This is a genomic window from Streptomyces sp. NPDC028910 (genome assembly GCF_055564955.1).
The window spans coordinates 1-57,239 of sequence record NZ_JBVHVF010000033.1 but is presented as its reverse complement, the minus strand read 5'-3'; the positions used below and the strand labels follow the sequence as shown (position 1 = coordinate 57,239).

Annotated in this window: 51 protein-coding genes (1 of these 51 running past the window's edge); 36 read left to right on the top strand and 15 right to left on the bottom strand. The window is 71.1% G+C overall.

From position 1 onward, the window contains the following. Window positions 1-716 carry the 3' portion of a polyphosphate--glucose phosphotransferase gene (ppgK, locus tag ACZ4TV_RS29770; protein ID WP_468138200.1) on the top strand. It extends 61 nt beyond the left edge of the window, so 716 of the gene's 777 nt are visible here — the last part of the coding sequence; the start codon falls outside the window, past its left edge; its stop codon occupies window positions 714-716. An 83-nt stretch (window positions 717-799) separates the two neighbouring features. On the opposite strand, the gene ACZ4TV_RS29765 is transcribed toward ppgK, so the two are convergent. Further along, on the bottom strand, window positions 800-1,312 hold the full coding sequence (locus tag ACZ4TV_RS29765; RefSeq protein WP_468138199.1) for a DUF6542 domain-containing protein: 513 nt from the start codon (window positions 1,310-1,312) through the stop codon (window positions 800-802). Window positions 1,313-1,446: 134 nt separating this feature from the next. Here ACZ4TV_RS29765 and ychF point away from each other — a divergent pair, with 134 nt between their 5' ends. Beyond that, window positions 1,447-2,535 carry a redox-regulated ATPase YchF gene (gene ychF / locus ACZ4TV_RS29760; RefSeq protein WP_468138198.1) on the top strand — a complete coding sequence of 363 codons (1,089 nt, stop codon included), beginning with the start codon at window positions 1,447-1,449 and terminating at the stop codon, window positions 2,533-2,535. Between the two features lie 83 nt (window positions 2,536-2,618). Here ychF and ACZ4TV_RS29755 read toward each other — a convergent pair whose 3' ends face one another. Further along, window positions 2,619-3,233, bottom strand: a complete 615-nt coding sequence (locus tag ACZ4TV_RS29755) for an antibiotic biosynthesis monooxygenase (protein ID WP_468138196.1) — start codon at window positions 3,231-3,233, stop codon at window positions 2,619-2,621. Window positions 3,234-3,633: 400 nt separating this feature from the next. Between ACZ4TV_RS29755 and ACZ4TV_RS29750 the strand changes: the two genes are divergently transcribed. Further along, the gene (locus tag ACZ4TV_RS29750; protein ID WP_468138194.1) at window positions 3,634-3,834 is read left to right on the top strand and encodes a hypothetical protein; all 201 of its coding nucleotides are present in this window, start codon (window positions 3,634-3,636) and stop codon (window positions 3,832-3,834) included. Window positions 3,835-3,903: 69 nt separating this feature from the next. Here ACZ4TV_RS29750 and ACZ4TV_RS29745 read toward each other — a convergent pair whose 3' ends face one another. The 3 genes from ACZ4TV_RS29745 to ACZ4TV_RS29735 all read right to left on the bottom strand — a co-directional run bounded on the left by ACZ4TV_RS29745 (window position 3,904) and on the right by ACZ4TV_RS29735 (window position 5,722). Then, window positions 3,904-4,167, bottom strand: coding sequence for a type II toxin-antitoxin system RelE family toxin (locus tag ACZ4TV_RS29745; RefSeq protein ID WP_468138193.1), 264 nt, complete (start codon window positions 4,165-4,167; stop codon window positions 3,904-3,906). Then, window positions 4,160-4,429: a type II toxin-antitoxin system Phd/YefM family antitoxin gene (locus tag ACZ4TV_RS29740; RefSeq protein WP_019434848.1), complete on the bottom strand. Its 270-nt coding sequence runs from the start codon at window positions 4,427-4,429 to the stop codon at window positions 4,160-4,162. Before ACZ4TV_RS29740 ends, ACZ4TV_RS29745 begins: the two co-directional genes overlap by 8 nt. Before the next feature lie 225 nt (window positions 4,430-4,654). Then, a complete protein-coding gene (locus ACZ4TV_RS29735; RefSeq protein ID WP_468138192.1) occupies window positions 4,655-5,722 on the bottom strand; it encodes a polyprenyl synthetase family protein in 1,068 nt (355 codons plus the stop codon). A 128-nt stretch (window positions 5,723-5,850) separates the two neighbouring features. On the opposite strand from ACZ4TV_RS29735, the gene ACZ4TV_RS29730 reads away from it, so the two are divergent. From ACZ4TV_RS29730 to ACZ4TV_RS29710, 5 genes are all read left to right on the top strand, one after another. Next, window positions 5,851-6,384 carry an NUDIX domain-containing protein gene (locus ACZ4TV_RS29730; RefSeq protein WP_468138191.1) on the top strand — a complete coding sequence of 178 codons (534 nt, stop codon included), beginning with the start codon at window positions 5,851-5,853 and terminating at the stop codon, window positions 6,382-6,384. A 117-nt stretch (window positions 6,385-6,501) separates the two neighbouring features. Further along, a complete protein-coding gene (locus ACZ4TV_RS29725; protein WP_468138190.1) occupies window positions 6,502-8,136 on the top strand; it encodes a LuxR C-terminal-related transcriptional regulator in 1,635 nt (544 codons plus the stop codon). Between the two features lie 224 nt (window positions 8,137-8,360). Beyond that, on the top strand, window positions 8,361-9,755 hold the full coding sequence (locus ACZ4TV_RS29720) for an FAD-binding oxidoreductase (RefSeq protein WP_468138188.1): 1,395 nt from the start codon (window positions 8,361-8,363) through the stop codon (window positions 9,753-9,755). A 64-nt stretch (window positions 9,756-9,819) separates the two neighbouring features. Then, complete coding sequence (locus ACZ4TV_RS29715) at window positions 9,820-10,245, top strand: PadR family transcriptional regulator (RefSeq protein WP_468138187.1); 426 nt, start codon at window positions 9,820-9,822, stop codon at window positions 10,243-10,245. Window positions 10,246-10,276: 31 nt separating this feature from the next. Continuing rightward, entirely contained in the window at window positions 10,277-10,846 is a 570-nt protein-coding gene (locus tag ACZ4TV_RS29710) for a hypothetical protein (protein ID WP_468138186.1), read from the top strand. Between the two features lie 3 nt (window positions 10,847-10,849). On the opposite strand, the gene ACZ4TV_RS29705 is transcribed toward ACZ4TV_RS29710, so the two are convergent. Beyond that, window positions 10,850-11,860 (bottom strand): SMP-30/gluconolactonase/LRE family protein, encoded by a 1,011-nt coding sequence (locus ACZ4TV_RS29705; RefSeq protein WP_468138184.1) that lies wholly within the window; start codon window positions 11,858-11,860, stop codon window positions 10,850-10,852. Window positions 11,861-11,940: 80 nt separating this feature from the next. Here ACZ4TV_RS29705 and ACZ4TV_RS29700 point away from each other — a divergent pair, with 80 nt between their 5' ends. The 4 genes from ACZ4TV_RS29700 to ACZ4TV_RS29685 all read left to right on the top strand — a co-directional run bounded on the left by ACZ4TV_RS29700 (window position 11,941) and on the right by ACZ4TV_RS29685 (window position 15,781). After that, on the top strand, window positions 11,941-12,378 hold the full coding sequence (locus tag ACZ4TV_RS29700) for a MarR family winged helix-turn-helix transcriptional regulator (protein ID WP_468138183.1): 438 nt from the start codon (window positions 11,941-11,943) through the stop codon (window positions 12,376-12,378). Between the two features lie 351 nt (window positions 12,379-12,729). Further along, window positions 12,730-13,740: an alpha/beta hydrolase gene (locus ACZ4TV_RS29695; RefSeq protein ID WP_468138238.1), complete on the top strand. Its 1,011-nt coding sequence runs from the start codon at window positions 12,730-12,732 to the stop codon at window positions 13,738-13,740. A gap of 149 nt (window positions 13,741-13,889) precedes the next feature. After that, complete coding sequence (locus tag ACZ4TV_RS29690; protein WP_468138181.1) at window positions 13,890-14,993, top strand: alpha/beta hydrolase; 1,104 nt, start codon at window positions 13,890-13,892, stop codon at window positions 14,991-14,993. After that, on the top strand, window positions 14,990-15,781 hold the full coding sequence (locus ACZ4TV_RS29685; protein ID WP_468138180.1) for a trypsin-like serine peptidase: 792 nt from the start codon (window positions 14,990-14,992) through the stop codon (window positions 15,779-15,781). Before ACZ4TV_RS29690 ends, ACZ4TV_RS29685 begins: the two co-directional genes overlap by 4 nt. 12 nt (window positions 15,782-15,793) lie before the next feature. Here the strand turns inward: ACZ4TV_RS29685 and ACZ4TV_RS29680 are convergent, their stop codons facing one another. The 3 genes from ACZ4TV_RS29680 to ACZ4TV_RS29670 form a co-directional block, all read right to left on the bottom strand. Then, the gene (locus ACZ4TV_RS29680; RefSeq protein ID WP_468138179.1) at window positions 15,794-16,732 is read right to left on the bottom strand and encodes an EamA family transporter; all 939 of its coding nucleotides are present in this window, start codon (window positions 16,730-16,732) and stop codon (window positions 15,794-15,796) included. 44 nt (window positions 16,733-16,776) lie between these two features. Beyond that, window positions 16,777-17,595, bottom strand: coding sequence for an isocitrate lyase/PEP mutase family protein (locus ACZ4TV_RS29675; RefSeq protein ID WP_468138178.1), 819 nt, complete (start codon window positions 17,593-17,595; stop codon window positions 16,777-16,779). Window positions 17,596-18,122: 527 nt separating this feature from the next. Further along, complete coding sequence (locus tag ACZ4TV_RS29670) at window positions 18,123-19,235, bottom strand: threonine synthase (protein WP_468138176.1); 1,113 nt, start codon at window positions 19,233-19,235, stop codon at window positions 18,123-18,125. Window positions 19,236-19,433: 198 nt separating this feature from the next. Between ACZ4TV_RS29670 and ACZ4TV_RS29665 the strand changes: the two genes are divergently transcribed. The 7 genes from ACZ4TV_RS29665 (at window position 19,434) to ACZ4TV_RS29635 (ending at window position 27,828) form a co-directional block, all read left to right on the top strand. After that, window positions 19,434-21,008 carry a S8 family peptidase gene (locus ACZ4TV_RS29665; RefSeq protein WP_468138175.1) on the top strand — a complete coding sequence of 525 codons (1,575 nt, stop codon included), beginning with the start codon at window positions 19,434-19,436 and terminating at the stop codon, window positions 21,006-21,008. Between the two features lie 146 nt (window positions 21,009-21,154). Continuing rightward, window positions 21,155-22,336 (top strand): DUF4190 domain-containing protein, encoded by a 1,182-nt coding sequence (locus ACZ4TV_RS29660; RefSeq protein ID WP_468138174.1) that lies wholly within the window; start codon window positions 21,155-21,157, stop codon window positions 22,334-22,336. Window positions 22,337-22,473: 137 nt separating this feature from the next. Next, entirely contained in the window at window positions 22,474-23,226 is a 753-nt protein-coding gene (locus tag ACZ4TV_RS29655; protein WP_468138173.1) for a GntR family transcriptional regulator, read from the top strand. A gap of 561 nt (window positions 23,227-23,787) precedes the next feature. Beyond that, window positions 23,788-23,973, top strand: coding sequence for an SPOR domain-containing protein (locus tag ACZ4TV_RS29650; RefSeq protein ID WP_031144291.1), 186 nt, complete (start codon window positions 23,788-23,790; stop codon window positions 23,971-23,973). A 16-nt stretch (window positions 23,974-23,989) separates the two neighbouring features. Next, entirely contained in the window at window positions 23,990-24,412 is a 423-nt protein-coding gene (locus tag ACZ4TV_RS29645; protein ID WP_468138171.1) for a (deoxy)nucleoside triphosphate pyrophosphohydrolase, read from the top strand. A 154-nt stretch (window positions 24,413-24,566) separates the two neighbouring features. After that, a complete protein-coding gene (locus tag ACZ4TV_RS29640) occupies window positions 24,567-24,995 on the top strand; it encodes an ATP-binding protein (RefSeq protein ID WP_468138170.1) in 429 nt (142 codons plus the stop codon). 208 nt (window positions 24,996-25,203) lie between these two features. Continuing rightward, on the top strand, window positions 25,204-27,828 hold the full coding sequence (locus tag ACZ4TV_RS29635; protein WP_468138237.1) for a SpoIIE family protein phosphatase: 2,625 nt from the start codon (window positions 25,204-25,206) through the stop codon (window positions 27,826-27,828). Between the two features lie 160 nt (window positions 27,829-27,988). Here ACZ4TV_RS29635 and ACZ4TV_RS29630 read toward each other — a convergent pair whose 3' ends face one another. The 6 genes from ACZ4TV_RS29630 to ACZ4TV_RS29605 form a co-directional block, all read right to left on the bottom strand. Continuing rightward, window positions 27,989-28,708: a PspA/IM30 family protein gene (locus ACZ4TV_RS29630; protein WP_468138169.1), complete on the bottom strand. Its 720-nt coding sequence runs from the start codon at window positions 28,706-28,708 to the stop codon at window positions 27,989-27,991. Window positions 28,709-28,743: 35 nt separating this feature from the next. Beyond that, window positions 28,744-30,825, bottom strand: a complete 2,082-nt coding sequence (locus tag ACZ4TV_RS29625; RefSeq protein WP_468138168.1) for a TPM domain-containing protein — start codon at window positions 30,823-30,825, stop codon at window positions 28,744-28,746. Window positions 30,826-30,895: 70 nt separating this feature from the next. Beyond that, window positions 30,896-31,672 (bottom strand): succinate dehydrogenase/fumarate reductase iron-sulfur subunit, encoded by a 777-nt coding sequence (locus tag ACZ4TV_RS29620; RefSeq protein ID WP_468138167.1) that lies wholly within the window; start codon window positions 31,670-31,672, stop codon window positions 30,896-30,898. Next, window positions 31,669-33,588, bottom strand: coding sequence for a fumarate reductase/succinate dehydrogenase flavoprotein subunit (locus ACZ4TV_RS29615; protein ID WP_468138166.1), 1,920 nt, complete (start codon window positions 33,586-33,588; stop codon window positions 31,669-31,671). The genes ACZ4TV_RS29620 and ACZ4TV_RS29615 overlap by 4 nt, the downstream gene beginning before the upstream one ends. 1 nt (window position 33,589) lies before the next feature. Continuing rightward, window positions 33,590-34,429, bottom strand: coding sequence for a hypothetical protein (locus ACZ4TV_RS29610; RefSeq protein ID WP_468138164.1), 840 nt, complete (start codon window positions 34,427-34,429; stop codon window positions 33,590-33,592). A gap of 93 nt (window positions 34,430-34,522) precedes the next feature. After that, on the bottom strand, window positions 34,523-34,750 hold the full coding sequence (locus ACZ4TV_RS29605) for a hypothetical protein (RefSeq protein WP_468138163.1): 228 nt from the start codon (window positions 34,748-34,750) through the stop codon (window positions 34,523-34,525). 345 nt (window positions 34,751-35,095) lie between these two features. On the opposite strand from ACZ4TV_RS29605, the gene ACZ4TV_RS29600 reads away from it, so the two are divergent. From ACZ4TV_RS29600 to ACZ4TV_RS29520, 17 genes are all read left to right on the top strand, one after another. Further along, entirely contained in the window at window positions 35,096-37,501 is a 2,406-nt protein-coding gene (locus ACZ4TV_RS29600) for an ABC transporter family substrate-binding protein (RefSeq protein ID WP_468138162.1), read from the top strand. Window positions 37,502-37,868: 367 nt separating this feature from the next. Then, a complete protein-coding gene (gene typA, locus ACZ4TV_RS29595) occupies window positions 37,869-39,773 on the top strand; it encodes a translational GTPase TypA (protein WP_468138161.1) in 1,905 nt (634 codons plus the stop codon). A gap of 483 nt (window positions 39,774-40,256) precedes the next feature. Then, the gene (locus ACZ4TV_RS29590; RefSeq protein WP_468138159.1) at window positions 40,257-41,909 is read left to right on the top strand and encodes a peptide ABC transporter substrate-binding protein; all 1,653 of its coding nucleotides are present in this window, start codon (window positions 40,257-40,259) and stop codon (window positions 41,907-41,909) included. A gap of 198 nt (window positions 41,910-42,107) precedes the next feature. Continuing rightward, complete coding sequence (locus ACZ4TV_RS29585) at window positions 42,108-43,034, top strand: ABC transporter permease (RefSeq protein ID WP_468138157.1); 927 nt, start codon at window positions 42,108-42,110, stop codon at window positions 43,032-43,034. A gap of 23 nt (window positions 43,035-43,057) precedes the next feature. After that, on the top strand, window positions 43,058-43,981 hold the full coding sequence (locus ACZ4TV_RS29580; RefSeq protein ID WP_468138156.1) for an ABC transporter permease: 924 nt from the start codon (window positions 43,058-43,060) through the stop codon (window positions 43,979-43,981). A 9-nt stretch (window positions 43,982-43,990) separates the two neighbouring features. Beyond that, entirely contained in the window at window positions 43,991-45,082 is a 1,092-nt protein-coding gene (locus ACZ4TV_RS29575; protein WP_468138154.1) for an ABC transporter ATP-binding protein, read from the top strand. Continuing rightward, window positions 45,075-46,127: an ABC transporter ATP-binding protein gene (locus ACZ4TV_RS29570; RefSeq protein ID WP_468138153.1), complete on the top strand. Its 1,053-nt coding sequence runs from the start codon at window positions 45,075-45,077 to the stop codon at window positions 46,125-46,127. Before ACZ4TV_RS29575 ends, ACZ4TV_RS29570 begins: the two co-directional genes overlap by 8 nt. Window positions 46,128-46,261: 134 nt before the next feature. Beyond that, on the top strand, window positions 46,262-47,194 hold the full coding sequence (locus ACZ4TV_RS29565; RefSeq protein ID WP_468138152.1) for a GNAT family N-acetyltransferase: 933 nt from the start codon (window positions 46,262-46,264) through the stop codon (window positions 47,192-47,194). A 107-nt stretch (window positions 47,195-47,301) separates the two neighbouring features. Continuing rightward, entirely contained in the window at window positions 47,302-48,936 is a 1,635-nt protein-coding gene (locus tag ACZ4TV_RS29560) for a peptide ABC transporter substrate-binding protein (protein WP_468138151.1), read from the top strand. Window positions 48,937-48,966: 30 nt separating this feature from the next. After that, on the top strand, window positions 48,967-49,890 hold the full coding sequence (locus ACZ4TV_RS29555; RefSeq protein WP_468138150.1) for an ABC transporter permease: 924 nt from the start codon (window positions 48,967-48,969) through the stop codon (window positions 49,888-49,890). After that, window positions 49,883-50,974, top strand: coding sequence for an ABC transporter permease (locus ACZ4TV_RS29550; protein WP_468138149.1), 1,092 nt, complete (start codon window positions 49,883-49,885; stop codon window positions 50,972-50,974). The genes ACZ4TV_RS29555 and ACZ4TV_RS29550 overlap by 8 nt, the downstream gene beginning before the upstream one ends. A 12-nt stretch (window positions 50,975-50,986) precedes the next feature. Further along, window positions 50,987-51,970: an ABC transporter ATP-binding protein gene (locus ACZ4TV_RS29545; RefSeq protein WP_468138148.1), complete on the top strand. Its 984-nt coding sequence runs from the start codon at window positions 50,987-50,989 to the stop codon at window positions 51,968-51,970. Next, on the top strand, window positions 51,963-53,054 hold the full coding sequence (locus ACZ4TV_RS29540; protein WP_468138147.1) for an ABC transporter ATP-binding protein: 1,092 nt from the start codon (window positions 51,963-51,965) through the stop codon (window positions 53,052-53,054). Before ACZ4TV_RS29545 ends, ACZ4TV_RS29540 begins: the two co-directional genes overlap by 8 nt. 352 nt (window positions 53,055-53,406) lie before the next feature. After that, complete coding sequence (locus tag ACZ4TV_RS29535) at window positions 53,407-53,601, top strand: hypothetical protein (protein ID WP_468138146.1); 195 nt, start codon at window positions 53,407-53,409, stop codon at window positions 53,599-53,601. A gap of 23 nt (window positions 53,602-53,624) precedes the next feature. After that, the gene (mshB, locus tag ACZ4TV_RS29530; protein ID WP_468138145.1) at window positions 53,625-54,533 is read left to right on the top strand and encodes an N-acetyl-1-D-myo-inositol-2-amino-2-deoxy-alpha-D-glucopyranoside deacetylase; all 909 of its coding nucleotides are present in this window, start codon (window positions 53,625-53,627) and stop codon (window positions 54,531-54,533) included. After that, entirely contained in the window at window positions 54,530-54,913 is a 384-nt protein-coding gene (locus tag ACZ4TV_RS29525; protein ID WP_468138144.1) for a DUF6113 family protein, read from the top strand. Before mshB ends, ACZ4TV_RS29525 begins: the two co-directional genes overlap by 4 nt. 215 nt (window positions 54,914-55,128) lie before the next feature. Next, window positions 55,129-57,066: a peptidoglycan binding domain-containing protein gene (locus tag ACZ4TV_RS29520; RefSeq protein ID WP_468138143.1), complete on the top strand. Its 1,938-nt coding sequence runs from the start codon at window positions 55,129-55,131 to the stop codon at window positions 57,064-57,066. Window positions 57,067-57,239: the final 173 nt, after the last annotated feature.

Sequence of the window (57,239 nt, the reverse complement as noted above, 5' to 3'; positions counted from 1 at the left end):
ACCGCGGCGACCTGGCGCGAGAGCGCCACAAAGTACTGACACCGCAGCCGGCCACCCCCGAGGGGGTGGCCGGCTGCGTCGCGGAGGTGGTCGGCGCGTTCTCCTGGTCGGGCCCGGTCGGGGTCACCTTCCCGGGGGTGGTCACGGCGGGTGTCATCCGTACCGCGGCCAACATGGACGAGGCGTGGGTCGGCGTCGACGCGGCGGCGCTGCTCTCGCGCGAGCTGGGCGGCCTGCCGGTCACGGTCCTGAACGACGCGGACGCGGCGGGGGTCGCGGAGATGACGTACGGGGCCGGGCGCGGCCGGGACGGCACGGTCATCCTGCTCACCCTGGGGACGGGCATCGGGAGCGCCCTGTTCACGGACGGGCGGCTGGTCCCGAACAGCGAGCTCGGGCACCTGGAGCTGAAGGGCCACGACGCGGAGACGCGCGCGTCGGTGAAGGCCAAGGAGGACGGGGGCTTGACGTGGGAGCGCTGGGCGCACCGCGTCCAGAGGTACCTCGCCCACGTGGAGATGCTGTTCTCCCCGGACCTCTTCATCATCGGCGGGGGCGTCAGCCGCAAACCGGAGAAGTTCCTGCCGTTGATCGAGGGCATCCGGGCCGAGATCGTCCCGGCGGCGCTCCAGAACAACGCGGGCATCGTGGGAGCGGCGATGGCGGCGACGGCCGCGGCGACCGGGGCGACGGCGACGGCAGAGGCGAAGGCCTAGTAGGGCCGGGGCCGGGCCCCTAGTGCTGTGGCCGGGAAGGTTTGCCGGGCGTCGCGCCCCGGTGAACCTTCCCGGTCACAGCACTAGGCGACGCGTCGGGGAAGCCGCCGCCTGCCGATGAGTACGGCCTTCCTGACCACGGCGATCAGGGCGGCGACCAGCGTCCCCGCGTACAGCCAGCCGGCGTGCAGCGACAGGGCGGACACCAGCCCCATCAGCTGCCCGCCGAAGCCGCCGGAGCCGCCGGAGATGGGCCACACACCGGCGGCGAAGGCGATGGGGACGCTGATCGGCGCCGTGATCAGGTCGGCGGGCCGTACCCAGAGCGCGGTGGCGGCCGCGACGGGCGGGAAGAGCAGCCCGTAGACGAAGAGCGAGGAGCCGAAGAGCAGCCAGCAAATCCCGGCGACGAGCACCATGGCGGCGCACGCGAACAGCCCGCCGCCGAGCCCGGTCAGCCGGGGCCGGGGCATCCGCCGGGCGAGCGGGGGCCGCGGGCGGCCGCCCTGGGCGGGCACCGCGGTGGTCCGGGCCACCCTTCGCTGGGCAGGGGGTCGCCGGGGGTAAGGGGCCGGTCGCGTCCTGTGTTGCTCCACCCCACCAAACTAGGCGGGGAGGCCGTCGGATCGGGCCGTGGACACGCGTACATCCACCGCCACTCATCGGAAAGTAAACTGTCCGGTGGCCCACTACCGGGCCTCCGCCCCCTCCAGCTACGGGAAGTCCCAACGTGTCGCTCACGATCGGAATCGTCGGCCTGCCGAATGTCGGCAAGTCGACCCTGTTCAACGCCCTGACCAAGAACGACGTGCTGGCGGCCAACTACCCGTTCGCCACCATCGAGCCGAACGTCGGTGTCGTCGGCGTCCCGGACAAGCGCCTGGCCGTTCTCGCGGGCATCTTCGGATCGCAGCGGGTCCTCCCGGCGACGGTCGACTTCGTCGACATCGCGGGCATCGTGCGCGGCGCCTCGGAGGGCGAGGGCCTGGGCAACAAGTTCCTCGCGAACATCCGCGAGTCGGACGCCATCTGCCAGGTCATCCGCGCCTTCAAGGACGAGAACGTCGTACACGTCGACGGCAAGGTCTCGCCGAAGGACGACATCGAGACGATCAACACCGAGCTGATCCTCGCCGACCTCCAGTCCATCGAGAAGGCGGTGCCGCGCCTGACGAAGGAGGCCCGCCTCCAGAAGGACAAGGTCGCGGTGCTGGCCGCCGTCGAGTCGGCCCAGAAGATCCTCGAAGCGGGCGACACCCTCTTCTCCAAGGGCATCACGAAGGGCACGGAGCAGGGCGACCTCCTCCACGAGCTCCACCTGCTCACCACGAAGCCCTTCCTCTACGTCTTCAACGTGGACGAGGACGAGCTGACGGACGACGCCTTCAAGGCCGAGCAGAGCGCGCTCGTCGCCCCCGCCGAGGCGATCTTCCTCAACGCCAAGCTGGAGCAGGACCTCTCCGAGCTGGACGACGACGAGGCCCTCGAGCTCCTCCAGTCGGTCGGCCAGGACGAGCCCGGCCTCGCGACCCTCGGCCGCGTCGGCTTCGCCACCCTGGGCCTCCAGACCTACCTGACGGCCGGCCCGAAGGAAACCCGCGCCTGGACGATCAAGCAGGGCGCCACCGCCCCCGAGGCCGCCGGCGTGATCCACACCGACTTCCAGCGCGGCTTCATCAAGGCCGAGGTCATCTCCTTCGCGGACCTGGTCGCCTGCGGCTCGGTCGCCGAAGCCCGCGCCAAGGGCAAGGCCCGCATGGAGGGCAAGGACTACGTCATGCAGGACGGCGACGTGGTCGAGTTCCGCTTCAACGTCTGATCCGCACGCACGACGGCACGTCAAGGGGTCGGCTCCTCCGGGAGCCGCCCCCTTCGGTGTCAACTGCTCCGGGGCGGCGCGGGTCAGGCGTGGGGGACCGCCGTGGCGAGGATCACCTCGAATTCCTCAAGGCTGCGGGTGGTCACGCGGGCCTTCGCCGTGACCTCTCCGCGGACCGCCGCGACGGCGCCACGGGATGCCACGAGTGTGTCGCGGTCGGTGTAGAGCGCGCCGACAGCGGCTCTGCCCCGGTCGCGGTCGATGAGCAGGGAGATGCCGGCCAGTCCTGGAATCTCCTGGACCTTGGGCAGTGAGGTGTCGCGGAACGTGTCCACTAGCAGGTCGAGGTCGGCCGGCTCGACGTCCATGCGGAGCAGCCGGAACCCCGCGCCCGGCCCGAGTTCCTCTGCGCGTCGGGCGACCGCCGCTTCCCAGTTGTCGACCGTCACGGTCTGCGCGAAGGGCGCCATCATCTCGGCCCGCCGCTTGCTCAGGTTCTCGTAGCTGGCCTGCCGGGAAGCCTCGTCCTCCCACCACGATCCCACCAGGAGCTTGCCGAGCTCGCGGTCGGCGAACAGCCCCATCCCGCGAAAGCCCGGCTGCGCCGACAGCAGCGCGCGCCCGTCGGTCCGGAGCGCCTCGGCGACCCCGTCGAGCTCGGCCGGATCACCCGTTGCATAGATGCTGCGAACGTACATAGCGCCCTTTCCTGCCTTGCGGTGGCCCCGTGCGGGCTCGCGTTCCCCACTCCATGCGATGGCTGGGGCGGATGGGAGGCAACATGGCCGGGGCAATCAGGTGAAGAGGCGGCCCGTCGCTGGGTGCTCGTGGCTTCCTATGGAGCCACTGGGCGACAAGTCGGCATCTTGTGCGACGGTCTCTGTGACGGTGCTGATTCTGTGCTGACCTGGAGCGGCGTGGAGCGCGTTTCCGCAGGTGGGAGCGTTGTGGTGCACGTTCCGCTTCAATGTCCGTCTCCTTCGGCCCCGTGCCCGTGCTCACTGATGCGCTGGCGGCACTCGAAGGCGTAGAGCGCGCCTATATCTACGGTTCTTGGGCCGCTCGGTACAACGGTGAGCCGGGCCGCCGCCCGCCGATGTGGATGTCCTCGTTCTGGGTGACCCCGACGCCGACGCGCTCTTCGACCTTGCCGAGGAGGCGTCCCGACGCCTGCGTCGTGAGGTCAACGTCCATCGGGTCTCCGCCGAGGCGTGGGAGGCCCGTACGGAGGATCCGTTCCTCACCAGCGTTCGCGAACGTCCGCTGGTCCAGCTGAACCTTGACCTGGAGGCGCAATGACGCGCTGGGGCGCGGACACACTGGCCTATGACGCCGCGCACCGAGCGCAGCTGTTCCTGGCGCAGGGGGTCAGGTGTCGTGAACGGTGGAGCGATGCCCGATGTGCACGTCCCACACCACCAGTTCACCGTTGTCGATCGTGTAGACGACGCGGTAGTCGCCGACGCGCAGGCGGCGGCGTTCGGGCTGGGACACGAGTGCGGTGGTGTCGAACCCGAGTGGGTCGCTTTCCAGCTCGGTCAGCTTGGCCAGGATGCGGAGCGCCATGTCGCGGGGGATCTTGCGCAGCTCTGCCTGAGCTTCGGGTCGGAAGACCGCCCGGTACTCACTCACCGCGCGCCAGCGTCTCCCTCATGATGTCCTCGATCGGGATGCCGGGTGCCGGGTTGGCCATGCGCTCGTCGATGATGCGGTTGATCTCGCGCTCTTCCCACTCCTGGTACTTGCGCAGTACCTCGATGGAGACGACGGCGGCGACTTCCTTGCCTCGGCGCGTGATCACTGTGGGCACGTCGTCGCGGTCTGCGCGCTCCACGACCTCCGCCAAGTGTGCGCGCACGTCACGGATGGACTCTATGGGCAGTGGCTGCGTCATGCGCTCAAGCGTACCGAGTGTCCCATGTGTACACAACGCGCGCCGTTGAGGTGGAGAGGGTCCCTCCCCGCGGTCGCGGCGCGCTGGATGTGCTGCCCCGGGCGATTCCAGCTGAGTGGCAGCGCCGGCCTACCGGGCCTTCGCGTTCGCCGGTCTGCCGCGCCGAGCCGTGCACGCGCAGGGCGTACGGGCTGGCGGGCACCGTGAGTCTTCCTCCTGGATGGGTCAGCGCCTGCGGTGGGACAGGCGGTTGATGAGAGAACGCCACTGTCGCGGCACGTCGTGGGGGAGCATCGCCCCGTCCAGCGTGGCGAGGGCCGACGCCACGTGGTGGGCGGCGGCTTCCTCGGAGCGTTCCCGGCTGCCCGTGGCGTCCAACAGGCGCATGATTTCCGGGACGTGGGCCGGTGACGGCTGGGCGGCGCCGAGCAGGGCCGTGATCCGCCGGCCTTCGGCGGAGGCCGATGTGGCGGCGAGAACCAGCGGAAGGGTCTTCTTGCCGCGGATCACGTCCGTGCCGACGGGCTTCCCGGTGACCTCGCTGTCGCCCCACAGGCCGAGCACGTCGTCGAGGATCTGGAACGCCACGCCGAGGCTGCGGCCCGCGCCGCGCAGCGCGCGCACCACGGCCGGTGGCGCGTCCGAGAGAACGGCCCCGAGGGCCGCCGCACAGCCGAAGAGCGCGCCGGTCTTACCGCGTGCCATGCACACGTACCGGCTCGCGGACATCTCGTGAAGGGGCAGGCGCTCCAGGGCGAGGTCCTCCGCCTGGCCCTCCACCATCTGCTCCAGGGCCGCGACGACTTCCGCCAGGGCCGCGTGTGCTCCCGGGGCCCGCGCGTGCAGGATCGTGGCGACGGCCTGGACGATGAGGGCGTCACCGGCCAGCACGGCGGAGCCGGTACCGAACCGGGCCCACGCGGCCGGCCTGCCCCGCCGCTCCGTGTCACCGTCCATGATGTCGTCGTGCAGCAGGGAGAGCTGGTGCACGAGCTCCACCGCCGTACCGGCCACGGCGGCGAACTCCTCCGGCGCGCCGACGGAGCGCACCGAAAGCAGCGCGAGCGCGGCCCGGACCCGCTTGGCCGCCTGCCCCACCGTGCCCTGGGATCCGTCGGCGTCCCATCCCAGGTGGTACCGGCACACCGTGGACATGGACGGGTGCAGCCGCTCCACGACCTCCCGCAGCGGGGGATCGACGAGCTCCGACCCCCGCCTCAGGAGCTCCTCGGCGTCCGCCCCGCCTTCGGACGCGCTCAGAAGGCTGGCGCCGTGCACCGGTGTGTGTGTCATCGATCCCTCGCCCGGCCGCATCGTCCCCCAGGGCCGCTCGGGCCCTCCGTTCGCCTAACGACAGCGACGATCACAGGTGTGTCCGCCGTTCGTGGGACGCGCCACGGACCGTCCCGCCCGCGCCTAACATGCCCGAGAACCCGCCCGACGAAGGGAATCCCGTGGCTCAGCAGACCGACGACCGCCCCCCAGCCCTCGAGCCGGCGCTCGACTCGATGACCTCGCTGGTCGCGGCCGTCATCGTCCACGACAAGGCGACCAACCGCATCGTGCTCCTCCAGCGCAGCGAGAACGCCAGGTTCGCCCCGGGCAAGTGGGACCTGCCGGTCGGTAAGAGCGAGCCGGGAGAGCCGATCACGGCAACGGCGGTGCGCGAGCTCTACGAGGAGACGGGTCTCACCGTGAAGCCCGAGTCCCTCCGCCTGGCCCACATCACCCACGGCGCCTGGGGCGTCGAGGCCCCGGGCGGCTTCCTCACGGTCGTCTTCGTCACCCACGAATGGACCGGCGAACCCGAGAACCGCGAGCCCGGCAAGCACTCCCACGTCCGCTGGGTCGACGCCGACGCCCTCCCCCGGCCGTGTGTGCCGACGACGGCCGGCGCCCTCGACCGCTACATCGCCGGAGGCCCTCAGGTGTCCCTTCACGGGTGGAGTGAGTAGTGGAGTGAGTAGAAGCCCCCGCGGCGGCGTGTCCCGCCGCCCCGGCGGGGAGCAGTTGCTCTTCCTATGCTGGTGAGAGGGGCCGCGGGCGGGCGAAGAGCCTGAAGGGAGGCGCGCGTGGGCGAGAGCAGGTACGCCGTCGAACGGGCCCGGGAGGCGGTGTCCCGCGAGGCGTGGGGTGAGGTCCACGGGGCGCTGCGCGGCGTCGACCCGGAGCTCCTCGACGCCGACGACCTCGACGCGCTCGCCGACGCCGCCTGGTGGACCGGTCGCATCGACGAGTCGGTCGCGGCCCGCACCAGGGCCTACGCCGGGTACGCGCGGAAGGGCGACGCCAGGCGGGCCGGGTACTGCGCGTGGATGCTCTTCTACGAGCACCAGCTGGCCGGGCGCACCGCCGCGGCCGCCGGCTGGCTGGGGCGGGCGCGGCAGCAGCTCGGCGGCGAACCCGAGTGCGTCGAGCAGTGCTACCTCGCCTGGGTCGACGCCCAGGAGGCGCAGGCGCGCGGTGCCTACGGCGAAGCCATGGACCAGGCCCGCCGGATGGCCGCCATCGCGCGGCGCTGCGGCAGCGCCGATCTCCTCGCCATGAGTACGCAGGCCCAGGCGGGCGTACTGCTCGCCGAGGGCCGGTTCGCCGAAGGGCTCGCGCGGCTCGACGACGCGATGTGCGCGGCCACGGCGGGGGAGCTCAGCGCCTTCTTCACCGGCTGGATCTACTGCCTCGGCCTTCAGCAGTGCATGGCCTGCGCCGACCTCGAACGGGCCGCCGAGTGGACCGACGCGGCCATGGCCTGGTGCGCCACGATGCCCGAGGAGAACAACTTCCGCGGGCTGTGCCGCGTACACCGGGTCGAGGTGCTGGAGCTGCGCGGCTCTTGGCCGCAGGCCGTCACCGAGGCTGCCCTGACCTGCGAGGAGCTGCTGCCGTACGAGGCGCTGATCGCCGCGGAGGCGGTGTACCTGGTGGGCGAGATCCAGCGCAGGCGCGGTGAGTACGCCGCCGCCGGGGCTTCGTACGCCCGGGCTCACGAGCTCGGGCGGGACCCGCAGCCCGGACTCGCCCTGCTGCTCCTCGCCCAGGGGAAGGCCTACGCCGCCGAGGCCGCTCTACGCGTCGCCCTCGCCGCCGATGGCGGAGACCGGCGGCGGGGGCGGCTGCTCGCGGCCCAGGTGGAGATCTCGCTCGCCCTGGGACGGCTCGACCAGGCCCGCGCGGCGGCCGACGAGCTGGCCGCGATCGCCGACGCGTGGCAGCGGCGGTGCGCGTCCGAGCGCACCCCTCCGCACGCGACCGCGGCCTGGGCGGGCGGCGCCGTCGCCTTCGCCGAGCGCGATCTGCGGCGCGCGCTGCCGCTGCTGCACCGGGCGCTGGCGCTGTGGCTGGAGCTGGGAGTCCCGTACGAGGCCGCGCTGGTCAGGATGACGCTGGCCGCCGCCGACCGGGCCGCCGGGGACGAGGAGAGCGCCCGGCTCGAACTGCGCGCCGCCCACGCGGCCTTCGAAGCGCTGGGCGCGGTGCCCGACGTCCGCCGGGCGGCGGCATTGCTGCGGCTGCCGGGCGAGCTGACCGCACGGGAGATCGACGTGCTCCGCCTGGTCGCCGCCGGGCGGACCAACCGGGCCATCGCCGCCGAGCTCACCATCAGCGAGCACACCGTCGCCCGGCACCTCAACAACATATTCGCCAAGATCGACGTGTCCTCGCGGGCCGCCGCCACGGCGTACGCCTACACGCACGGACTGGTCTGAAATCGGCGGATGCGCGTGCGGGTGCGCGTGCGGGTGCGGGTGCGGGTGCGGGTGCAGGCGCAGTGCAGTGCAGTGCAGGCGCGGACGCGGAGGCGGGGCGTGGGCCGTTCTGCCCATGCCGTGATCGGCCGGATGGGTGGTTCCGGCGATGAGGGCCACCTCCGGACACCTCTACAAAGGAGCTACGGAGTCCCACCCGAACCCCTCACAAGGCGGTGGCGGTCATGAGCACCCTCGCACCGGCCCTGGACAGCGCACTCGCGGAGCAGCTGCGGGCGGCCGTCCACGGCGACGTGATCCAGGCCGGCGAGCCCGGCTACGACGAGGCCCGCAGGGTCTACAACGCGATCCACGACAAGCGCCCCGCAGCCGTCGTACGCGCCGCGGACGCGGGCGATGTCATCGCCACCGTGAACTTCGCCCGGGAGCAGGACCTGGTCCTGGCGGTCCGCGGCGGCAGCCACGGCGTCGCCGGCTACGGCACCTGCGACGACGGGGTGGTACTCGACCTCTCCCGGATGCGCGCGGTCCGCGTCGACCCGGCGACCCGAACGGCCCGGGCCGAGGGCGGCTGCACCTGGGCCGACTTCAACCACGCCACGCACGCCTTCGGCCTGGCCACCACCGGGGGAGTGGTGTCCAGCACCGGCATCGGCGGCCTCACCACCGGCGGCGGCATGGGCCACCTGGCCCGGCGCTGCGGGCTGGCCTGCGACAACCTGCTCGCGGCCGATGTCGTCACCGCCGACGGATCCTTCGTGACCGTGTCACAGGAGGCGAGCGACGAGAACGCCGACCTCTTCTGGGCGTTGCGTGGCGGAGGCGGGAACTTCGGGGTCGTCACCTCCTTCCTCTACCGGCTTCACCCCGTGACCGACATTCTGGGCGGCCCGACCTTCTACCCGCTCGACGGCGACGTACTGCGGCGCTACCGCGAGCTGATCGCCGAGTCCGACGAGCGGCTCGGCGCGCTGCTCGTCGTAGGGCTCGGGCCACCCCTCCCGTTCCTGCCCGAGCGCTGGCACGGCCGGCCCCTGTGCGGTGTCCTCACCTGCTGGAGCGGACCGCAGACGCAGGACGACGAGATCCGTGACCGCCTCGCCGGCCTCGGCCCGGTCATCGGCCGGCACGTGGGACGCATGCCGTACCCCGTGATCAACACCCTCTTCGACGAACTGCTCCCCGCAGGGCTCTTCCACTACTGGAAGGGCACCTTCAGCAGGGGGCTGCCGGACGGGGCCATCGACGCGTACGTGGAGTACGGGGCTTCGACCCCCTCCATCCAGAGCTCGACGGTGGTGTTCCCCATCGACGGCGCCTGCCACCGGGTGGCCCCCGGGGCGACCGCCTTCGCCTACCGCGACGCAGACTTCTCGACCGCCCTCAACCACACGCTGACCACGCGCGCGGAATACGAGGCGAACGTCGACTGGGTGCGCCGCTTCGCCGAGGCCCTGAAGCCGCACTCGCTGGAGGGCGCGTACGTCAACTTCATGGACCAGGACGACCAGGGCCGGGTCCGCACCAACTACCGGGAGAACTACGACCGGCTGGCGGCGGTCAAGCGGCGCTACGACCCCGCGAACCTGTTCCGGCTGAACCACAACATCGCGCCCTAGGAGGAATGTGCGCGTCCGGGGAACTGTCTTGCAGTGCAAGGGAGTTCGCACTATCTTGTACCGCATGACAAAGGAGCTGCCCGCGACCGGTGACCAGCGGCGCAGTCAGCTCCTGCGCGGAGTGCTCGACCTGTGTCTGCTGTCGCTGATCGCCGAACGGCCGCGGTACGGCTTCGAGTTCGCGCAGGCGCTCGCCGCCGGTGGGCTGGAGCTGGTCAGCGACGGCAGCATCTATCCGCTGCTCGCACGGATGGAGCGGGCGGGGCTCATCTCCTCGTACCGCGCCCCGTCCCCCAACGGCGGCGCCCCGCGCAAGTACTACCGCCTGACCGAGGCGGGGCGCACCGAGCTGGGCGGTGGCCGGGCCGACTGGCAGGCCTTCGCCGCGCAGGTGGGCCGGATCCTGACCGGCATGCCGGCCGGCACCGAACCTGGCACGCAAGCCGGCACCGAACCTGGCACGCGACCTGGCAAGCACTCCGGCACGTAATCCGGCACGTATTCACGGGGGAAAGCGCACCATGACGAACACGCAGATACTCGCGGCCTGCCGCAGCAACTGGGAGTACCGGGGGATCGACGACGCCTCCGTGCGGGAGATGCTCGACGAGCTCTCCGCGCACCTGGAGGACGCGGAGGGCGCCGGCCGCACGGCCGAGGACGTCGTCGGCCGGGACGTCCGGGCCTTCGCCGCGTCATGGGCGCGGGCGCGCGCCCCGCTCTCCCGCCGGGTGCTGCGCACGGTGTCCATGGCCTGCTTCGCACTCGGCTGGCTCCTGCTGTTCTCGTACCTGGTCCGGTGGACCACCCAGCTGACCGTGACCGCCGGCTACGTCGCCTTCTGGACGGTCCTCGGCACGGCCACGGTCGCCTGGGAGTTGCGGCGGGGCGGCATGGGCCTGCGCCAGAGGTGGGCGGCCGCCCTCGCCGTCGGTCTGCCCGCGGCGGTGCTCACCGACTGGCTGGCCGGCGACGGACCGCTGTTCACGCTGCCGCTGTGGGCCGCGCCGGTCCTGCTGCTGCCCGGGCTGCCGTACGCCGTCGCCGACGTACGGGCCCGGAAGAGCGACCGCGAGGGTGACGCCCGCTGAACGTCAGAGGCCGCGGACCGAAGCGATCGTGAAGGTCGTGGGGGTGCCCGTGCTCGGCGTCATTGGGCCGCCCTTGTCGAACTGCGAGCGGACCACCAGCGTGCGGCCCGGGGTGTGGGCCAGGGTCGTGGGGATCTGCAGGGACGGGTCCGTGATCGTGCGGGTCAGGCGGGCGCGGGTGCCGTCGGCGGTGAGCTGCCAGCGGGTCAGCGTGTTGGAGACGTTGTGCGCCACGCGCAGGGTGCCGTCCGTGGAGAGGTCCAGGCCGTCGGCGGCCTTCATGTCGCCGCCGGTGAGGTCGACGCGGCGGACGGCGCCGGTGGCGAGGTCGACGCGGTAGAGGTCGCCCGCCGCCATGTCGACGGTGAGGAGGTAGCGACCGGCGCGGTCGGAGACGATGCCGTTCAGGCTGAAGCCGCCGGCGGGCCGGGGACGCAGGGCCGGGGTGAGGTCGTAGGCGGGGGTCAGGGCTCCGCTGCCGACGGCGAGCTGGGCCGGGGTCACGCGGTAGATGACCGCACGGATGCTGTCGGTCAGATACGCCGTGCCGTCCGGGGTCAGGGTCAGGTCGTTGACGAAGAGGCCGGTAGCCGCCGTCCCGGACGGTGTCCCGGCGACCTCGAAGTGGGCCAGGCGCGCCCCGGAGGCGGTGTCGTAGACGGAGACGCCGGAGGTGGAGTCGGTCACCCACAGACGGCCCCGGGCGTCGACGCGCAGTCCGTTCGCCGTGCGCCGGCCGTCCGTGCCGGCGGGCAGGAAGACCTCGGCGGTACGCCGGCCCGCGCGGGCCCGGTAGACGGTGCCGTCCGCGTACGAGCCGACGTAGACGGTGCGCGTCCGCGGGTCGGTGGCTATGCCCTCGGGGTAGACCTTCTCGCCGGGGATGACGAAGGCGGTGGATATCCGGCCGTCGGTCGCCCGGGCGGGTGCCGCGCCCACGGTGAGCGCGGTGGCCAGGGCCGTGGTGAGGGCCAGGACCGTGGTGGGCAGGAGCTTCCTCTGGGGTGTGCGCATGAGCAGACGTCCTCTCCTCGATGGGTGAGGACGAAGATATGTTAGGGCTCTAATGGTTGCAAGGGTCGTAGGATGCGGGAATGACCTCCATGCCCCCCGAGGAGCGCATCGGCGCGCACATCAAGCGCGCCGAGCAGGCGCTGCTCGCGGCCAAGAACATCGCGTGCAAGCCGGCCGCAGTAACGGTTCCGCAGTACGCCGCGCTGCTCTGGCTGGCCGAGAAGCCCGGCATCTCCGCCGCCGCGCTCGCGCGGCTGTGCGGGGTGACGCCGCCGACCATGAACACCGTGCTGAAGAACCTTCAGGAGCGCGGGCTGATCGAGCGGACCCCGCACGAATGGCACCGCAACGTGCTGGAGACCCGGCTCACGGAGGACGGCCGCGCCGCCATGGAGCTGGCGGACGCGGGGGCCGTCAGGGTGGAGCGGGCGCTCGCCGCCGAGTTCACCGCGGCGGAGCGGGAGCAGCTCATCCTGCTCCTGGGGCGGTGCGCGCAGGTACTGGACGCCCAGCGTTGAGGTCGCGGTCATGAGAGCCCGGCCATGAGAGCCCGATCATTCTTTTGCCGCGATTTGGAACTGTCCGGGGGATTCGCACATCAGGACTAGGGGATGCCCAATCGTTTCTGTCCCCTCCCCTGGGGGCAACCATGACCGTTCGGAGCGAAGTTCGTGCACCAGTACCCGCAGCGCCCGCGGCCTGACGACCAGCCTTACCCGGAGTTCCCGGCCCAGGGGTACCAGCCGGACCCGCACCAGCAGGGCCCGTACCAGCCGGACCCGCCCCACCAGGACCCGTATCCCCAGCCCCCGCGGCCCCAGCGGTCCCGGCGCCGCATATGGATCGCCGCGGTGGTCGCCCTCGCGCTCCTGCTCGGCGGCGGCGGGTTCGCCGCCTGGAAGCTCGACTGGTTCTCCGGCAACGGCGAGGCCGTGAGCTTCGGCAAGACGCCCCCGCCCCCGGCTAGCGGGAAGAGCGACCCGGGCGCGCCGGCGACCCCCGCCAAGCCCTCCGGCGACCCGGACGTGCTCATGCCCACCGGCCCGAAGTCCGACTTCAAGCAGACCACCAAGCTCGACGACGGCACGATCATCGCCAAGACCCGCCTCGCGGGCGCGAAGTCCGGCTTCGAGGGCGACGTGTGGGTGTGGGCGCCCAAGGAGTACGACGACCCGAAGTACGCCAAGAGCGGTTTCCCGGTGCTCATCGCGCTCCCCGGCGGCAACGGCTTCCCGGCCAACTACTGGGCCGACCGCAGCCTCGGCCTCCAGAAGGCCATCAGCGAGGGCGTCCAGGCCGGTACCAGCCTGCCGTTCATCGTGATCATGCCGGTGCTCAACCCGGACAACAAGTACTACTACGACGGCTCCGACATCCCCGGCCAGGCCAAGATGGGCACGTGGATCGCCGAGGACGTCCCGGCCTTCACCAAGGCCAACTTCCGTACGTACAAGTCCCGTGACGGCTGGGCCTTCATGGGCTCCTCCTCCGGCGCCTTCGTCGGGATGAAGACGGTCCTTCAGCACCCGGACAAGTTCAAGGCCGTGATCGCCAGCGGCGGCGAGATCGTCCCCGATTCCCCGCTGTGGAAGGGCCACCAGGCGGAGATGGACGCGAACAACCCCGAGAAGCTCGCCAAGAAGCTGATCGACAGCAACGGCCCCGAGGTCTACATCAACTTCCAGATCGGCACGAAGGAGAGCGGGAAGGACCGGATGACGAAGTTCGTGCAGTCGTACGGCAAGGGCCCCGTCAAGACGACCATCCGCGACATCCAGAACGGCGAGCACAACGGCTGGCACTACGTCCGGGGCATGAAGGAAGGCTCCCTGGAGTGGATCAGCAAGGTGCTCAAGGCCCCGAAGCCCGACGCCGCCTGACCGGCCCTCCCGCCCCGTGGCGCTCGCCACGTCCCGCCCGTCCCAGGCAACCCATCCCGTCGTTCACACCTCTGTAAGGGGTGTAAGGGGGACCGATCGGTCCGACCCGCGCTCCGAGGTGAGCGCCGGAGAAGGAACGGGACACAACCGTGCAGCATGACCAGCAGGGCGACGGCAGCCCCATGACCCAGGGCGGCCGTCGCCCCCACCGCCTGCGCCTGCTTCTGATCAGCGGCGGGCTCGCGCTCACCCTCGCCGGAGGCGGAGCGGCAGCGTACAAGTACGGGCTCTTCTCCGACGTAGGGGACCCGGTCTCCTTCGGGAAGGTCCAGGAGAAGGCCTCCGCCACCGCCACCGCCACCGCCGCCACCCCCGCCGTGCCGCCCGAAGTGCTCATGCCCACCGGGCCGGCGGCCGAGTTCGTCCGCACCAACCGGCTGCCCGACGGCACCCAGATCGGCAAGACCACCCTCACGGGCAAGAAGTCCGGATTCACGGGTGACGTGTGGGTGTGGGTGCCGAAGGAGTACGACGACCCGAAGTACGCCAAGAGCGGTTTCCCGGTCCTGATCTCCCTGCCCGGCGGCCGCGGCTACCCCACGAACTACTGGGGGACGGGCCCCGCCCTCGGCCTCCAGAAGGCCGTGAGCGACGGGGCCAAGGCCGGTACGAGTCTGCCCTTCATCCTCGTCATGCCGGTGATCAACGGCGACACCAAGCACCACTTCGACGGCTCGGACATCCCCGGTCAGCCCAAGATGGGCACCTGGATGGTCGAAGACGTCCCGGATTTCACGAAGGCCAATTTTCGCACCTTCACCTCCCGCGACGGCTGGGCCTTCATGGGCTCCTCCTCGGGCGGCTTCGGCGCCTTCAAGCACGTCCTGAAGTACCCCGACCGGTTCAAGGCCGCCATCGCGAGCGGGGTCGACATCGTCCCCGATTCCCCGCTGTGGAACGGGAACACGCAGGCCATGGACGAGAACAACCCCGAGAAGCTCGCCGCGAAGCTGATCAAGGCGGGCGGTCCCGACGTCTACATCAAGTTCCAGATCGGCACCGCGGAGAGCGGCCGCGACAAGGCCGAGAAGTTCATGAACGACTACGGGAGGGGCCCCGTGCACACCTCGCTGCAAGTGATCCAGGATGGTGAGCACAACGGAAAGTCGTACGTGCGCGGCATGAGGGAGGGCTCCCTGGAGTGGATCAGCAAGGTGATGAAGGCACCGACACCCGACCCCGGCGTGCGATGAGCCCGGTGGTGAAGGGGGCATCGGCGGCCGCGGCCGCGGGGATCGCCGCGGTGTGCGCCGTCGCGTTCCTCAAGGTGCCGGGCGACCGGCCCGTGCTCCCCTTCCCCACCGTCGGCGTGCTCATGGCGGGCGGCGAACACTGGTGCACGGCGAGTGTCGTCGACAGCCCGAAGGGCAATGTCGTCGCCACCGCCGCGCACTGCGTGGCCCCCGCCGGCGAGGACGGGCAGCCGGGCGAGCTGGCCCACGACGGCCTGGCCATCGGCGAGCTCTCCTTCGCCCCCGCCTTCTCCGGCGAGGGCGACGGCACCCAGCCGCTGGGCGTGTGGCAGGTCCGTTCGATCCACGTGGACGACCGCTGGAGGAAGTGGGGCGAGGACACCGCCGACTTCGCCTTCCTCACCATCGCGCCGGACGAGGACGGGCGCAGCGTCCAGGAGGCGGTCGGCGGCCGCGCCGAGGCCCCGAAGCCCGAATGGACCTCCGGGTACGAGCGGGACGTGACCGTCGTCGGCTATCCGGAGTCCGAGCACAACCCGCAGAACAAGCCCGTCTCCTGCACGACGCACACCCGCCACGACGAGGACGATCCCGACATGCTCTACATGAGCTGCGCGGGCTTCTGGACCGGGACCAGCGGCAGCCCCTGGATCGCCGACCGGGGCGGGCCGGAGCGTGCCGGGCGGCTGATCGGCGTGCTGAGCGGCGGGGACACGGACGTGGACTCCACGGCCGCGCTGTTCGACGAGCACGCGAAGGCGCTGTACGAGCGGGCCGCGCGGGGCTGAGCCGAGCGCTGCCTACTTCTTGCTGCGCTCCGTGCTGACGATCACGCCCACCGCCGCCACGACGATCGCACCGCCGACCAGGATCGGCCAGGTCAGCGCCTCGTCGAGGATCAGCGCGCCGAGTGCGACGGCGACGACCGGATTGACGTACGCGTACGTGGACACCAGGGACAGCGGCGCGGCCTGGAGCAGCCACACGTACGCCGTGAAACCGACGAGCGAGCCGAAGAGGATCAGGTATCCCAGGGCCAGCCAGGAAGCGGTGGAGAAGGCCGCCGGGTCCAGGCCGCGGTGCTCGCCGCGCAGCAGGCCGACGACCACCGCGGCCGCTCCGCCGGCGAGCATCTGGTACGCGCTGCCCGTGAAGGGATTGCCCGGCAGCGTCAGCTTCGACGCGGAGAACGAGCCCAGCGACCACAGGACGGACGCCGCCACCACCATCAGCACCCCCGACAGCCGCACCGCACCGCTGAGCCCCGGACTGGTCAGCACCGCGAGCCCGGCCAGGCCGACCAGCACCCCGCCCAGGGTGCGCGCCGGAGGCCGGTCCCCGGTGCCGGCCCGCAACACCACCACCCACATCGGCACCGCCGCGACCAGCAGCGCGGCCAGCCCCGACGGTACCGAGACCTCGGCGAGGACGACCAGGCCGTTGCCGCCGAGGATCAGCAGCAGGCCGACCAGGGCCGCCGAGCCGAGCTGCGCACGGGTGGCCCGGAGCGCGGCCGGACCGTACCGCCAGGCGACGACGGCGGCCAGCAGCAGGCCGGCGGTGATGAAGCGGGCTCCGGCGGAGAGGAAGGGCGGCATGGTCTCGACGACGATCCGGATGCCGAGGTAGGTCGAGCCCCAGATGACGTAGACGAGGGCGAGAGCGGTCCAGACCGCGCCGGTTATCTTGCCGCGCGGGGTGGCCGTGGACTTCTCGTCCACCGGAGTCGAGGTGCTCATGGCCGGATCCTATGGTCGTTGGTCCATGCAAGCTTGTGGGTTTCTCAGCCCTTGAGCAGGTCGTTCAGATCGCCGTACGGCAGCGAGTGCGCGAGCGCTCCGTACGTGCCGGCGGAGATCAGCTCCTCGGAGGCGCGGCGGACGACGGCGTACGCGGCTTCGGCGACCCAGGAGCCGAGGCTCACGCGGGACACGCCGAGGGCGCCGAAGGCGGCGACGGTCGGGGCGTCGGGGCCGAGGAGGACGTTGAGGGGGGCGTCGATGCCCTTGGCGAGCTCGGCGACGGTGGCCGGGTCGAGGACGCCCGGCACGAAGATGCCGGAGGCTCCGGCACGGAGGTAGGCGGCGGCGCGGGCGAGGGTCTCGTCGAGGCGGGTGGCGGGGTCGCCGAGGCCCCTGAGGTACGTGTCGACGCGGGCGTTGATGTAGAGCGGGACCCCGGCGGCGTCGGCCGCGGCGCGGGCCGCGGCCAGGCGTTCGGCCTGCTCGGCGGGGTCGCGGGGGCCGTCCTCGATGTTGATGCCGACCGCGCCGGCCGCGAGGACCCCGGTGACGGTCTCGCCGACGGCGGCCGGATCGGCGCCGAAGCCGCCCTCGATGTCGGCGGTGACGGGGACGGAGACGGCGGCGGTCACGCGGGCGACGAGGTCGAGGGCGCGGTCGCGGGCGAGGGCGTCGCCGTCGGGGGAGCCGAGGGACCAGGCGACGCCGGCGCTGGTGGTGGCGACGGCGGGGGCGCCGGTGGCCTCGACGATGCGGGCGCTGGCGACGTCCCAGGCGTTGGCGAGGGCGAGGGGGAGGGCGGGCGTGTGCAGCCCGGCGAAGGCGGTGGCTTTGGCGGCGAGGTCAAGGTTGGTGGTCATGTGGCCAGTTGACCAGACGGGCGGCTCGTGGGCTCGCGGATTTCCGACGTCTAGGCCGGGGCGCGGTGTCCGGGCGCGACGCCACTGCCGGGGCTCCGCCCCGGACCCCGCGCCTCAAACGCCGGCGAGGCTGGATGGCGCGGCGAGGCCGAAGCATCGGGGCTCCGCCCCGGACCCCGCGCCTCAAACGCCGGCGGGGCTGGATGGCGCGGCGAGGCCGAAGCATCGGGGCTCCGCCCCGGGCCCCGCGCCTCAAGCGCCGGCGGGGCTGAATCTGTGCCGCCCGCCAGGGCTGGATGCCCGCAGGGCAATTCCAGCCCCGCCGGCGTTTGAGGCGCGGGTCCGGGCAGGGCCCGGGGGTGGCGCCGCAGGGGCTGCGGTGCCGGGCCTGTGCCAGCGGACGGCATCAGCCGAATCCAGCCCCGCCGGCGTTTGAGGCGCGGGTCCGGGCGGAGCCCGGGAGGTGGCGCCGCAGGGGCCACGGCCGGGCCCGTTGATGCGGGGGGTCCGGGCGGAGCCCGGAGGGGCTACGGTGCCAGGCCCGTTTTCGCGCCCGCGCCGCAGAGGGGGAGGACCGCCGTGCGGCCCTGCAAGGGGTCGGTGGGGGACCACGGGCCCACCGCCGCCCAACACGCCGCGGCCGTCGGTTCCACGAAGAGCCCGCGGCGGGCCAGGTCCCGCTGGGCCTCGCGCAGCCCGGCCTCCGGGACCGTCACGAACGTGCCGCCGGACGCGCGGACCGCCGCCAGGATCTGCCGGGCGCGCGGCGGCGCCGCGATCGCGATCCCCTCGGCCAGCGTCGGCCGCTGCTCCACCGGCGCGGCATCCTCCGCGCCCGCCTCGAACGCCCGCGCCAGCGGGGCCACCTCCTCCGCCTGGACCGCGATCAGGGCCGGCGGCCGTACCCCGCGCCGCGCCAGCTCCTCGACGGCCAGCGCGGCCCCGAGCAGCAGGGTGCCGTTGCCCACCGGAAGCACCAGCACCTCCGGCAGCCGCCCGCCCAGTTCCTCCCACACCTCGTACACGTACGTCCTGGTCCCGTGCAGGAAGTGCGGGTTGAAGACGTGGCTCGCGTAGAAGACCCCGGGCGAGTCCGCCTCCGTACGAGCCGCCCGCGCCGCGGCCTCGCGGCCGCCCGGGACCATGCGTACGACCGCCCCGTGCGCCCGCATCTGGTCCGTTTTCCTCTCCGGGGTGCCCGCGGGCACGAAAATTTCACAAGTGAGGCCCGTCCGCGCGCAATAGGCCGCCACCGACGTCCCCGCGTTGCCGCTGCTGTCCGCCACGACCCGCTGCGGAGCCAGCCGCCGGGCCAGCTCCACGAGCATCACCGCGCCCCGGTCCTTGAACGAGAGCGTCGGCATCAGGAAATCGAGTTTGGCGTGAACCCGCTCTGCCAGTGGGACGAGTGGAGTGTGCCCCTCCGCGAGCGATACGGAGAACGCCCCCGGCAGTGGCAGTACGGGCCCGTACCGCCACAGCGAAGGCGGCCCGGCGGCCGGTTCCAGCACCGCGGTCGGATCCGGCGTGAAATCGAGGTCCCAGGGTCCGCCGCAGACCGGGCACCCCCACGGAGCAGTCCGGACATCCGCGCGTGTACCGTCCTCTGAGCAGACGTAACCGGGGGATGCGTGCGTCATGTGCGGAGCGCCTTTGCTCATTCATGGCCGGTGTGTGGCACGGATGTTACGCGTGCGCCGACCTCTTGTGGGTGGCGCCGAAGGTGGGTCAACCTTTCGGAGGCGGCAGCCCGTTGGGCCATCTGCGTTGTCATGGCCACGCTTGCGCGGCACCGCTCAACCCCCCGCAATGCACCACCTATGAGGAGGACCCGTCACATGCCCGTGATGCGTCACACCCGCCGGAAGATCGCCGGCATCAGCGCGACCGCGGTCGTCGCCCTCGCGCTCGGCGCGGCCGCCGCGCTCCCCGCCTCCGCCGCCGACATCGGCGTACAGGGCGTGATCCAGAACGCCGGAGCCGAAGGATCCGTCCCCGGCAGCTACATCGTGACCCTGAACGACTCCGCCGCCCGCTCGACCGCCCCGAGCGGCAAGGCCGTCGCCAAGCGTTACGGCGCGAAGATCGACCGGACCTACAGCGCCGCCCTCAACGGCTACTCCATCGAGGTCTCCGAGGCGCAGGCCAGGAAGCTCGCCGCCGACCCGGCGGTCAAGTCGGTCGTGCAGAATCGTATCTTCAAGGTCAACGCCACCCAGCCCAACCCGCCGTCGTGGGGCCTGGACCGCGTAGACCAGCGCGCGCTCCCGCTCAACCAGAGCTACACGTACCCGGACAAGGCCGGCGAGGGCGTCACGGCGTACGTCATCGACACCGGTGTCCGCATCACGCACCAGGACTTCGGCGGCCGCGCCTCCTACGGCTACGACGCCATCGACAACGACAACACCGCCCAGGACGGCCACGGCCACGGCACGCACGTCGCCGGCACCGTCGGCGGCGGAGCGTACGGCGTGGCCAAGAAGGCCAAGATCGTCGGCGTCCGCGTGCTCGACAACAGCGGCTCCGGTACGACGGCCCAGGTCGTCGCGGGCATCGACTGGGTCACCGCGAACGCCGTCAAGCCGGCCGTGGCCAACATGTCGCTCGGCGGCGGCGCGGACTCCGCGCTCGACGCCGCCGTCCGCAACTCCATAGCCTCCGGCATCACTTACGCCGTGGCCGCGGGCAACGAGTCCACCAACGCCTCCACCAAGTCCCCGGCGCGCGTCACCGAGGCCATCACGGTCGGTGCGACCACCAGCTCCGACGCGAAGGCGAGCTACTCCAACTACGGCACCGTCCTGGACATCTTCGCTCCGGGCTCCTCCATCACCTCCACGTGGGGTACGGGAGACACCGCCACCAACACCATCAGCGGTACCTCCATGGCCTCGCCGCACGTCGCGGGCGCGGCCGCCGTCTACCTCTCGCAGAACCCGGCCAGCACCCCGGCCCAGGTGGCCACGGCCCTGGTGAACTCCTCCACCCCGAACGTGGTGACCAGCCCCGGCACCGGCTCCCCGAACCGCCTGCTCTACGTCGGCGGCGGGACCACCCCGCCGAACCCGGGCACCCGCTTCGAGAACCTGAACGACTACGCGATCAACGACAACTCCACCGTCGAGTCGCCGGTCACCGTCAGCGGGATCTCGGGCAACGCCCCGGCCACCCTGAGCGTGCCGGTCGACATCAAGCACACGTACATCGGTGACCTGAAGGTCGACCTCATCGCCCCCGACGGCACCGTCTACGTCCTGCACAACCGCAGCGGCGGCAGCGCGGACAACATCATCAGGACCTTCACGGTCAACGCTTCCGCCGAGGTCGCCAACGGCGTGTGGAAGCTCCGCGTGAACGACAACGCGAACATCGACACCGGGAAGATCGACTCCTGGGCGCTCCAGTTCTGAGGGCTGGACTGAGCGCAGCGGCTGAGCCGCGATGAACAGGCGGGGGCGACCGGAGTCACGGTCGCCCCCGCTGCGTACTATTCGCGCATTCGTTCGCGCCCTCCGCGGGTGCGCCCCGTGCTGCCCCTGCGATGGAGTCCGACCCCGTGAGCACCCCGCCGAGTCCTCCGCCCGGACCGGGCCACTCCTGGCCCCCGCCGTCCCCGCAGCAGGCCTGGGGGCCGCCGCCCGGCTACGGGCAGCCGCCGCCGCTCAACGGCTTCGCGCTCGCCTCGCTCCTCTCCGGACTGCTGTGCTTCCCGCCGCTCGGCATCGCCTTCGGCATCGCGGCCCTCGTGCAGATCGCGAAGAGGCGGGACCGGGGCAAGGCCCTCGCGATCGTGGGCCTGGTGGTGTCCGTGGTGATGACCGGCGCGGTGGTCCTGACCGCGGAGCGGGTCGTGACGGCGGTCGGCGAACGGTTCGAGGCGCGGGGCCAGTTGCCCGACCTCGACGTCGAGGGCGAGCTCACGGACATCGACGAACTGCGTACGGGTGACTGCTTCAACGTCCCGGGCGGGGACCTGATGGACGAGCGGCCCCTCATGTACAAGGTCGACTGCGCGCAGGTGCACCACGGTGAGGTCACCGCGTCGAAACTGCTGAACACCGTGGACGCCCCGGAGTCGAGCGAGGCGGACCGTGCCTCCGAGGACGCCTGCTGGAAGGCCCAGGACGAGTACGCGATGGACACCTGGGCGCTGCCCGACTACGCGGAGATGTTCTACTACGCGCCCTCGCGCCAGTCCTGGCGGCAGGGGGACCGGCTGCTGTTGTGCGTGATCGGCACGACCGACGAGGACCGGCGGGGCAGCCTGCGCCAGGACTCCGGAATGCTGAAGCCCGAACAGTCCGCCTTCCTGCGGGCCGCCAACGCCGTCGAGTTCGTCATGAGCCGGCCCCCCGAGGAGGACGTCGAGGACGCGCTGGCGACGCATCAGGCGTGGGCGCGCGAGGTGTACGCGGCGCTGGGCGAGGAGGCGAAGGTGCTCCAGGGCGACAAGGCCCGGCCCGGGATGGAGAAGGCCGTCCAGGCGCAGCTCAAGGAGATCGAGGCGGCCCGCGCGGCGTGGCAGCGTGCCGCGCAGGCGAAGACGGCGGCGGACTTCGACAAGCAGTGGGACCGGGCCGTGGGCGCGATGTCCATGGAGACGGAGAAGGCGCTGCGCGGCGCGTACGGGCTTTCGACGGTGATTCCGCAGTGGCTGGAGGAGGGCCAGGGGGACTCGGGCGACTCGGGGGACCCGGACGGCGGGCCCGGGCCGGTGCCCTCGTCCGAGTCGGTGTGACGTCGCCGGGGTAACGCGGGGTAACGGGTTTGAGTGACCTGGCTTCATCACTTCGGGTGAAACTCTGGCCCTTGCTTGCGGTATTCAACCGTCGGTTGCCAGGGTGTAGCTGTCTGTCAACCTGATGGGAGTGGCCAGTGACTTTCGGTGAGCAGCCGGCCTATCTGCGCGTGGCCGGGGATCTGCGACGGAAGATCGTCGACGGTTCTCTGCCCCCGCACGCCCGGCTCCCCTCTCAGGCCCGCATCCGCGAGGAGTACGGGGTCTCCGACACCGTGGCTCTGGAGGCGCGCAAGGTCCTCATGGCGGAGGGGCTGGTCGAGGGCCGGTCCGGATCCGGTACGTACGTACGGGAACAGCCGGTCCCGCGGCGGGTCGCCCGCTCCGGCTACCGCACGGGCGGCGCGTCGACGCCGTTCCGGCAGGAGCAGGCGGATTCGGGTGCGCGCGGCACGTGGGAGTCGAGCAGCGAGCAGGCGGGGGCGCCCGCCGAGATCGCGAAGCGGCTCGGCATCGAGCCGGGCGAGCGGGTGATGCGGACGCGGTACGTCTTCCGTGACGCGGGGGAGGCGATGATGCTGTCGACCTCGTGGGAGCCGCTCGCCGTGACCGGCCGGACCCCGGTGATGCTGCCGGAGGAGGGGCCGCTGGGCGGGTCCGGGGTGGTCGACCGGATGGCCGCGATCGACGTCGTCGTGGACAACGTGGTGGAGGAGGTCGGCGCGCGGCCGGGCCTGGCGGAGGAGTTGCTGCTGCTGGGCGGGGTTCCGGGGCACGTGGTGCTGGTGATCGGCCGTACCTACTACGCCTCGGGGCGCGCCGTGGAAACGGCCGACGTGGTGGTTCCGGCGGACCGGTACCGCCTGGCGTACCACCTCCCGGTGAGGTAGACGGGCCCCGCCGGTGCGGCCCGGCCGCCGGTGCGGCACGCCCGCCGGGGATCCGGAGTGTGCCGTCTGCGGCGCCGCCGCTGGGGCTCCGCCCCGGACCCCGCGCCTCAAACGCCGGCGGGGCTGAAAGATCGGGGCTCCGCCCCGGACCCCGCGCCTCAAACGCCGGCGGGGCTGGGTTGTGCCGGCGGGGCTGGGGGTGCGGCTGGATACGGCGGGTTTCGGCGGGATGGTGATCGACTGGACCGGCTCGATCCTTGTAAACGTTGGCCGGGTCCGACCGGTCCTCCTGTTGTGCCCGTCCGGTCGGGGGTGATCGGTTCCTCCGCCGTGCGCTCGACGCGACCTGCGGGGATGGCCGCCGCATGGTCCCCTCGACGCCCTTCGTGCGCCCCCTCCGAACCGGCGCGCACGGCTCACTCGTACGCATGGCCGGATGCGTACGCCTGCTAGGTACCTCTTCGTGAAAAACCGTATCCGCTGCGTAAAGGTCGGGCGTAAGCTCGGGCATATGCGCAATGCGGTTTCCCGGGCAGGTACGTCGGCGGAGGGTGAAACGCGATGAACGACAGCGGTGCCCTGCTCCCGTGGCTGGTCATACGTCAGGACGACAACGGCAACCGCTACCGGGTGGGCCGCTATCCCACCCGGGCCGAGGCCCAGAAGGTCGTGGACAGCCTCGACGACCGAGGACACAAGCAGCTCTACTGGGTCGAGCGGATCGGCCAGACCGCCACGATGAACTGAGCGTTAGGCTCCGCCCATGACGGTACGAGTGGTCGTGGGCGGAGCCCTTTGTCATGAGGGGCGCCTGCTGGCCGCCCGCCGCAGCGCACCGCCGGAGCTCGCCGGGCGCTGGGAGCTGCCGGGCGGGAAGGCCGAACCGGGTGAGTCCGTCCCCGAGGCGCTGGTGCGCGAACTGCGCGAGGAGCTCGGCGTGGAGACCGAGCCGCTGGAGCGGATCCCGGGGGAGTGGCCGCTGAAGCCCGGTCTCGTCCTGCACGTGTGGACCGCCCGGTTGCTCTCCGGAATGCCCGCTCCGCTGGAGGACCACGACGAGTTGCGCTGGCTCCGGCCGGAGGAACTGGAGTCGGTGGACTGGCTGGACCAGGACCGGCCCGCGGTCGCGGAAGCCGGACGCCGGCTGCGCCTCGACGCGGGCGCCCGCGACGGCGGGGGCGCGTGACGCTCGCACGGTAGGCCGTCTGCGCCACAGTGCGCCGGTGGGTGAGGGATCGAGTGGTACGACGCCTCGAATATCGGGTATGTCGCTATTAATCCCTCTCTCGTCCCCCTTTCGTCCCAGACGAACCGGACTGGGGTCGCTGCTGGCCCGGGAAGTGATCGGCGTGATCGACACAGACGGTGAGTGCGCCGAGTGGGCCTTCCCCGCCGAGCCCGGTGCCGTCCGTACCGCACGTCACGCCGTGCGCGGCACCCTGCGCGCCTGGGGCCTGGAGGCCGTCGGCGATGTGACCGTCCTGCTGGTCAGCGAGCTCGTCACCAACTCCCTGCGGTACGCCTCCGGCCCCATCGGTGTCCGCCTGGAACGGCGGAATCCAGCCGCCGACAGCCCCGCGAGCGGCCCCGCCCTGCTCGTGGAGGTTTCCGATCCGCTTCCGGATCCGCCCCGGGCGCGGGTCGCGAACCCGGACGACGAGGGGGGCCGCGGACTGCACCTCGTCGCCGTCTCCTCGCAACGCTGGGGGACCCGCCACGGGAAGTCGGGCAAGACTGTGTGGTTCGAGTTGGCTCTTCCCGGTGAGTAACAAGGTGAACGGTGGCGGGGGACCTCCCGACGGCACCTCCCGGCGGCGGCCGGAGGGGGTGTCCGGGGGAGATCACGTGACATGGCTCGAAATCATCGAGACCGTGCTGTGATCGTGGACGCCGTGCCGTCCGGGGCCGTGTTGCTGAATACTGCGGTAATGGCCGGTCCGGTTGCGGTGAGCTGGAGGGGACGGTCGCGTGAGCGAGATACCTGCGCAGGCACATCAGACCCGTGTGCCTCGCGAGACATGGCACGACGCCCTGTGGCACAGCAGTCCGCCTGGCTCGATATATGACTACATAAAGGTCGCTTCCTTCTCGATCGGGCCCGATGGGTTCATCGACCAATGGAGTCTGCGCGCCGAGGAACTGTTCGGACTGACGGCCGCCCAGGCCGTCGGCCGCGATCCGGTCGACGCGTTCATGCCGCCCGAGCTGCGCCCCGAAGCGCACCGCAAGGTCGCCGAGATCCTCGACGGCAAGGAGTGGACGGGCCTGATCCCCTTCCGCGTCCCGGGCGGGGACGGCGCGCACGGCGTGGCCGAGATCTATGTGATGCCCACCCAGACCGAAACCGCCGAACGGGCCGCGCTGTGCGTCGTCGTCGACGTACGCGCGCTGCGGCGGATCGAATCCGACCTCGCGGCCTCACAAGCCATATTCGGCCAATCTCCCTTCGGCTTCCTGCTCTTCGGTACGGACCTCACCGTGCAGCGGGCCAACCGCCGGTTCGCCACCGTCTTCGGGGGCGCCGCCGAGGAGCACCGGGGCCGGACCGTGCACGACTACCTGCCGGCGCAGGAGGCCGACCGGATGGCCGAGGCCCTGCGCCGGGTGCTGGACACCGGCGATTCGGTCACCGACCTCCGGATCACCGGCGCCGCCCCCGGCAGCCGGGAGAAGCGGCACTGGTCCATCAACCTCTACCGCGTACACGGCGGCACCGGCCGCCCCATCGGCGTCGCCGGCATCGGCACCGACGTCACCCGCCGCCACCTCGCCGCCCGCGAGGCCGCCGGGGTCCGGCGCAATCTCGCCCTGCTCAACGAGGCCGGGCACCGCATCGGGAACTCCCTCGACCTGGAGACCACCGCCCGGGAGCTCCTCGACGTCACCGTCCCGGGCTTCTGCGACCTGGCCGCCGTCGACCTCTACCAGGGGCTGCTGCTCGGCGACGACGACCGCCCCGCCCGCCCGCAGGGGCCGGGCGTCCCCAGCCTGCCCGGCCAGGGCCCGGCGCGCACGCCCTCCGCCGCGCTGCGCCGGGTGGCCTTCGCCTCCGCCGTCTCGGACGCCCCGCTGTCCGGTCCGGGCGCGCTGGTCTCCGTAGGAGACGTCCACCGGTACCCGGCGGCGTCGCCGGGCGCGCTCGCCCTGCGCACGGCGCGGCCGCGGCTGATCGAGGGCGGCGGACCGGAAGACCTCGTGCAGTCCACGCTGGTCGTCCCGATGGTCGCCCACGACACGGTGGTCGGGCTCGCGCAGTTCTCCCGTACGAAGGGCAGCGAGCCCTTCGGCGAACGCGACCGGGCGGTGGCCGTGGAACTGGCCGCGCGGGCCGCCGTCTGCATCGACAACGCGCGGCTCTACCGGCGCGAGCACGAGCGGGCGCTGATACTGCAGCGCAGCCTGCTGCCGCCGGGCGACCCCGAGGCGGCGGGCCTGGACATCGCCTGCCGGTACCTGCCGGGGAACGCGGCGACGGAGGTCGGCGGGGACTGGTTCGACGTCATCGAGCTGCCCGGGCACCGCACGGCGCTGGTCGTCGGCGACGTCATGGGGCGCGGGCTGCGGGCCGCCGTCGCGATGGGGGAACTGCGCACCGCCGTACGCACCCTCGCGCTGCTCGACCTCGAACCGGCGGAGGTGCTCACCGCGCTGGACGAGATCGCCCGGGGGCTCGGGTCCCCCGGCGGCTCCCAGCAGGCCTCGCGGGCCGCCCTGCACTCGCGGGACGCGGACCGCTCGGAGGTGTACCTCGCCACCTGTGTCTACGCGGTCTACGACCCGGTGACGCGGCGCTGCACGATCGCCAACGCGGGCCACATGCCGCCGGTGCTGGTGTCGCCGCCCTCGGACGACGAGCCCGAGGAGGAACGGGGGCCGACGCCGGCACTGCTGCTGGAGGTACCGCCCGGTCTGCCGCTGGGGGTGGGCGGCGAACCGTTCGAGGAGGTCGAGGTCGAACTGCCCGAGGGCGCCCTGCTGGCCCTCTACACCGACGGGCTCGTGGAGTCCCGGGACCATCCGCTGGAGGAGGGGCTGCGCGGCCTGCGCGAGGCCCTCGCGGACCCGGTCCGTCCGCTGGAGGACGTCTGCGACCACGTACTGAACACGCTCGACACCCGGCACGGGGAGGACGACATCGCCCTGCTGATGGCACGGGTGCAGGGGCTGCCGGTGGACGCGGTGGGGGACTGGCAGCTGCCGCGCGAAGCCCGGTCGGTGGGGCGGGCGCGGGAACTGGCCCGGGCGAAGCTCCCGGCGTGGGGCCTGGAGGGCCTGCTCGACACCACCGAGCTGCTGGTCAGCGAGCTCGTCACCAACGCCCTGCGGTACGGGGAGGGGGAGATCCGGCTGCGGCTGCTGCTCGACCGGACACTGGTGTGCGAGGTGTGGGACGCGAACCTCGTGCAGCCGAGGCGCAGGCGGGCCCGTGACACCGACGAGGGCGGGCGGGGACTGCAGCTGGTGGGCCTGCTGTCCGCGGGCTGGGGCACCCGCCGCACCCACCGCGGCAAGACGGTCTGGTTCGAGCTGCCGCTCCCCGGTGCGGCGTCTGAGGCCGTCTCCGAACTGTCGGCGGAACAACTCCTGGGCATGTACGGCTGACCGCCGCTGCCGGGGCTCCGCCCCAGACCCCGCGCCTCAAACGCCGGCGAGGCTGGAAAAACCAGCCCCGCCGGCGTTTGAGGCGCGGGCGCGGAGCGCCGTGTAGTGAGCCACGCCCGGCGAGCGCGCAGCGGCACATCCGCCCACCTCCCCGGAGGGGTCAGGCGGCGCGGCCTTGCTTGAGCGCAGCGAGCCTGGCCTCGATCTCGCTCTGCTTGCCCAGGTCCTCCAGGGACTCGAACTGCGCGTCCAGGGAGGACGCGGCCAGTTCCTGCTTGCCCAGCGCCATCGCCTCCTGCCGCCGCACCTTCTCCTCGAAGCGCGACAGCTCGCTCGTCGGGTCCATCACGTCGATCTTCTTCACCGCGTCCAGCATCGTGTTCTGCGCCTGTGCGGTCCTCGCGCGGGCCACCAGTTCGTCGCGCTTCGCCTGGAGTTCCGTCAGCTTGTTCCGCATCGACTCCAGGCCCGACGTGAGCCTGCCCACGACCTCCCGCTGGGCGGCGATCACCGGCTCCGCCGTCTTCGCCTCCTTCTCCGACTGGATCTGCCGGCCCAGAGCCACCTTCGCCAGGTTGTCGAACTTGTCCGCGTCCGCCGCGGAACCCGCCGACCGCAGCTCGTCCGCCTTCTTGCTCGCGGCGAGCGCCTTGTCGCCCCACTCGCCGGCCGTCCCCACGTCCTCCTTGTGGTCCGCCTCCAGCAGCCGGAGGTTCCCGATCGTCGTCGCGACGGCCTGCTCCGCCTCGGAGATGTTGTTCGTGTAGTCGCGGATCAGCTGGTCCAGCATCTTCTGCGGGTCCTCCGCCTGGTCCAGCAGCGCGTTGATGTTGGCCTTGGCGAGCTGGGTGACGCGGCCGAGGATGGTCTGCTTGCTCATGGCGCTCTCTCCTGGTGAGGGATGGTCCGTGCCGTTCAGAAGCGGCCGCCGCCGCCCATCCGGCCGCGGGTCCCGCCGCCGCCGAAGGAGCCGGGGCCGCTGCCCCCCGAACCGCCGCCCCCGAAGCCTCCGCCGCCCCGCAGGATCTCGCCGAGGATGATCCCGCCGAGCACGGCGCCGCCCTGGCCGCCGCCGGCCCGCCGGCCCGCGTACGGGTCCTGGAACGCCCGTACGTCCTGCTCCGCCAGCTGCTGCGCCTGCCGCGCCAGCGCGTCCGCCTGCTGGGCCTCCACCAGCGCGCCCGCCGGGTCGGCCGTCGCCAGGGACACCGCCCGCTCCAGGTGCCGGCCCGCCTCCGCCAGCCGGGTACGGGCCTGGCTGCCCACCGCGCCGCGCGTGGTGGTGACGTAGTCCGTCGCCGCGCCGATCGCGCTGTGCGCCGAGAGCATCGCCTGGTCGAGCAGGGCCACCGCCCGCTGCCGGCCCGATTCGCGCTCCCGCGCCCCGGAGAGGGCCGCGTCGAGGGCGGCGTCGGCCTCCTCGACGCGGCGCAGGGCGTCGATCGGGTCGTACCGGCCGGCGGCCTTCGCCTGCCGTACGTCGGCCAGTACGGCCTGCGCCCGGCTGATGCGCCCGCGCAGGTCCGCCGTCGAGGTGCCCTCCGCGGTGCCGGTCAGCAGTCCGCGGGCGTCCGCGAGGTCGGTCTCCGTCTCGGTCAGCGCGCCCGGCAGCTTCCCGGCCGCCTGCGCCAGCTCCTGCGCCCGCCGCTCGACCGCGTCCACGAGGGTCGCCGCCTGGTCCACCGCGCCCTCGGCGGCCCGTACGTGCACGGCCGCCGTGCCGTTCTCGCCGGCGTCGAGGGCCGCGCGGGCCTGGCCCAGGTTGGTCGTCGCGAACAGCAGCCGGTCCTCGGCCTGTTCGGGGTGGGAGGCGACGGGAGCGGACGCGGAGTCCGCGTACCGCCGCACCAGCGCGGTCAGGGTCGCCTCGGCGGTGGTGGTGCGCCCGGTCAGGGCCCGGAAGTGCTGCTCCACGGTCGCCAGTGCCTGGGGGGCGTTCTTCTCCAGGTCCCGCAGCCGGTCGAAGTCCGCCGACTCGGCGTCGAGCCGCCGGTTCGCCTCGGTGCAGCGGGCGACGATCTCGTCCAGCATCCGGCGCCGGGTCGCGTCGTCCTCCGGGTAGGCGTCGTCGAGCTGCTGGCGCAGCCGGAAGGCGTGCGTCAGCTCACCCTTGGCGTACTCCACCGCCTCGGTGAAGGGGCGGATCGCCCCCTCGCCGAACTGGGCGAAGGCGAAGCCCAGTTCCTCGGTGCTGGTGCGGACGGCGTCGTCGGTCTGCACGAGCAGGGCCGCGGCCTTGCCGTCCAGTTCGGCGAGCGGGAGCCGGTCGGGCGCCCCTTCGGGCCAGCCCGGCCCGGTCTTCGCCGCACGTCCGCCGCCGGAGACCCAGCGCTTGCGGCGGCTGTACGCGTAGGCGGCGAGCGCCCCGGCCGCGCCGACCGCGACCACCGGGAGCACGAAGTCCCCGGCCCCGCTCTCGCCGCTCGCCCGGCCGCCGGGATCGGCCTGGCCCGGGGTGATGGCCGGCGCGGGGACGGGCCGCCCGCCGAGCACGGCGTCGTATCCGTTGGCCGCGCCGATCGCGGCGCCCGCCCAGTCGTTCTGCTTCAGGGCCGGCTCGATGGCGGTCCGCGCGACCTCGGCCAGCTGCTGCTCGGTGAAACCGGAGTCGACGGCGGCCGAATAGGCGTACTGCCGGGTGCCGGTCGCGACGGCCAGCAGCAGGTCGTTCTGGCCCAGGCCGTTCTTCTCCGCGGTGGCGTCGGCCCAGCTCTGGGAGGAGCGCCCGGAGAAGTCACGGACGTAGGCCACGAAGAGCTGGATCCTCCGGCCGGCGTACAGCTTGTCGAGCGCGGCGGTGACGGCGGCCTGCCGGTCGCCCAGCGCCCCGACCCGGTCGGTGATCTGGCCCTGCTCGGACAGGGTCACGGGATCGTCGGCTCGAGCGGACGGAGCCCCGGCCGCGCCCCAGCCACCGAGCGCCAGCAGCCCGGCGGCCAGGGCGAGCCCGGCCCGTACGAATATCCTGCTGCGCGGCCTGCTTCTCGGCGGATTCACATTTGGGAGATTATGGGCGGTTTCCGCCCGGCGCACCCGGAGCCGCCGCCGAGGTCCCCGCCCGCACGGACTACTCCGGGCCGGAACGGCGCCGGATCCGGCTGCCCAGCCAGACCAGCGGGTCGTACTTGCGGTCCACCGCCCGCTCCTTCAGCGGGATCAGCGCGTTGTCGGTGATCTTGATGCCCTCGGGGCAGACCTCCGTACAGCACTTGGTGATGTTGCAGTAACCGAGCCCGTGCTCCTCCTGCGCGGTGCGCTTGCGGTCCAGGCCCGCCTCCCCCGCCGCGTCCAGGGGGTGCATGTCCAGCTCCGCCACCCGCATCAGGAAGCGCGGACCGGCGAAGGCGCTCTTGTTCTCCTCGTGATCACGCACCACATGACACGTGTCCTGGCACAGGAAGCACTCGATGCACTTGCGGAACTCCTGCGAGCGCTCCACGTCGATCTGCTGCATCCGGTACGCGCCCGGCGCCACGCCCTCCGGAGGCACGAAGGACGGGACCTCCCGCGCCTTCTGATAGTTGAAGGACACGTCCGTCACCAGGTCGCGGACGACGGGGAAGGCGCGCAGCGGGGTGACCGTGATCGTCTCGGACCGCTCGAAGGTGGACATGCGCGTCATGCACATCAGCCGCGGCCGGCCGTTGACCTCCGCGCTGCACGAGCCGCACTTGCCCGCCTTGCAGTTCCAGCGCACCGCGAGGTCGGAGGCCTGGGTGGCCTGGAGCCGGTGGACGATGTCCAGGACCACCTCCCCGTCGTGCACCTCGACGGTGAAGTCCCGCAGTTCCCCGCCCTCCGCGTCGCCCCGCCAGATCCGGAAGCTCGCGTCGTACGTACTCATTCGTACAGCTCCTCTTCGGCGAGGTACTTGACCAGCTCTTCCTTCTCGAACAGCGCGAGCAGGTCGGGGCGGATGGGGTCCGTGCGGGTGCGGTCCAGGGCGATCCGGGCTCCGTCGCCCCTGTCCCCCGGGGGCGGATCCACCAGGCGGCACAGCAGGTTCACCGGGCGCCAGTCGCGCTCCATCGCCGGGCAGTCCTCGCGGGTGTGCCCGCCCCGGCTCTCGGTGCGCTCCAGGGCCGCGCGGGCCACGCACTCGCTGACCAGCAGCATGTTCCGCAGGTCCAGCGCCAGGTGCCAGCCCGGGTTGAACTGCCGGTGCCCCTCGACACCGGCCCGGGAGGCCCGCAGGCGCAGGGTCGCGAGCCTCTCCAGCGCCTCGGACATCTCGCCCGCCCGCCGGATGATGCCGACGAGGTCGTTCATGGTCGTCTGGAGTTCCTGGTGCAGGGTGTACGGGTTCTCCGCGCCCTCGGCGGCGTGGAAGGGGGCCAGCGCCTCCGCGGCGGCCGCGTCGATCTCCGACTGGGCCACTTCCGGGCGCGCGCCGGTCCCCGAGGCGTACTGCGCCGCGTACAGTCCGGCCCGGCGGCCGAAGACCAGCAGGTCGGAGAGGGAGTTCCCGCCGAGCCGGTTCGAGCCGTGCATCCCGCCCGCGACCTCGCCCGCCGCGAACAGCCCCGGCACGCCGACGGTGGCCGCGGTATCGGAGTCGACCGCGATCCCGCCCATCACGTAGTGGCAGGTCGGACCCACCTCCATCGGCTCCGCCGTGATGTCCACGTCCGCCAGCTCCTTGAACTGGTGGTACATCGACGGCAGCCGGCGCTTGATCTTCTCGGCCGGCATCCGGGTGGACACGTCGAGGAAGACCCCGCCGTGCGGGGAGCCCCGGCCGGCCTTCACCTCGGAGTTGATGGCCCGCGCCACCTCGTCGCGCGGCAGCAGTTCGGGCGGGCGCCGGTTGCGGTCGGGGTCCTCGTACCAGCGGTCGCCCTCCTCCTCCGACTCGGCGTACTTCTCCTTGAAGACGTCGGGGATGTAGTCGAACATGAACCGCTTGCCCTCGGAGTTGCGCAGCACCCCGCCGTCGCCGCGCACGGACTCGGTGACGAGGATGCCCTTGACCGACGGGGGCCAGACCATGCCCGTCGGATGGAACTGCACGAACTCCATGTTCAGCAGGGGCGCGCCCGCGAGCAGGGCCAGCGCGTGGCCGTCGCCCGTGTACTCCCACGAGTTCGACGTGGTCTTGAAGGACTTGCCGATGCCGCCCGTGGCGAGGACGACCGCCGGGGCCTCCAGCACGAAGAAGCGGCCGGACTCGCGCTCGTAGCAGAAGGCCCCCGAGACCCTCTCCCCGTCCTTCGGACTGCGATCCTTCAAAACCCTGGTGACCGTGCACTCCTGGAAGACCTTGAGCCGGGCCTCGTAGTCCCCGTACTCCTTGAAGTCCTCCTGCTGGAGGGCGACGATCTTCTGCTGGAGGGTGCGGATCAGCTCCAGGCCGGTGCGGTCACCGACGTGCGCGAGGCGCGGGTACTCGTGGCCGCCGAAGTTGCGCTGGGAGATCCTCCCGTCGGGCGTCCGGTCGAAGAGCGCGCCCCAGGTCTCCAGCTCCCAGACCCGGTCCGGGGCCTCCTTCGCGTGGAGTTCCGCCATCCGCCACTGGTTGAGGAACTTCCCTCCGCGCATGGTGTCGCGGAAGTGCACCTGCCAGTTGTCGCCCTCGTTGACGTTGCCCATGGAGGCGGCGATCCCGCCCTCCGCCATCACCGTGTGGGCCTTGCCGAAGAGGGACTTGCAGATCACGGCCGTACGGGCGCCGCGCTCGCGGGCCTCGATCGCGGCCCGCAGCCCGGCGCCGCCCGCGCCGACCACGACCACGTCCCACTGCTGCCGTTCCACTTGAGCCATCTCAGAAGATCCTCGGGTCGGTGAAGGCGCCGCTGGCCAGCAGGTACACGTAGAAGTCACACAGGGCCACGCTGATCAGGGAGGTCCACGCCAGCAGCATGTGGCGGTCGTTGAGCCGGCTGACCCAGCCCCAGAGGCGGTAGCGCACCGGGTGCTTGGAGAAGTGCTTGAGCCGGCCGCCCATGATGTGGCGGCAGGAGTGGCAGGACAGGGTGTAGGCCCAGATCAGCGCGATGTTGACCAGGAACAGCAGCGTCCCGAGGCCCATGTGGCCCCACTCGTAGTGCTCGTCGCGGAAGGTCAGCACGGTGTCGTACGTGAGGATGCCGGCGACCGGGACGGCCGCGTAGAAGAAGTACCGGTGCAGGTTCTGGAAGATCAGCGGGAAGCGGGTCTCGCCGGTGTACTTCGCGTGCGGCTCGGCGACGGCGCAGGCGGGCGGCGAGGCCCAGAAGCCGCGGTAGTACGCCTTGCGGTAGTAGTAGCAGGTCAGGCGGAAGCCGAGCGGGAAGACCAGGATCAGGAGGGCGGGGGACAGGCCCCACCAGCTGCCGAAGAGGTCCCAGTTGGGGCCGGCGCGCATCTCCTGGCAGTTCTCCGCGAGACACGGGGAGTAGAAGGGGGAAACGTACGGGGCCGCGTAGTAGTCGGCGTTCGCGAAGGCCCGCCACGTCGAGTAGACGATGAATGCGAGCAGCCCGGCCGCGGTGCCGGCGGGGGCCAGCCACCACCGGTCGGTGCGCAGGTGCCGGGCCGCGATCGCGGCCCGCGAGGCGTCGTGGACGCCGCCGGGCCGCTGCCGGGGCCGGTTGGAGGGTGGCAAGTCCGTGCCTGTGGCCAAAGGGGACTCCGGGAGGAGTGAGGAGGGGTGGCCCAGGAGACCCGGCCGCGGGCGGCCGGGTCAGATGGGAGGCGAAGGGTACGGCCGGCGGGATCAGGGCGCGTGGCGGTCGCGCGCGCCCAGGCCCTCGTCGTCCGTGTCCGTCCACAGCGCGTTGTCGTACGGCGTGTCCGGGATGGTCACCATCCGCGACGGGTCCGGCGCGGGCGGAGGGCCGCCCGTCGACTTCTGGCGCGCGGCCTGCTGCTCCAGCCGCTCGACCTTGCGCGTCAGCTCGTCCAGGTTGCGCCGTACGGCATTCAGATCGTCTTGCAGGGACATGATGATTTGCCCTCACTTCCGCCATGCTGCGGTGGCAACGCTCATGTGCGCCTGCGAGTGTCGCCCTTCACGTCCCCCCTTGTGAAGGGACGTGCAGCGATTGCGGGCGCGCAGGCGTGAACTGTGCGCCCCTCCCTGCCCCCCATTCTCATCCCTCTCCCGAGGGAACGCCTCTCCGCCGCGCAAGGGGGATTGGTCCGCACGGGTGGGGTTCGCGGCGTGGCGAGAGGCGGCTGCGAAGGGTGCGGCGGACCGTCGATTTCAGTGGGTTCCGGCAACCGGTGTGATCAGCTCCAAATACCGCCGAAAGTGATCATGCTTCCCCCCGCCCCGGAGGTACCACCCATGTCCCAGAGAAGGCGCAGGTCCTTGGCGCTCCTGACCTCGGGAGTCCTCGCACTGCCGCTGCTCGCGGGCTGCGGCGCGGGTGACGACGAGGGCGGCCCGGCCGCAGCAGGGCAGGACATCGCCGCGACCGCCCGCGACAAGGTCGCGGACGGCGGTGTGCTGCGCTGGGCGGTGGACACCCTCCCGGACACCCTGAACACCTTCCAGGCCGACGCCGACGCCACCACGACCCGGATCGCCGGGGCCGTGCTGCCGCAGCTGTTCGTACTGGACGACAAGGGGCGGCCGGTGGCCAATCCCGACTACCTGGAGAAGGCCGACGTCGTCGAGCGGGAGCCCAAGCAGGTCGTCCTTTACAAGCTGAACCAGCAGGCGGTGTGGAGCGACGGACGCGAGATCGGCGCCGCCGACTTCGTGGCGCAGTGGCGGGCCCTGAACGGCAAGGACTCGGCGTACTGGACGGCGCGCAACGCCGGCTACGACCGGATCGAGAAGATCGAGAAGGGCAAGACCGACCTGGAGGTCAAGGTCACCTTCGCCAAGCCGTACGCCGACTGGCGCTCCCTCTTCTCCCCGCTCTACCCCAAGCAGGTCACGGGCACCCCGGACGCCTTCAACGAGGGCGCCCGCGGCACGTTGAAGGTCACCGCGGGCCCCTTCTCCCTCGGGGCGATCGACAAGAAGAACGGCACCGCGGCCCTGACCCGCAACCCGCGCTGGTGGGGCAGTCCGGCCAAGCTGGACACGCTGGTCCTGACGGCGGTCCCGCGGGCCGAGCGTCCGTCGGCGCTGGCCGCGGGAAAGATCGATCTGGCGGAGATCGACCGTGCCGGGGCCGACCGGATCGCACTGGCCCGCCGGGAGGCCTCCAAGAAGGGCGGCGCGGGCTCGGGCGGGGCCCCCGCCCACGGCCCCGGGGCCTCGATGACCGCGGCGCAGGCCACGCTGTCGTGGGCGATCGCCTTCGGGGCGGACGAGGAGAAGGCCGCGGCGGAACGGGAGAGCCGCGAGAAGCACCTCGCCTCCGTGCAGCGGTACGCCGACGAGCAGGCGGCCCTGCGGACCTTCGTCGTCCGCAAGTCCCTGGAGCCGGCCTACACGCAGCTCGCGATGAACGGGGCCTCCGGCCCGCTGGCGGACGAGCGGGTGCGCCGGGCGGTGGCCCGGGCGCTGGACCGCAAGGCGCTCGCCGAGATCGTGCTGAAGCCGCTCGGCCTGCCCGCGAAGCCCGTCGGCAGCCATGTGGCGCTGGCCGGGCAGCGGGCGTACGCCGACAACAGCGGCGCCCTCGGCGGCCAGGACACCCAGGCGGCCCAGGCCCTCCTCGCGGACGCGGGCTGGCGCCGGGGCGGCAAGATCACCGAGCCGGCGGGCGCCAAGGCCGGCGCGGAGAACGCGGAGCAGGACGACGCGAAGACCCCGTCGGGCCCGGGCACCGGAAACGACGGCCTCTACATCGTGGGGCAGGACGACGAGGCAAACGGCGATCTGCGGTCGGCGACCGCGCACCGTCAGCAAGCCCGTCCGGCGGGCAGGCCCGCCGCGCCCGGTGACCACGGGGGTACGCACGGCGGCCTCCCCGCCCCCGACGGCGAGATCGTCGACGCGGACGCCTTCGCCCCGGGCCGTACGCAGGCCCGCCCCTCCCCGCAGGACCGGCCCTCCCCGGTCCTGGCCCCCGCTCCCTTCGGGGCCCAGCAGGAGGCCTCCCTCCTCGCCCAGGCCGCCCGCGTCGGGGCCCTCGACGACGCCAAGCGCAGCCCGGCCCGGGACGGCGCCGCGGCCGACACGGCCTCTCCGGCTCCGGCCCCGGCCAAGCAGGCCGCCCGTACCTCCGGCGCCATGCTCGCCAAGGACGGCAAGCCGCTCACCCTGCGCTTCGTCCTCCCGGCCGGCCCCGGCTCGGAGTCCCTGCGCACGGTCGGCGAGCGGATCGCCCAGATGCTGCGCAAGGTCGGCGTGAACACCGAGACGACCAAGGTGGCCGACGACAGCTTCTTCAAGGACCACATCGCCTCGGGCCAGTACGACCTGGCCCTCTACTCCTGGCCCGCGACCGCCTACCCGGCCACCGACGCCCGGCCCATCTTCGCCAAGCCCGAGCCGGCCGCGGACGGCTCGCTCCTCGTCGAACAGAACTACACCCGGGTCGGCACCGACCACATCGACCAGCTCTTCGACCAGGCGCTCGGCGAGCTGGACGAGGAGCAGGCCCGTGAGCTGATGCGCAAGGCGGACGCCCGGATCTGGGCCGCCGCCGGCTCCATCCCGCTCTACCAGCGCCCGGAGCTGGTGGCCGCCAAGCCGGCCCTGGCCAATGCCGGCGCCTTCGGCCTCGGCACGCCCCGCTACCAGGACATCGGCTGGAAGAAGCCGCCGACCGCCAGGAACAAGGGGAAGTAGCAGGGGCAGGAGGAGAAGCGGGGGAGAAGAAGCCGGGGCGAAGAAGTGGTGACAAAGGGGTGCCTGTCAGGTTGATCGACCGGCGGCAAGCTCAGATGTGACTCAAGTCCCTTGCCCGCCGGATCCGCGGCGGGCAAGGTCGTGCCGTACCCGTTGACCCGCGTGTTTTCCAGCAGGAACGGCGGCCGAGGCACCCCTCTCCACACTCGGTCGCACTCATACGTCCGGCCTCTTGACAGACCCCGCGGCATGCGGTTCCCGCTGCGCGACGTACCATGGGGTAAGGCCGTGGCAGGTTTTCGCCCGGTCGAGGCGCGCGTGCCGGACCGTACGCGACGCCATCCACGATCCCGGGAGAAGCGCCGAAGTGCCCACGCGCCACGACATCCGTAACGTCGCCATCGTCGCCCACGTCGACCATGGCAAGACGACCATCGTCGATGCCATGCTCAAGCAGGCCGGTGCCTTCGCCGCCCACCAGCACCTCGACGACCGCATGATGGACTCGAACGACCTGGAGCGTGAGAAGGGCATCACGATCCTCGCCAAGAACACGGCGGTGAAGTATCACCCCAAGGACGGCGGGGCCCCGATCACGATCAACATCATCGACACCCCCGGCCACGCCGACTTCGGTGGTGAGGTCGAGCGCGGTCTGTCGATGGTGGACGCCGTCGTCCTGCTGGTGGACGCCTCCGAGGGTCCGCTGCCCCAGACCCGCTTCGTCCTGCGCAAGGCCCTGCAGGCGAAGATGCCGGTCATCCTCTGCATCAACAAGACCGACCGCCCGGACTCCCGGATCGACGACGTCGTCAACGAGACGTACGACCTCTTCCTGGACCTGGACGCCACCGAGGAGCAGATCGAGTTCCCGATCGTCTACGCCTGTGGCCGTGACGGCATCGCCTCGCTGACCAAGCCGGAGGACGGCACCGTCCCCGCGGACAGCGACAGCCTGGAGCCCTTCTTCTCCACCATCCTGGCGCACGTCCCCGCCCCGGTGTACGACGAGGAGGCCCCGCTCCAGGCCCACGTCACCAACCTGGACGCGGACAACTTCCTCGGCCGCATCGCGCTGCTCCGCGTCGAGCAGGGCGAGCTGCGCAAGGGCCAGACCGTCGCGTGGATCAAGCGTGACGGCACCATGTCGAACGTCCGCATCACCGAGCTGATGATGACCGAGGCGCTCACCCGCAAGCCGGCCGAGGTGGCGGGCCCGGGTGACATCTGCGCGGTCGCCGGTATCCCCGACATCATGATCGGCGAGACCCTGGCCGACCCGGAGAACCCGATCGCGCTGCCGCTGATCTCGGTGGACGAGCCGGCGATCTCGATGACCATCGGTACGAACACCTCGCCGCTGGTCGGCCGCGGCGGCACGGGCAAGGGCGCGGACGCCAAGTCCGCGGTCAAGGACCGCAAGGTCACCGCGCGCCAGGTCAAGGACCGTCTGGACCGCGAGCTGGTCGGTAACGTCTCGCTGCGCGTCCTCGACACCGAGCGTCCCGACGCCTGGGAGGTCCAGGGCCGTGGTGAGCTCGCGCTCGCCATCCTGGTCGAGCAGATGCGCCGCGAGGGCTTCGAGCTGACCATCGGCAAGCCGCAGGTGGTCACGCAGGAGATCGACGGCAAGATCCACGAGCCGGTCGAGCGCATGACGATCGACGTCCCCGAGGAGCACATGGGCGCGGTCACGCAGCTCATGGGCATCCGCAAGGGCCGCATGGACAACATGTCGAACCACGGCTCCGGCTGGGTCCGCATGGAGTTCGTCGTCCCGTCCCGCGGTCTCATCGGCTTCCGTACGGAGTTCCTGACGAACACCCGCGGTACCGGTATCGCCCACTCCATCCACGAGGGCCACGAGCCGTGGTTCGGCCCGCTGGTCACCCGTAACAACGGTTCGCTGGTCGCGGACCGCGCGGGTGCGGTCACGCCGTTCGCGATGATCAACCTGCAGGAGCGCGGCGTCCTGTTCGTCGACCCCGGCACCGAGGTGTACGAGGGCATGATCGTCGGTGAGAACTCGCGCTCCGACGACATGGACGTGAACATCACCAAGGAGAAGAAGCTCACCAACATGCGTGCGGCTTCCGCGGACAACACCGAGAACGTGGTGCCGCCCCGCAAGCTCTCCCTGGAGCAGTCCCTGGAGTTCTGCCGCGACGACGAGTGCGTCGAGGTGACCCCGGAGGCCGTCCGCATCCGCAAGGTCGTCCTGGACCAGAAGGAGCGCTCGCGCACCGCGTCGCGCGCCAAGTCCGCCAAGTAGGACCGGCCTTGGGGCCGCCCGTCCCGGATTTGCTCGGGCGGCGGCCTTGATGGTCGCAGTCGGCCGAAGCCGGCCGCATTGCCGTTACAAACGCAGCAGCCCCTCTCGTCACGGAGTCCGTGACAGGAGGGGCTGTTCGCTTTTGTCAAGCGGATTTTTGCGTTCTAGTGTCCGCATACCGACCGTGACACTCCGGAAGATGAGCTAACCGTCCGTTTCGCACGTGTCTGTCTCCTATCCGTTTGTCCGGATTTCGGGTTTCTGGCGCGGATCGATGTTGTGAAACCGAGACCACTCAAGTGTGGTTTACGGCCTGACCGTCCCTGAGGATGGCTCCATTGAGCTCGGGTCAATGGGTCACGCGCTGTGGGGAGCGCGCCGACTCACGAGCACACTATGGGCATCGATTCGCTCGCCGTCAGGGGTGTCGGCGAGGTTTTTTTGCCCCTCAAGTCGATCAGTGGACTCATGAGGAGGAAACCCATGCGCGGTGCCAAGAGCGCCAAGTGGGTCGTGGGCGCGGTTGTCGTCGCCCTGGCCGCTACCGCCTGTGGCGGCGGTGGAGACACGAAGGACAAGGGAAGTGCTGCCGGTGGCGGCACGTTCCGGATGGGCAACACCGAGCCGGACACCATCGACCCGGGGCGCGCCCACGAGTCCACGGGCATCCTGGTCTCCGACGCCCTGTTCACCGGCCTGTACGCGAACACGCCGGACGGCCTGGCCGAGCCGGCGCTCGCCGAGTCGGCGAGCTCGGACGAGGCTTGCACGTCCTGGACCTTCAAGATCAAGCCCGACACCAAGTTCTCCAACGGCGAGGTCGTGGACGCCGAGGCGTTCGCCCGTGGTTGGGCCCGTGCCGCGCACAAGGCCGCCGCGTCCGACGTGGCGTACCACTTCGCCGGCATCAAGGGTTACGAGCAGCTGCAGGACGGCTCCGCCAAGACCTTCAGCGGTGTCACCACCCCGGACCCGACCACCCTCAAGGTGGACCTGTCCAAGGGTGACTGCGAGTTCGTCCTGAAGACGGCGCACGGCGTTTACAGCCCGGTCCCGAAGTCGGCCAAGGTCGGCGAAGAGGACAAGGCGTTCGGCGAGGCCCCCATCGGCAACGGTCCGTTCAAGATGGACGGCGTCTGGGAGCACAACAAGGCGATCAACCTGGTCCGCAACGACAGCTACGGCCTGACCAAGGCCTCGCTGGACAAGGTCCAGATCACGCTGCTCAACGACAAGACCGCGCACCAGCTCGAGTACGACGGCTTCCAGGCCGGCACCTTCGACTACGCGCACATCCCGACGCCGATGCTCAAGGTCGCCGAGGCCAAGTTCAAGGCGCAGAACAAGTGGTTCGCCAAGGACACGAGCGGCATGAACTTCATTCTGCCGATCGGTGACAACGGTCCGACCGCCTCCAAGGACGCCCGTCTGGCGATCTCCTACGCGATCGACCGTCAGGCCGTCGCCAAGGGTGTCTTCCAGGGCTTCCAGACCCCGTCGACCACCATCGTGCCGCCGTCGTTCCCGAAGGCGTACCAGAAGGACCTCTGCGTCTCCTGCGTCAAGCCGGACCCCGCCAAGGCCAAGGAGCACGCCGAGAAGGCGGGCCTGAAGCCCGGTAGCGAGATCAAGTTCAGCTTCAACACCGGTGCGGGCCACGAAGAGTGGGTCCAGGCCTTCGCGAAGCAGATCGAGGACGTCCTCGGCGTCAAGGTCAAGCTGGACGGCAAGGACTTCCCGGGCATGCTCAAGGAGCAGCAGAGCGGCCAGGCCACCGGCGTCTACCGCTTCGCGTGGGGCGCGGACTACCCGACCCCGGAGAACTTCCTCTTCCCGCTCCTGCACTCGTCCTCGATGGCGAAGGACGCCGAGGGCAACGTGACCGGTGACAACCGCGTCCGTTACAACAACCCGGAGTTCGACAAGCTGATCGACACGGCCCGCGCCACCAAGGACGAGGCCGCGCGCATCGCTCTCTACAAGCAGGCCGAGAAGATGGCCATGGACGACATGGCGCTCATCCCGACCTTCAACCGGTCCCAGTTCCGCCTGATGGCGACGGACAAGTTCAACGGTCTGGACGACATCAACTTCAGCGAGGACCCGATCCTCGAGAAGATCTCGCTCAAGAAGTAATCGGCCCGGACGGTATATCCGTCAGGAGCGATAGTGCCGCGGCCCCCCGGTGACCCGGTGGGCCGCGGCCCCGCTCGGCAGGCCGTTTTCACTTCGGCACCCCTCACATCCGCGGGCAATCCCCGCAGGCCGAGAGCCGGTCCGTTCCTTGGGCCGGAGGCCGCTGCTCCCAGAAGCGGCCAGGTAGAGAGGCAAAACATGGGAAGGTACGTCGCCCGTCGCCTCGGGCAGATGGTCATAGTCCTCATAGGCGCGACCATGGTTCTGTTCGCGTGTCTGTTCGTACTCCCCGGCGATCCCGTGGGTTCGATCGCGGGCAGCGACAAGGCACGTGACCCCGCAGTGGTCGCGGAACTCAAGGCGCGCTACGGGCTCGACAAGTCGCTGCCCGAGCAGTACGTGAACTACGTCGCGAAGGTTGCGACCGGAGACCTCGGCGAGGACTTCGTGCAGCGCCGCGAGGTATCCGAGATCCTCGCCCCCAAGCTTCAGAACACGGCGAAGCTGGCCCTGCTGGCCATCTGCCTCGTCACGGTGTTCGGCATGGGCGTCGGCATCATCGCCGCGCTCTACAGATACAGCATTCTCGACATGGCCACGACATTTTTTACGACCATGGCCGTCGGATTCCCCACCTTCGTGATCGGCATGCTGCTCATGAAGTTCTTCGCGGTGGACCTCCAGTGGTTCCCGCAGCTGGGCGGCGACAAGATCGAAGGCATGATCCTGCCCGCGATCACCCTCGCCATCACCGACGTCGCCTTCGTCGCCCGCCTCACCCGCGGCACGATGCTCGAGGTGCTGCGCGCGGACTACGTGAAGACGGCCGTGGCCAAGGGACTTCCGCGCCGCCGCGTGCTGTTCAAGCACGTGCTGCGCAACTCGTCCATTCCCGTGGTCACCTACCTGGGTATTTCGTTCGGCACGCTCCTCGGTGGTGCGCTCATCACTGAGGCGATCTTCAACTGGGACGGTGTCGGTCTGGCACTGGTTCAGGCGATTCAGCAGCAGAACAACCCGATCGTCATCGGTGTCGTGACCTACAGCGTCGCGATCTTCGTCGTCCTCAGCCTCATCGTGGACCTGCTGTACGCGGCCCTCGACCCGCGTATCCGCCTCAGCTGACCGCCCCCAAGGAGGATTTCCTCATGTCTGAGCTCGCAACGAGCCCGGCGATCGGGGACGAGAACCCCGTGTCGTCCGCTTCGGCCACGGCCGAACCCGCACCCAAGCAACTGAGCCAGTGGGGCGAGATCCGTCACCGCTACGTCCAGAACAAACTGGCCGTCGTCGGTCTCGTCATCATCTGCGTCCTGTTCCTGACCGCCATCTTCGGCAACATGCTCACGCCGTTCGACCCGGCGGCGCAGGACCTGGAGAACACCCTCGCCTCGCCCAACGGCACGCACTGGATGGGCACCGACGCCCTGGGCCGCGACATGTTCTCGCGCCTCATCGCCGGCACCCGCGTCGCCATGTTCGTCGGCCTCGCCTCGATCTTCTTCGCGGTGCTGATCGGTGTCGCCCTCGGCGCCATCGCCGGTTACTTCGCCGGCTTCGCCGACACCCTGGTCATGCGCGTCGCGGACGTCTTCCTCGCGTTCCCGCTGATGATCGGCGCCGTCGTCATCATCCTGGTCACCGGCCGCGGTATCACCCCGGTGATCATCTCGCTGGCGATCTTCTCCTGGGCGACCGTGTCCAGGCTCCTGCGCAGCTCGATCCTGTCGGTGCGCGAGATGGACTACGTCCACGCGGCCAAGGCGCTCGGCGCCAGCGGCTGGCGGATCGTGCGCACGCACATCCTGCCCAACTCGATGACCGCCGTACTGGTCTACGCGACCTTCAACGTCGGCACCACGATCATCGGCGTGGCCGCGCTGTCCTTCCTCGGCGCCGGCGTCCCCGTCGACGTCCCGGAGTGGGGCAACATGCTGGCGGCCGGTCAGGCATTCATCGGCGTCAATGACTACCTGTGGTACTTCCCCAGCCTGTTCGTCGTCGTCACCGTGCTCGGCTTCGCCTTCGTCGGCGACGGCCTGCGTGACGCGCTCGACCCGAAGCTCCGGTAGGGCCGCCCGATGCCCCGAGACAACATCAGCAAGCAGGACGAAGGTGGCGGCGTGACGACGTCGGAGATTCTCAGCGTTGCGGAGACGGGCGGCGGGTCCGCCGTGCCGCTGCTGGAGGTGGACAACCTCCAGGTCGAGTTCAAGACCCGTGACGGGGTCGCCAAGGCCGTCAACGGCGTGAGCTACAGCGTCAATTCCGGCGAGACCCTCGCCGTGCTCGGCGAGTCCGGCTCCGGCAAGTCCGTCACCGCCCAGGCGATCATGGGCATTCTCGACAGCCCGCCCGGACGGGTCGCGGGCGGCGAGGTGCGCTTCCACGGCAAGGACATCCTCAAGATGTCCGACGAGGAGCGCCGCAAGCTCCGCGGCAACAAGATGGCGATGATCTTCCAGGACGCGCTGTCCTCCCTGAACCCGGTCTACTCGGTGGGCGACCAGCTCGGCGAGATGTTCCGGGTGCACCGCGGCATGTCCAAGAAGGACTCGAAGGTCAAGGCCATCGAGCTCATGGACCGGGTGAAGATCCCGGCCGCCAAGGCGCGCGTGGGCGACTACCCGCACCAGTTCTCCGGCGGTATGCGCCAGCGCATCATGATCGCCATGGCGCTGGCCCTGGAGCCGGACCTGATCATCGCGGACGAGCCCACCACGGCTCTCGACGTGACGGTCCAGGCACAGGTCATGGACCTGCTCGCGGAGCTCCAGCGCGAGATGAACATGGGCCTGATCCTGATCACCCACGACCTCGGCGTGGTCGCCGACGTCGCGGACAAGATCGCGGTCATGTACGCGGGCCGGATCGTCGAGACCGCTCCGGTCCACGAGATCTACAAGCGCCCGTCCCACCCGTACACCCGGGGCCTGCTCGACTCGATCCCGCGCCTGGACCAGAAGGGCCAGGAGCTCTACGCGATCAAGGGCCTGCCGCCCAACCTGCTCCGCATCCCCGCGGGCTGCGCCTTCAGCCCGCGCTGCCCCAAGGCGCAGGACATCTGCCGTACGGAGATCCCGGTGCTGCACCCGGTCACCGAGCAGGACGGCACCGAACTGCCCGGCCGCGGCAGCGCGTGCCACTTCTGGAAGGATCAGATCCATGGCTGAGCTCACCAAGAACGCCACCGAGCGCGAGCCGATCCTCCAGGTCCGCAACCTGGTCAAGCACTTCCCGCTGACCCAGGGCATCCTGTTCAAGAAGCAGGTCGGCGCGGTCAAGGCGGTCGACGGGGTCTCCTTCGACCTCTACCAGGGCGAGACCCTCGGCATCGTCGGCGAGTCCGGCTGCGGCAAGTCCACGGTCGCCAAGCTGCTGATGAACCTGGAGCGCGCCACCGCGGGCCAGGTCCTCTACAAGGGCGAGGACATCAGCCGGCTGTCCGGCAAGGCCCTCAAGGCCGTCCGCCGCAACATCCAGATGGTGTTCCAGGACCCGTACACCTCGCTGAACCCGCGCATGACGGTCGGCGACATCATCGGCGAGCCCTTCGAGATCCACCCCGAGGTGGCTCCCAAGGGTGACCGGCGCCGCAAGGTCCAGGAGCTCCTGGACGTCGTGGGCCTGAACCCGGAGTACATCAACCGGTACCCGCACCAGTTCTCCGGCGGTCAGCGCCAGCGCATCGGCATCGCCCGCGGCCTCGCGCTCCAGCCCGAGATCATCATCTGCGACGAGCCGGTCTCCGCGCTCGACGTGTCGGTGCAGGCGCAGGTCATCAACCTGATGGAGAAGCTCCAGGACGAGTTCAACCTCTCCTACCTCTTCATCGCGCACGACCTGTCGATCGTCCGGCACATCTCGGACCGCGTGGGCGTCATGTACCTGGGCAAGATGGCCGAGATCGGCTCCGACGCCCAGATCTACGAGCACCCCACGCACCCGTACACCCAGGCGCTGCTCTCCGCCGTCCCGGTCCCCGACCCGGAGGCCCGCGAGGGCCGCGAGCGCATCATCCTCACCGGCGACGTCCCGTCCCCGGCCAACCCGCCGTCGGGCTGCCGCTTCCGCACCCGCTGCTGGAAGGCCCAGGACAAGTGCGCCACCGAGGAGCCGCTGCTGGCGATCCCGGAGCGCTTCAAGGGCCAGGACACCCTGGCCGCGCACGACTCGGCGTGCCACTTCGCGGAGGAGAAGGCCATCCTGGCCGTCTGACCCGCGACCGCACGACCCGACGGCCGGTCCCCGGCGCCCCACAAGGCGCCGGGGACCGGCCGTTTCCGCCGGACACCCCCGGTCCCTAAGGAAACCGGTTGCGGCCCCGGGAGCCCGGGTCGGACAGTGGCGCAATGACCCTCACCGTACGGCCCGCCGGGCCCGGAGACGCGGCCGACATCTGCGCCCTGCTGAACGCCGTCGACGTGATCGAGATCGGCCGCCCGGAGACCGACCTGGGCAGCGTCGAGGCCGACCTCAACCTCCCCGACGCGGACCTCGCCGCCGACTCCTGGCTCGCCTTCCAGGACGGCCGGCTCGTGGCCTACGCCTTCGTCTGGGCGGATTCCGGGCCCGGCCGCGTCGACGGGGACCACTACGTCCTGCCCGGCCACCGGGAAGCCGCCCTCCTGCTGCTGGAGCACATGGAGGCCCGGGCCCGGCAACTGGCCGCCGGTCCCGGCGTCCTGCGACTCCAGCTCAACGTGAAACCCACCCTCGACCTCTCCCTCCTCACCGGGCGCGGCTACCGCACCATCCGCCGCTACCAGGTCATGACCCGCGCGTTGACCCGGGCCGGCGACCTTCCGCCGGCCGCGCCCGCCGGACTCACCCTGCGGCACTGCGCCGACGACGAGGCCGACCACCGCAGGGCCCACGCCCTGGTCGAGGAGGCCTTCGCGGCGCACTTCGGCCACGTGCGGCGCGCGTACGAGCCCTGGCTGGACCACATCGACGGCCGCAAGCTCGACTGGTCGCTGGTGTGGATCGCGAGCCTGCCCGGCCAGGGCGACGTGGGCGTGCTGCTCAGCCGGGACGACCGTACGAGCATGGGCTGGCTCAACTACCTCGGCGTGCGCGAGGACCTGCGCGGCCGCGGCATCGGCGGCTTCCTGCTGCGCCACGCCTTCGCCGTCTACGCGGCGCGCGGCCGGGACACGGTGGGCCTCGGCGTGGACACCCACAACGAGAGCGGCGCCCTCGCGCTCTACGAGGCGCACGGCATGGACCTGTACTACGCGGTCGACAGCTGGGAGCTGGAACTGGCCGTGCACTCGCAGGGGTGACAGGCGCATCACACGCGGGTGCAATTGGTCCAACCAGGAGTGCAAGCCGCCCTACATAGGGTGACATTGGCCCCTAAGTGAATCTTGGGACCTTTAGGAGGCACTCCATGCGCGGAGCCACCCACGCCAAGTGGGCCGCATGTGCGGTGGCCGTCGCTCTCGCGGCGACGGCCTGCGGCGGCGGCGACGACGGCGGCGCAGGCGCTGGCGAGGCGGGAATCGTCAGCTCCTCGTGGGGTGACCCGCAGAACCCTCTGGAGCCGGCCAACACCAACGAGGTCCAGGGTGGCAAGGTCCTCGACATGATCTTCCGGGGTCTGAAGCGCTATGACCCGAAGACCGGCGAGGCGAAGAACATGCTCGCCGAGAAGATCGAGACGACCGACAACCAGAACTTCACCGTCACGCTGAAGGACGGCTGGAAGTTCAGCAACGACGAGCCGGTCACCGCCCAGTCCTTCGTGGACGCCTGGAACTACGCCGCCGACGTGCGCAACAAGCAGAACAACGCGACGCCGTTCTTCGAGTACATCGTCGGGTTCACCGATGTGCACCCGGCATCCGGCGAGCCCAAGGCCAAGACCATGTCCGGCCTGGTCGTCAAGGACGCCAAGACCTTCACCGTCGCCCTGACGCAGAAGTTCTCCACCTGGCCCGAGACCCTCGGCTACCAGGCCTTCTCCCCGCTGCCCAAGGCCTTCTTCACCGACCACGCCGGCTGGCTGAACAAGCCCATCGGCAACGGCCCGTACACGGTGGACTCGTACACCAAGGGCGCCGGCATGAAGCTGCGCAAGTGGGACGGCTACCCCGGCGAGGACAAGGCACAGAACGGCGGAGTGGACCTGAAGGTCTACACCGACAACAACACCGCCTACACCGACCTGATCTCCGGCAACCTCGACCTCGTCGACGACGTCCCGGCGCAGCAGCTGAAGAACGTCAAGAACGACCTCGGCGACCGCTACATCAACCAGCCGGCCCTCATCATCCAGACCCTCACCTTCCCGCTGTACGACCCGCAGTGGAGCAAGGAGGGCATGGAAAAGGTCCGCCGTGGCATCTCCATGGCCATCAACCGCGACGAGATCACCAAGCAGATCTTCCGCGACACCCGCACCCCCGCGAAGGACTGGACCTCGCCCGCCCTCGGCGAGAAGGGCGGCTTCAACTCCACTCTTTGCGGCGACGCCTGCAAGTTCGACCCCGTCGAGGCCAAGAGGCTCATCCAGGAGGGCGGCGGCCTGCCCGGCGGCAAGGTCACGCTCACCTCCAACGTGGACACCGGCTCGCACCGCGACTGGATGGACGCCGTCTGCAACAGCATCAACAACGCGCTGAGCGAGGGGCCGGTCTGCACCGTCAACCCTGTCGGTACCTTCGCCGACTTCAGGAACCGGCAGACCAGCTTCAAGCTGACCGGCCCCTTCCGCTCGGGCTGGCAGGCTGACTACCCGCTGATCCAGAACTTCCTGGAGCCGCTCTACACCACCGGCGCCTCCTCGAACTACGGCAAGTTCAGCAATACCGACCTCGACAAGCTCGTCGACGAGGCCAACGCGGAGAGCGACGCCGCCAAGGCGATCACCAAGTTCCAGGACGCGGAGAAGATCCTCGCCGAGCAGATGCCGTCCATCCCGCTCTGGTACCAGAACGGCAGCGCCGGCTACTCCGAGCGGGTCTCGGACGTGACCCTCAACCAGTTCAGCGTGCCGGTCTACGACGCGATCAAGGTCAGCTGACCCTCGTACGGATCGATCCTGGAGCAGTCCATGGGACGTTATGTGATCCGGCGGCTGCTGCAGATGATCCCGGTGTTCATCGGCAGCACGTTCCTGATCTTCTTCATGGTGTACGCGCTCGGTGATCCGGTCGCGGCCCTCTTCGGCGACAAGGCCCCCGACCCGGCCACCGCCGCGCGCATCCGCAAGGACCTCTACCTCGACCAGCCCCTGTGGAAGCAGTACCTCCACTACATGGGCCAGATCTTCCAGGGCGACTTCGGCACGGCCTTCAACGGACAGAAGGTCACGGAGCTGATGGCCAGCGCCTTCCCCGTCACCCTGCGCCTGACCATCGTCGCGATCGTCATCGAGATCCTCGTCGGCATCACGCTCGGCGTGATCAGCGGCCTGCGCCGCGGCAAGGCCGTCGACACCAGCCTGCTCGTGCTCACCCTCGTGGTCATCTCGGTGCCCACCTTTGTGACGGGCTACCTGCTCCAGTTCGTCCTCGGCGTCAAATGGGGCTGGGTACGGCCCACCGTCTCCCCGGACGCCCCCTTCAACGAGCTGCTCCTGCCCGGCATCGTCCTCGCGCTGGTCTCCCTCGCCTACGTCACCCGGCTCTCCCGCACCTCCATCGCCGAGAACGTGAAGGCCGACTACGTCCGTACCGCCGTCGCCAAGGGCCTGCCCCGCCACCGGGTGATCACCCGCCACCTGCTGCGCAACTCACTGATCCCGGTGGTCACCTTCATCGGCACCGACATCGGCGCCCTGATGGGCGGCGCCATCGTCACCGAGCGCATCTTCAACATCCACGGCGTCGGCTACCAGCTCTACCAGGGCATCCTGCGCAACAACTCGCCCACCGTCGTGGGCTTCGTGACCATCCTCGTCATCGTCTTCCTGGTGGCGAACCTGCTCGTCGACCTGCTCTACGCGGTCCTGGACCCGAGGATCCGTTATGCCTGAGCCCGAGCGTCCCGAGCGTCCCGAGCGTCCCGAGCGTCCCGAGCGCCCAGAAGGGCCCGGCGGTTACGACCCGGTCGGTCCCCGTCCCCGCGAGGCGATGTCACCCACCGGCCAGGGAGGGGCCATGGACCTCGCCCTGGAGGAGGCCGAGAGCGTCGAGGGCATCGAGAAGGTCCAGGGCCCGGCCAGCGGCCCCGGCCCCGGTCCCGGCCCCAGTCCCGGCCCCGGCCCCACGGAGCGGGCCCGCTCCCTGTGGTCCGACGCCTGGCACCAGCTGCGCCGCAATCCCGTCTTCGTCCTCTCCTCGCTGTTGATCCTCTTCCTCGTCGTCATCTCGATCTGGCCCCAGCTCATCGCCGGCGGTGACCCGCTCCAGTGCGACCTGTCCAAATCGCAGCAGGGCTCCGCCCCCGGCCACCCCTTCGGCTATGACACGCAGGGCTGCGACGTCTACACCCGCACCGTCTACGGAGCCCGCGCCTCCATCACCGTGGGCATCTGCGCCACCCTCGGCGCGGCCCTGCTCGGCTCCGTGCTCGGCGGGCTCGCCGGCTTCTTCGGCGGCTGGGGCGACGCGCTGCTCTCCCGGGTCGCCGACATCTTCTTCGGCATCCCGGTCGTCCTCGGCGGCCTCGTCTTCCTGTCCGTCGTCACCAGCACCACCGTCTGGCCCGTGATCGGCTTCATCGTGCTGCTGGGCTGGCCGCAGATCGCCCGCATCGCCCGCGGCTCGGTGATCACCGCCAAACAGAACGACTACGTCCAGGCCGCCCGGGCCCTGGGCGCCGGCAACGGCCGGATGCTGCTGCGGCACGTGGCGCCCAACGCCGTCGCCCCCGTCATCGTCGTCGCCACGATCGCGCTGGGCACGTACATCGCCCTGGAGGCCACCCTGTCCTTCCTCGGCGTGGGCCTGCGCCCGCCCACCGTCTCCTGGGGCATCGACATCTCCAACGCGGCCTCGCAGATCCGCAACGCCCCCCACATGCTGCTCTACCCGGCGGGCGCGCTCAGCCTGACCGTGCTCGCCTTCATCATGCTCGGCGACGCGGTGCGCGACGCCCTCGACCCCAAGCTGCGCTGAGGAGCCCCGCACATGCTGCTCGAAGTCCGCGACCTGCACGTGGAATTCAAGACGCGCGACGGAGTCGCGAAGGCGGTCAACGGAGTCGACTACGCGGTGGACGAGGGCGAGACGCTCGCCGTGCTCGGCGAGTCCGGCTCCGGCAAGTCGGTGACCGCCCAGGCCGTGATGGGCATCCTCGACGTGCCGCCGGGCCGGATCGCGGGCGGCGAGATCCTCTTCAAGGGCCGGGACCTGCTGAAGATGAAGGAGGAGGAGCGGCGCAGGATCCGCGGCGCCGACATGGCGATGATCTTCCAGGACGCGCTGTCCTCCCTGAACCCGGTCCTGAGCGTGGGCGCGCAGCTCGGCGAGATGTACGAGGTCCACCGCGGGATGTCCCGCAAGGACGCCAGGGCCAGGGCCGTCGAACTGATGGACCGGGTGAGGATCCCGGCGGCGAAGGAGCGGGTGGGGGACTACCCGCACCAGTTCTCGGGCGGCATGCGCCAGCGCATCATGATCGCCATGGCGCTGGCCCTGGAACCCTCGCTGATCATCGCGGACGAGCCCACGACGGCCCTGGACGTCACCGTCCAGGCCCAGGTGATGGACCTGCTGGCCGAGCTCCAGCGCGAGCTGAACATGGGCCTCATCCTGATCACCCACGACCTGGGCGTGGTCGCGGACGTGGCCGACAAGATCGCCGTCATGTACGCGGGCCGGATCGTCGAGGCGGCCCCGGTCCACGAGATCTACCAGGCGCCCGCGCACCCGTACACGCGCGGCCTGCTGGACTCCATCCCGCGCCTGGACCAGAAGGGCCAGGAGCTGTACGCGATCAAGGGCCTGCCGCCGAACCTGCTGGCCATCCCGCCCGGCTGCGCCTTCAACCCGCGCTGCCCGATGGCGCGGGCGGTGTGCCGCACCGACGTCCCGCCGCTGTACGAGGTGACCGAGTCGCCCGTGGAGCGGACCAGCGCCTGCCACTTCTGGAAGGAGTGCCTCCATGGCTGAGTCCCTTCTGGAAGTGAAGGACCTGGTCAAGCACTACCCGCTGACCCGGGGCATCGTCTTCCGCAGGCAGGTCGGCGCGGTCAAGGCCGTCGACGGGGTCTCCTTCGACCTGCGCGCCGGCGAGACGCTGGGCATCGTCGGCGAGTCCGGCTGCGGCAAGTCGACCGTGGCCAAGATGCTGGTCCACCTGGAGCGGCCGACGGCGGGCGCGATCTCGTACAAGGGCGAGGACATCACGAAGCTGTCGGGGCGCGCCCTGAAGGCCGTGCGCCGCAACATCCAGATGGTGTTCCAGGACCCGTACACCTCGCTGAACCCGCGCATGACGGTCGGCGACATCATCGGCGAGCCGTACGAGATCCACCCCGAGGTCGCGCCGAGGGGTTCGCGCCGGCAGAAGGTCCAGGAGCTGCTGGACGTCGTCGGCCTGAACCCCGAGTACATCAACCGCTACCCGCACCAGTTCTCCGGCGGCCAGCGCCAGCGCATCGGCATCGCCCGGGGCCTGGCCCTGCGGCCCGAGATCATCGTGGCCGACGAGCCGGTCTCCGCGCTCGACGTCTCCGTCCAGGCCCAGGTGATCAACCTGCTGGAGCGGCTCCAGAGCGACTTCGACCTGTCCTACGTCTTCATCGCGCACGACCTCTCGATCGTGCGGCACATCTCCGACCGGGTCGGCGTCATGTACCTGGGCCGGATCGTCGAGATCGGCTCCGACACCCAGATCTACGACCACCCTACCCACCCGTACACCCAGGCGCTGCTCTCCGCCGTCCCGGTTCCCGACCCGGGGGCACGCGCCCACCGCGAGCGCATCCTGCTGGCCGGCGACGTCCCGTCCCCGGCCAACCCGCCGTCGGGCTGCCCCTTCCGCACCCGCTGCTGGAAGGCGCAGGAGCGGTGCGTGGTGGAGGTGCCGCTGCTCGCGGTCCCCGGGGTCTTCCCCTCGGGCCCGGCGGCGCACCCCTCGGCCTGTCACTTCGCGGCGGAGAAGCAGGTGGTCCCGCCGACCGCCCCGCCTACTCCACCACCACCTGCGCCGCAGCCTCCGCAGCCTCCGCAGGCTCCGCCGACGAAGGAATAGCCGCCGACCGATTATTTCCGGCCACCGCCGGTGTTTCCGGCGTGGAAACCACCACCGCCCCCGCAACACGGTTTACACGGGGGCAACTTGACCGTTTCTGCCCCGAGATCTGGGGCATGCAGCCTGGACGACGTGCGGCCGTGCGGGTGCCGACAGCCGGCCGGGGAGGCGTACAGACTCTCCGGCCGGCCTCCCCGTGACCCCACTCATGCGCGGCGTGCGCCCCTCGTGCTGCCGGATTTCGATCGATGCGCTGGCACGGATAGTTATGATCCGTAGCGCACGGTGGGTATGACTCTCGCCGAGCACGAATACGCGTACCGATGTCCGCTCGACGTGGAGGTGAAACGCCGTGGCACTCTCGATCTCCGCCGTGGTGCTGCTGGCGATCATCGTCTTCCTGCTGGTCCGAAGGTCGGGACTGAAGGCGGGACACGCGGTGGTCTGTGTGCTCCTGGGCTTCTACCTGGCGAGTTCCACCGTCGCCCCGACCCTCAGTCAGCTCACGTCGAATGTGGCGACCATGATCAGTGGCCTCAAGTTCTAGGACGCCCACCTAGGCTAGGGCCCATGAACGGTCTTCCCGCCCGTCGTCTGCTCCTCGTGCACGCGCACCCCGACGACGAGTCGATCAACAACGGCGTCACCATGGCCAAGTACGCGGCCGAGGGCGCTCATGTCGCGTTGGTGACCTGCACCCTGGGCGAGGAGGGCGAGGTCATCCCGCCCGGGCTCGCCCACCTGACGGCCGACCGCGACGACACCCTCGGCGCCCACCGCGTCGGCGAGCTGGCCGCCGCCATGGCCGAACTGGGCGTCCACGACCACCGGTTCCTCGGCGGCCCCGGCCGCTTCCGGGACTCCGGGATGATGGGCGCCCCGCAGAACCACCGCCCGGAGGCCTTCTGGTCCGCCGACGTGGACGAGGCCGCGGCCTACCTCGTGGAGGTGATCCGGGAGCTGCGCCCGCAGGTGCTCGTCACGTACGACCCGGACGGCGGGTACGGGCACCCCGACCACATCCAGGCCCACCGGGTCGCCATGCGCGCCGCCGAACTGGCGGCGGAGAGCGCGTACCGGCGCGACCTCGGCGAGCCCCACGCGATCGAGAAGATCTACTGGAACCGCGTCCCGCTCTCGGTGGTCGAGGAGGGCTTCGCCAGGCTGCGCGCGGCCGGGGTCAAAGCCCCCTTCCCGGGGCTGGCCTCGCCCGAGGACGTGCCGGGGGTCGTCGCCGACGAGCAGATCACCGCCGAGATCGGCGACGCCCGGCCGGCCGAGCAGACCTTCGCGGCGGCGAAGGCGGCCGCCATGCGGGCCCACGCCACCCAGATCGCCGTGGACGGACCCTTCTTCGCGCTCTCCAACGACCTGGCGCAGCCCCTGTTCGCCCGCGAGTACTACGAACTCGTCGAGGGCCGGCCGGGCGCCCCGGCGGGCACGCGCGAACACGACCTCTTCGCGGGGGTGGAGGCATGACCGGCACGCTGACGGCGGGGCGGATCGCCGCATCCCTGGGCCTGCTCGCCGTGGGCGCGCTCACCGGCGCGGCCGGCTGGCTGGTGGTGGACCTGTGGTTCCCCGGCGGCCTCGTGCTCGCGCTGCTCGCCGTCTTCGGGCTCTTCCTCGGGGGCCGGATCGCCCTCGGGACCGGCTTCGGCGTGGGCGGGGCCGCGGCCGGCTGGTTCCTCGCGTACGTGATGCTCGCCGTCCCGCGCCCCGAGGGCGACTTCCTCCTCAGTTCGTCCGGAATCGGCATGTACGCCTACCTTTTGGGGGGAACGGTTCTCGCTGTGATGTGCGCCACGATGCGCGATCCGCGGGATCGGTCGATTTCAGCCGCGCGGCCCGCCAAGTGACGTGGTGTCGGACCCCGTAGGGACTTCGATTCACGCCGGTTCGTGGGGGCGCGCGGGGGTTCGCGGGGCGCTTCAGGGGGGTTTGGCGGGCGCTATGAGGAACCCCTGATTCCCCGCAGTCAGTTGCGCGCGGGCGGCGGCCAGTATGGTGGACGGGCCGCCGAGCTGCCCGCGCACGGTATGACGGGCGGCGGAGCCAACCGGGAGAACCTGCCTTGAGTCGTGAAACCGACAGTTCGTCCTCCGGGCCCAAGGGGCACGGTGGAGCCGCTTACCCCTCGGGTACGCCGCCGTATGGAACCGGCCAGCAAACGTCCACGACTGTGCCGCCTGGGCCTGGTGCGGCGACCGCTCCGGAGGAGAACCCTGTGACCTCGAAGCCGTCCACGCCCGAATCCGACGGGCCCAAGACCGAAACCACCCTGACGACCCGGATCCGGATCAACATCCCGGGTTCGCGGCCGATCCCGCCGGTGGTCGTGCGCAAGGCGATGGGCAACAGCTCCGGCCCGGCCGACGCCGGGCCGCAGGCGCCCGACCAGACTCCGGGCCAGGCGCCCGAGCCGACGCCCGGGCCGCCGCTTCCGCCGTTCCCGAAGCCCCAGCCGACCCGGATCGAGGCCGCGCCGGAGCCGCCCCGCGCTCAGGGAGGCGCTCCGGCCGAAGCCGGTGAGGAGGCCGCCAGCAACTGGTTCGCCCCCCGCAAGCCGGCCGCCCCGGCCCCGGCGCAGACGCCGCCGGCCGCGCCCGCCCCGCCGCTCGCCCAGCGGCCCGTACGCGGCCCCGCGGCCACCCCGCCGCCGGGCGCGGCGGGCGCGGGCTTCGCGCCGCCGCGCACCCAGGTTCCGCCGCCGGACGCCGCCCACGTGCGGCCCGGCACCCCGCCGATGCCCGTGTCGGACTACGGCCGGGGTATCTGGACGACCCAGGACTTCCCGGCGTACGGGAGCGACCAGGCCGATGGCGGTCCCGCCACCGAGGCGTTTCCCGCCTACGGCGGCCAGGCCGGCGCAGGCCCCGCCGGACCGACCGGCGGCCCCGGCTTCGGGACCGGTCCCGTCGGCGGCCCCGTCGGCGGGCCTCCCGCCGAGGGAGCGCCCCGCTGGCCCGGCCCGGAGCTGGACGTCCCGCTGCCGACCCCGGTACCGGCGCCCGCACCCGCCGTACCCCGCCCCGCGGCCGCGCAGCAGAAGGCCACCGCCAAACCCGCCAAGAAGGGCCGCTCCAAGCTGGTCCTGCTCGGCGGCGGCATCGTGGCCCTCCTCGGCGTGGCCTACGGCGCCGGGCTGCTCCTGAACCACTCCGACGTCCCCAAGGGCACCACCGTCCTCGGCGTCGACATCAGCGGCAGCCGCGACGACGCCGTGTCCAAGCTCCAGACGGCCTTCGGCACCCGCGCCGCCGCCCCGATCCAGCTCAGTGTCGGCGGCAAGCAGGTCGAGCTGAAGCCCGAGAAGGCCGGCCTGACCCTGGACAGCCAGACCACCGTCCGCAACGCGGCCGGCAGCGACTACAACCCCGTCACGGTCATCGGCTCGCTCCTCGGCAACGAGCGGGTCGCCGACCCCGTGATGCCGGTCGACGAGGAGAAGCTCCAGGTCGCGCTGCAGGAGCTCGCCGGCACGGCGGGCACGGCCACCGAGGGCACGATCACCTTCGACACCGGCAAGGCCGTCGCCGTCCCCGGCAAGCCCGGCACCACCCTCGACGTGGACGGCTCGGTCGAGCAGGTCACCAAGGCCTTCCGCGACCAGGTCGCCACCGGCAAGGCGGCCGTGGCCGAACTGCCGACCACCACCAAGGCGCCGGTCATCGACCAGGCCGAACTGGACCGGGCCATGAAGGAGTTCGCGGAGCCCGCGATGTCCGCCAACGCCACCGTCAAGGTGGGCACCAAGTCCATCGCCTTCGGCAGCAAGTCCCTGCCCAAGATCCTCAGCATGCAGGCCGTGGAGGGCCGCCTGACCGAGAAGTTCGACCTGGAGGCGCTCAAGGCGACCTACGGGAACACCTTCGACGGGATCCTGATCACCCGCGGCACCGGCGCCAAGACTGCGGTCACCCCGCAGGACGTGGCGGGCGCCCTCACCAAGGCCCTGCGCGGCAAGACCCCGGCGGAGCGGATCGTAGTCATCGAAACCAACGCGTCCTAGCCCACCCCCGCCTCGGCGGCGCCAAACCCGGCTTCGCCGGCCCACCCCCGCCTCGGCGGACCCAAACCCGGCTTCGGCGGAGCCACCCTCAGCCTCGCCGGGGGGGGGGGGGGGGGGGGGGAAGAGGGGGGGGGGGGGGGGGAGGGGGGGGGGGGGGGGGGGGGGGAGGGGGA

Coding starts and splice junctions, on each gene's coding strand:
- ACZ4TV_RS29755 (WP_468138196.1), bottom strand. CDS start 3,233: ATGTACGTTCGCAGCATCTATGCAACGGGTGATCCGGCCGAGCTCGAC.
- ACZ4TV_RS29740 (WP_019434848.1), bottom strand. CDS start 4,429: ATGACGCAGCCACTGCCCATAGAGTCCATCCGTGACGTGCGCGCACAC.
- ACZ4TV_RS29735 (WP_468138192.1), bottom strand. CDS start 5,722: ATGACACACACACCGGTGCACGGCGCCAGCCTTCTGAGCGCGTCCGAA.
- ACZ4TV_RS29730 (WP_468138191.1), top strand. CDS start 5,851: ATGCCCGAGAACCCGCCCGACGAAGGGAATCCCGTGGCTCAGCAGACC.
- ACZ4TV_RS29720 (WP_468138188.1), top strand. CDS start 8,361: ATGAGCACCCTCGCACCGGCCCTGGACAGCGCACTCGCGGAGCAGCTG.
- ACZ4TV_RS29715 (WP_468138187.1), top strand. CDS start 9,820: ATGACAAAGGAGCTGCCCGCGACCGGTGACCAGCGGCGCAGTCAGCTC.
- ACZ4TV_RS29710 (WP_468138186.1), top strand. CDS start 10,277: ATGACGAACACGCAGATACTCGCGGCCTGCCGCAGCAACTGGGAGTAC.
- ACZ4TV_RS29705 (WP_468138184.1), bottom strand. CDS start 11,860: ATGCGCACACCCCAGAGGAAGCTCCTGCCCACCACGGTCCTGGCCCTC.
- ACZ4TV_RS29700 (WP_468138183.1), top strand. CDS start 11,941: ATGACCTCCATGCCCCCCGAGGAGCGCATCGGCGCGCACATCAAGCGC.
- ACZ4TV_RS29685 (WP_468138180.1), top strand. CDS start 14,990: ATGAGCCCGGTGGTGAAGGGGGCATCGGCGGCCGCGGCCGCGGGGATC.
- ACZ4TV_RS29680 (WP_468138179.1), bottom strand. CDS start 16,732: ATGAGCACCTCGACTCCGGTGGACGAGAAGTCCACGGCCACCCCGCGC.
- ACZ4TV_RS29675 (WP_468138178.1), bottom strand. CDS start 17,595: ATGACCACCAACCTTGACCTCGCCGCCAAAGCCACCGCCTTCGCCGGG.
- ACZ4TV_RS29670 (WP_468138176.1), bottom strand. CDS start 19,235: ATGACGCACGCATCCCCCGGTTACGTCTGCTCAGAGGACGGTACACGC.
- ACZ4TV_RS29665 (WP_468138175.1), top strand. CDS start 19,434: ATGCCCGTGATGCGTCACACCCGCCGGAAGATCGCCGGCATCAGCGCG.
- ACZ4TV_RS29650 (WP_031144291.1), top strand. CDS start 23,788: ATGAACGACAGCGGTGCCCTGCTCCCGTGGCTGGTCATACGTCAGGAC.
- ACZ4TV_RS29645 (WP_468138171.1), top strand. CDS start 23,990: ATGACGGTACGAGTGGTCGTGGGCGGAGCCCTTTGTCATGAGGGGCGC.
- ACZ4TV_RS29630 (WP_468138169.1), bottom strand. CDS start 28,708: ATGAGCAAGCAGACCATCCTCGGCCGCGTCACCCAGCTCGCCAAGGCC.
- ACZ4TV_RS29620 (WP_468138167.1), bottom strand. CDS start 31,672: ATGAGTACGTACGACGCGAGCTTCCGGATCTGGCGGGGCGACGCGGAG.
- ACZ4TV_RS29615 (WP_468138166.1), bottom strand. CDS start 33,588: ATGGCTCAAGTGGAACGGCAGCAGTGGGACGTGGTCGTGGTCGGCGCG.
- ACZ4TV_RS29605 (WP_468138163.1), bottom strand. CDS start 34,750: ATGTCCCTGCAAGACGATCTGAATGCCGTACGGCGCAACCTGGACGAG.
- ACZ4TV_RS29600 (WP_468138162.1), top strand. CDS start 35,096: ATGTCCCAGAGAAGGCGCAGGTCCTTGGCGCTCCTGACCTCGGGAGTC.
- ACZ4TV_RS29590 (WP_468138159.1), top strand. CDS start 40,257: ATGCGCGGTGCCAAGAGCGCCAAGTGGGTCGTGGGCGCGGTTGTCGTC.
- ACZ4TV_RS29585 (WP_468138157.1), top strand. CDS start 42,108: ATGGGAAGGTACGTCGCCCGTCGCCTCGGGCAGATGGTCATAGTCCTC.
- ACZ4TV_RS29580 (WP_468138156.1), top strand. CDS start 43,058: ATGTCTGAGCTCGCAACGAGCCCGGCGATCGGGGACGAGAACCCCGTG.
- ACZ4TV_RS29575 (WP_468138154.1), top strand. CDS start 43,991: ATGCCCCGAGACAACATCAGCAAGCAGGACGAAGGTGGCGGCGTGACG.
- ACZ4TV_RS29570 (WP_468138153.1), top strand. CDS start 45,075: ATGGCTGAGCTCACCAAGAACGCCACCGAGCGCGAGCCGATCCTCCAG.
- ACZ4TV_RS29565 (WP_468138152.1), top strand. CDS start 46,262: ATGACCCTCACCGTACGGCCCGCCGGGCCCGGAGACGCGGCCGACATC.
- ACZ4TV_RS29560 (WP_468138151.1), top strand. CDS start 47,302: ATGCGCGGAGCCACCCACGCCAAGTGGGCCGCATGTGCGGTGGCCGTC.
- ACZ4TV_RS29555 (WP_468138150.1), top strand. CDS start 48,967: ATGGGACGTTATGTGATCCGGCGGCTGCTGCAGATGATCCCGGTGTTC.
- ACZ4TV_RS29550 (WP_468138149.1), top strand. CDS start 49,883: ATGCCTGAGCCCGAGCGTCCCGAGCGTCCCGAGCGTCCCGAGCGTCCC.
- ACZ4TV_RS29545 (WP_468138148.1), top strand. CDS start 50,987: ATGCTGCTCGAAGTCCGCGACCTGCACGTGGAATTCAAGACGCGCGAC.
- ACZ4TV_RS29540 (WP_468138147.1), top strand. CDS start 51,963: ATGGCTGAGTCCCTTCTGGAAGTGAAGGACCTGGTCAAGCACTACCCG.
- mshB (WP_468138145.1), top strand. CDS start 53,625: ATGAACGGTCTTCCCGCCCGTCGTCTGCTCCTCGTGCACGCGCACCCC.
- ACZ4TV_RS29525 (WP_468138144.1), top strand. CDS start 54,530: ATGACCGGCACGCTGACGGCGGGGCGGATCGCCGCATCCCTGGGCCTG.